The sequence below is a fragment of the Pseudomonas sp. CP-1 genome (genome assembly GCF_021213715.1).
GTDB lineage: Bacteria > Pseudomonadota > Gammaproteobacteria > Pseudomonadales > Pseudomonadaceae > Pseudomonas > Pseudomonas aeruginosa.
Genome location: NZ_JAJQKY010000019.1, coordinates 1 through 57671, shown reverse-complemented (window position 1 = coordinate 57671; position 57671 = coordinate 1). Strand labels below are relative to the sequence as shown.

The following is a 57671-nucleotide window of genomic DNA, read 5'->3' as shown; positions in this document are numbered from 1 at the left end:
TCAAAAACAAACCAGCAACCACCAACAAACTCATGCATAGCGTATTGACTGTCGGCTTTGCTTGTATATTGAACCCACTCGCCAGATTTAGTGCGAGCCCTCAAAAGATGATCGTCACTCAACTCCCATTCAACATATTCAACCCGCCTTGATGGATCGTAAATATAGTGTCTTGGAAATATCTCCCCCACATTCTCAGAATTATCTTTTTCACATTTAAAAAAGCGAACACCATTTTCTTCCTTTAAAAACATCCCATATGGGAACGCCAGTCCACCCTCAACAAAGACTCTAAGCGCACCAGACTTTTCTTCCGAAAACCCGTATGTGCAGTTAAATGTACCAAGCTCATCAAAATCAACGAAAATCATCATTTGATTTTCTCCAGAACGATAGTTTTCATGCTGTCGAGATTCGTAATTACACTTCCATCTGTACGGAGAAATGTTTGCCCTGAGAATCTGGAGTCAAGAGGGCCATTTTGTATAATTCGCAGCCCTAGAGACTCTAATTCAGATGCACTTGGGATCTTTCCGTAAGGGTTTGCAGCGTTCGCATTGATAAATATCTTTCCCCCAGGCTCTATCACACGAGTAGCTTCCGGCAGAAAATCCATCATTGATTTAGTACCGCCCGCACTCTTTGGAATGAACGGGTTACTAGCAACAACCTCTCCTAGCGAATTATCCCTTGCGGAAAAAAGGGGACGAAAAAAGGGGACAGATTTATTTTCCCTACTCTAATCTCGGCCGCCCTTGCCCACGCCGCTCTATTCTCACCCCGGCTACCCGCTCGGTCTCGTCCACGAACCGTTGATTGCCCGTCAGTTGTCCACGCTGAACCGCCTCGCGAATCAGCCTCAATTCCTCGGCCGGTATCGCCTCTTTCATGAACGTTACGTATCGCCGATATCTCTCTTCGGCCGTCTGACCTAGCTCAATGAAGCAGGGATCCATATCCAACCAGTTTGGCTCCTTCAACCAATCCGCCCGCAGCCCATAACTTGACCAGGGATAGGCCGCCACATCGTCCACCATCCGCGCCCGAACAGGGTTCAGTTCGATGTACCGGCAACACGCCAGCAGGTAGGCATCGCTCTGTACGACACTCGATTTATAGCGACTTTCCCACAACGTTCCGGAACGGCCCTCCAAGCGATTCCGATATCGTGTCGTGCGCGCCGCCAGCGTTTTCATCAGTTGCGCCAAGCCAGACAGCGAATCACCAGGCGCCAAGAGCAGATGGACATGGTTGGTCATCAGGCAAAATGCGTAGACCTTGATACCAAAGGCATCCTTGAGGTCCCGTAGATCGGAGAGGTAACGCTGGTAGTCCTCGTCCTCGGCGAATACCACTTGCCGATTGTGTCCCCGCTGGACCACGTGAAGCGGATAATTCGGTAAAACCACTCGCCCTTGCCTAGGCATCGCGGAGCCTCCTTACGGCGTCTGCGCTGGAGCCTCCCTGCTTAGAAAATTAGAGTAGGGAAAATAGATCTGTCCCCTTTATTCTTTGTCCCCTTTATTCCTTCTTTATTTTTTACTTCTACAACAGCAGGCCCAGCAGAGCAGCGGATTGTAGCAAATCAGTAAGATCATGAGGGCCGTATTTCATTTAAAAAACTCATAATAAGCTGTCGATCAGATTCGTTTTTTGCAAATTTGTTAAGGACAGGGGTCAAGTAATACAGCAGCAAGCTTGCATCAGAAGCGCTCATTGGCAAGCGTTCCCTAACACAATCCAGAAAAGTCTTTACAGACATAAATGAAGCAAACGCCTCATACCCTCCCGCACCAGAGAAAGGTAGTTTTCTAAAATAATGCTGAGCCAGTCGCTTCTGGTCGGATCGCCTCCAAGATCGATGCGGGATCAACAACAGAGCCTCACCATAATCTATGGAGTCTACCGGATATCTGTTTATTAACCATTCGGCAGCCTGCTCAGATCCCATTTTAACAAACTGTGCACATAATACTTTCTGCCTTTCATCCATAATCTGATCTACCTCGGACTAAATGTAGAAAAAGGGACAGGAAAAGGGACAGGACAGGAAAAGGGACAGATTTATTTTTACTACTCTAATTTCAGCGACTGCGCCCACGCTGAAACACTCTAATTCGCTAAACCATGCGCCCTTACCTAGGAATCGCGAAATTCCTTTACGGCATCTGCGCTGAAGCCTCCATGCTCAGGAAATTAGAGTAGGGAAAATGAATCTACCCCTTTACTTATTCTTTATTTAATAAAGTATTTTTATTTCTGGAAAAAAGTAATAGTAGGGCCATAATCTTGATCTGAGCAAGATAGCAAAACCGAAAAATCTCTATCTGGAAATTTCTCTTTTAAAATTAAGCGCCATGATAGAGAAAGCATATGAGCAAGCTGCTCAAAAATTTCATCTTCTACATCCTCACTACACCCGGAAAAAATGTCATAAATATGAGTATGATTAACAAATCTCTCTACAGACTGGATATCATCTTCGAATCTTGCCATCCAGCCATTAAACTTTTCTGCCTCATAGTTCATCTCCAGTATTACCGCCCCCCTATCCAAGATAAAATCAGGAAAAACCAATTTCCCCAAGATCAATAAATCTTCTGGCCTGATTTCATAGGAAATATATGAAAAAATATCAATCTCATTCTTATTCTCCCAACCGGACTTCCATAATTCATAATTACTCAAACACTTTAAATCTTTAAAAGATACTATTTTCTTCATGGTATCTCATCCGAATTGGGAAGGGGACAGATTTTATTTTTACTACTCTAATTTCGGCGACGGCGCCCACTCTGAAACGCTCAAAGCAAATAATTCGCTAAACCATGCGCCCTGACCTAGGCATCGCGAAGCCTCCTTACGGCGTCTGCGCTGGAGCCTCCTTGCTTAGAAAATTAGAGTAGGGAAAATAGATCTGTCCCCTTTATGCTTTTTCATTCCTAGAACATTTCATGCCTGAGCAGCTTAAAGCATGCACCCTTCTTGATTACCCCTTCTATAGCAGATGAACGTGTCGTGGCGTTTATATAGAGCAAAATAGGGTAGTCAGGAAAATTTAACTCTACTGGTTCATCATCAAGAGGGTCAAGATTGGCTTTCAGAATAAAATTCTCCGAATCATTACTACCAAGCATGTAGTAATCCCCTCCTTGATAAGAACTATTTCTTTCATCAAGAGACACTCCAAAAATTTTCTCTATATGCTCTCTTGCCAGAAAAAGGCTGAGATTTTTCGTTCCGTACAAGTCATATGCAATCATTTTGGAAGTACCAGGCTCGGAGCGCGGCTTGCAGCCGTTGCCGCAGAATCATAAATCATAAAGTTAACTTCACGCCCTGCTTGTGCACTTAGCTTTCTAGCTAGATCTTTTAATCCAAGTGCTTGCAAATCTCTTCCGCTCAGAGGACCAGTACGAGTACCGCCGCTTCTCAAACCTATTCCTAGCGACTGTGCACGCTGCAACAACTCAGAGCCTGCCAAGGCAATATCGAAGTCACTCACCCTACCAACATCAAACGCTTGTCCAGTCTTGAAACTCTGCCCCGTTATAGCACTCCCTTGAAGAATGGGCTCTACGTTCCCATAGCCGGCTTTCGCTAAACCCTCTCGCGCATCTGTACCAAAGCGTGCGAAATCATCGGCATTCGAGAAAACTTTGGGAATTACAGCCCCTTTTGCAGCACTAAATCACCCCAACTTCACGGATTTGTTTTTTATGTAGTCATCCAAATAACTCTCTAAAGGTTTTGCTGTTCCGAGAATATGAAGCTCACCAGATTGCCTATCAATCAAAAATGGCGCATTCCCTGCGAGTTGAGCTGACAAATTACCGGTTTCCATAAACTCCTTTGACTGGTAGCAGAAATACCACCCTTCGGAAAACTCACCCTCATATGTAATTTGCAAAGGGACTTCCGAATCCATTAAATGTTCCTTTGCCTTCTTCAATGCACACGCATAAGTGATCATCAATTAGTCCTCAATAATTGCAGTGATTTGAAGTCACCTAAATTTGCCGGTTTCCCAGTCTGTCCATCAAGGAATCTAACAACACCATTTTGATTAACCACATTAAAAACATGGCCTGGCTGACCCGGACCATAAGATCCAAATACAACTCCACGAGCACCATTTCCGGAGTTTGCCATTTGCTGCGCAATATTCTCAGGTGCCGTTACAGGGCCAAATTTAGAGTCGAATTGTTTTTCCAGCACACTCAACGGAACACCCTTCGTATGGTTGATTGGCAAGGCCGATGCAGGATTTCCTGCCAGTGTTGCATCAGTAGCAATAGAGCAATTGACACAGTTATGAGTTCGACCAGCTTCTGGATAACCCGGATTAACATTCTTGATTGAGCCCGCAGTTTGATCGGCTCCACCTGTCGCTTTTGCACCAACTAGTCTACCTTGAACGGGTCAAACAATATATTTTTCCCTAAAGCCCTCGCCTTAAGCATTATATCCACCATCGATTCAACTGTTTCGGAAATTAGCGGATTTATGCTTGCAACAGAACATAGCTCACCTACAAGAGAGTCAATCTGCGCCCCAGAGAACATATCGTAATCATCGAAGCTTAAGCTGGAAAGAATTGGATATTGCTCGACATCCAGACGAAAGAAAAAATTTGCCACATCCAAAGGAATCTCAACTTTATCAAGACAACCGTCTCGCCCGATGGAGGCTAAATATCTATCCCATATCATCAAATAATACATGATTAGAAAGTCTTCCCAGGAAATGTGTTTACCAAATTACCCTTTGAATCGGTAATCACCGTCATGAAATTAGTAGGCTGCCCCCCAGCTTTGGCATCAATTCCAATAGGCCGACCCATATCAACTGTTCGTATAAAATTACCAGAAGTTGGTGATTGTAAAAAAGGGGACAGATTTATTTTTACTACTCTAATTTCAGCGACGGCGCCCACTCTGAAACGCTCAAAGCAAATAATTCGCTAAACCATGCGCCCTTACCTAGGCATCGCGAAGTTCCTTTACGACATCTGCGCTGGAGCCTCCATGCTCAGAAAATTAGAGTAGAGAAAATAAATCTGTCCCTTTATGAAGGTTCTGAATAGCTTTCAGTCCTTCTTGCTCCGAAGCACTCAGGCTCTCGCAGCAAAGCTTACTCAACTATATAAGTGGTGAATCTATTTGGCTCTTCCTCCAAGTGCAACCTTCTACACTTCGGGCATCGGTACACCGTAATGGCCTTTTCATCAAGAGCTTCATATAACTGATCAGAAGACAGCTTATCCTCGCTATCTAGCCTATCCCCCAAGCTCTCTATTGCTGACTCAGGAATTAGAGTCAACTCATAGTCTGACCATCCTTGCGAAAGGTTCATAACGTAGCCACAGGTACACGTGTACTTCGGCATAATCAGCCTCCTCCAGCAGGTCGATCAAATCGGACCAATGATCCGTCTGGTTTCTGGAAAAATATAGTTTTTATACTCTGCGCGTTAGTCTTCCCCCACATACGAGCAGCAATGGACGACATGTCAGTGCTTGGCAAGTCCGCCTGCACCAAGACTCCGCCGGCTTGATTCGACTTCTTCTCTATCGCTCGAACTATCTTTGTCGGATCAAGATTCTTCGGCGTATACACATCAATGGAACCGAGTCCATCAACATGCAAGTCCGCAGTTCGCTGCCCTTGAATACCTTTAGCTGACGCAGTGGTTTGGTGCGTAACATCGTACCCAAGACCAGATAACCCTTGTCCTGCACGTACTTCATTTGCGTCAGGTATTGCGCCGGCTTCAATCTTAATCTTCCCTGCTGTCCCAGTCGCTTTTGCGGCGAGCTTAACTGGATGGGTATAAGGCATTCCCGCCTCAGCATCCGCCAACGCCCCAATGGTAGGCAGATTAGCCTTTCCTGGGGCCACCTCTCCTTTGGGCAACTCTCCCGCCTTCAGCGCATTCATGAGCGCCTTGGCCGTTACCTTGCCAGCGGCACCGCCCATTGCCGGAACGCCGATTCCGAACGGATTGAACCCCGTCTGGTCCAGGTATGCACCGACTTCCTTCTGCCACTGTGGATTGCCGTTCCACCAGAGGTTGGCGGTCTGCTCCAGGTGCAACTGACCAGCCGTCGTCCAGTCGACAACATTTCGGCCCATCAGGAAACCGTAGGCTATATCGCTGTCACTTCCTCCCGGATTAGCTGTTTCCTGCCGGGCCACCAGCTCGTTGAGAGCCGTAGACCCCGCATCGATCTCCGCACGAATCTCCGCGCAATTACCCACAGCCACGCAGCCATTCAACCTCCGCCGGTTCTCGTCGCTACGCGCCTTGAACTCTTCCTCTACCTGACGGCAATTTCCCTGGGACTTGCATTTCTGCAAGGCATTATCCAGATCGGCCACATCCTGATGGTTGAGGAAGTTGTATTGCGTCGAGTTCTTCGCTACCCAAGCAGCGCTTTCCAGAGCTTTGCCTGTCGCATCGGGATCGCGTACCGCCGCAGCCAGAACACCAACCAATTGCGACCCCATAGTGACCATGGCTTCACGGTTCTCAGGGCTCAAGCTCTTGAAGGCCTGGTCTAGCTTGGCCACCAGCGCTTCATTGGCGCCAGCCGCCGCGGCGCCCGTGGCGAAATCGCCACCGCTGACCTGCGCCGCCAGGCCACCCATCAGGGCGTGCATGGTCACCATCGAAGGATCGCCTGGCTTCAGGCTGTATTCCTGGCCGATATCGCCGACGAAGTTGAAACCTGCCGCCGCGAAACTGTTGTAGAGCGCGCTCTTCAGCGCCTCGTTCAGGCTCCCGCCCTGGCCCAAGGCCTGGCTCAGTACAGTGGATGTAGCGTTCTGCATCGCCTGATTGGCAGCGAAGCGACCAACACCAGATAGGCTGCTGAGGTCTACCGTGACCTTTCCAGTAAGCGGATCAGTCTTGGTCTGAAGAATCCCGTCGAAGTACTCAGCCGTCAGCCCCCCGGTCAGGCTCGCAATAGCAATCTGCTTCAGACTGTCGCTACTGAAGCTGTCTTTCAGCACCTTCCCGAGATCGCCCTTGTTGTTGATCAGGCTGACCGCTGCCGTGCCCGACAGGCTTCCTGCCGCACCAACTCCTGCGCCCATGGCGAAGCTACTGGCACCCACTCCTGCTCCACTGAGCGCTCCCGCTGCCGCCATGCCACCGATGGCTGCCGCCGCGATGGCGACAGCTATCTGCGTCGCCGGCCCCATGCCCGAGTTACTGTACTTCCAGCTATCGTGCACCTCCTGCACCATGCGCCAGTCCACATCCCCGCGCTGCTCGGCCTCCTTCAGCCACGCCAGTTGCGGATCCGCCTGCACCATCGCGTCGATGGTCTGGCTCACGGTCTTCTGGTCGATATGCTTGAGGTCGATCTTCAGCCCTTCCACGGCCTTGATCGCCAGATTCCCCTGGGCCACGATCTGGCTCTGGCGCACGGTTTCGTCGGTCTGGCCCTTGCCCTTCGACGACTGCCACGCCAGGTCGCCCTTGCTCTTCTCGTGGCTTTCCTGGTGCAGGTCCTTCACCGCCTCGAAGGTCACCGCGCCGCCGCTGACGATGGCCAGGTCGTTGCCCGATTCCAGCTTCGCGCCCTGGTAGGTCTGGTCGCCGCCGCTGAGCAGGGTGAGGTCGCCGCCGCTGCTGATCTGGCTGCCCACCGCCTTGACGTCGGTGACTTCGTCGCGCCGGGTTTCCTTGCGGCCGAAGTCGCCTTTCTTCTTCTTGTCGTACAGGTAGTAGTTGCTGTCGTTGGCGGCCAGCAGTTCCAGTTTGTCGCCGGCCACCAGGTAGGCTTCGTCGCCGGCGCTGGCCTGGCTCGCGATCAGGCGCAGGTCCTGTCCGGCATTGATCGCCAGGTCGCCGCCGGCATCCACGCGGGTGCCTTGCTGGGCGACCTTGTCTTCCTGGTAGGTGACCTTCCTGGTCTTGCTGTAGGCATGCTCCTCGTTCGCCGCCGCCGCCAGGGTCACGTCACGCCCGGCGGAGAGGGCGATGTCGCGGCGCGCTTCGAGGGCGCTGGCCACAGCGCTGAAGTCGCGCCCGGCGCTGACGTTCAGGTCCCGCCCGGCGCTGACTTCGGCGCCAAGCTGGGTCACGCTCTGTAGCCGCGACGTGTTCCAGCGGGTCTGGCCCTGGCGGTCCTCGACGGCGGCGACGGTGACGTCGCGTCCGGCGTCGAGGCTGAGGTCGCCGCGGCTCTGCAGCACCCCGCCGAGGTTGGCGATGTCGCGTCCGGCCTGGACGTTCAGGCTGTTCGCCGCCTCCACCCGCGCGGCGCTGTCGGCGAAGCTGCGCTCCCAGGTGCGGCCGTCGAGCGCGCTGTCGTAGCGGGTCACGCTGCGTTCGTTGATCACGTCGCCGGTCAGCGCGGTGAGGCTCACGTCGCGCCCGGCGATGACCCCGCCCTGGCGGTTGCGGATCGAGTCGCCGGCGAGCAGGTCGAGGCGCTTGCCGGCCTCGATCAGGCCGCTGTTGTCGAGGTTGTCGGCCGTCGCCGAGAGGTCGTTCCGCGCGCGCAGGGTGCCGACGTTATGCAGGTCGCCGCCGCTCACCAGCTTCACGTCGCGGCCCTGGATCAGCGCACCGCTGGGCGCCAGCCGACCCTCCGCCTGGGCCAGGTAGACCACCGGCGCGAGGACCTTCTCGCCGTTCACCTCGACCTCTTCCAGCCACACGATGTCGTGGGTCAGCGCCGCCATCTGCTCCGCGCTCAAACCTACGCCCAGTTGCAGCTGGAGCTTGTCCTTGTAAGCGATGGCGTTGTCCATCAGGTAGCGGAACAGAGCCTCGTCGCTGCTCAGCCCGTCGATGTAGCGCTGGCCGGTGCGCGCCACCACCGCGTCGCGGATCAGCCGCTGCTCGTAGAGACCGTCACCGAGGCGCTTCTTGCTATCGTCCGGGTTCATGCCCAGGCCGCTGAGCAGGTAGTCCGAGTTGAGGAACTGCTTCAGCTCGGTGAGCGCCGGGTTGGTCTCGATCAGGTACTTGTGGCTGGCGCTCGGCGTGGCGTTGCCGGGCACGCCCTGGACCCGGGCGACGCCCGGCAGGCTACCGCCGAGCGCGCTGCCGCCCTGACCCTGGACGTTGGCCGCGCCAGCCAGGCCGTCGACTCGCACGCCCTGGCCCTGCCAGGTACCGGCGGCGTTGCCGGCGCCCTGCTGGCCGACCGAGACGCCGCTGCCGCCCTGGGTGCGGTCGGCGCCGGCACCGAGCGCGGCGCTGCCGTTGCCGTCCTCGGCGAAGCGCGAGCTGAGGCGGAACAGGCCGTTGTCGCCCTGGGGCAGGCTGAAGCCGGGCAGGGTGACCGGGTTGACCTGGCGCCGCGCCAGGTCGGGCGGCAGTTGCGAGGTCAGCGGCACGACCACCGAAACCCCGCTGCCGCCCACCGCGCTGTCGCCCACCTGGCGGCCGCTGCCGACGAAGGTGTAGCCGGGGCGAGTGACGCCGTTGTCGATGCGCGTGCTGGCATTGACCGTGACGTCGCCGGCGGCCTGGATCACCGCTGCGTAGGACTGGTCGCCACTGCTGATCGGGGTCGGCCCCTTGCTCGGGAATTCGTACTCGAAGGACCAGTCGCTGAGGATCGCGTTGAGCGCGGCGGGAATCTCGCCCGCGCGCGCCGGGTCGAAATTGGCGCTCTGGTACCAGTAGAGGTTGGTGAAGTTGCGCGACTTCTGGTCGATGCCGCCGATATCGCCGCCGCGAGCGGTACGCAGCACGCGGATGGTTTCCAGCTCGCCGGTTTCCAGGCCCTGGTTGTCGAGGACTTCGAGGTTGGCGGTGAGGTTGCCGCCGCTGCCGATCAGGCTGGAAAGGTTGTTCAGGGTGCCGCCGTCGATGGCGAAGTCGCCTCCGGCCAGCAGTTGCCCCATGGCGCTGCTGGCGGTTACCTCGGTCTTGTCGCGCTGGGTGATGGTCCAGATGGCGTTGCGCTTGCCGCTGCAGTCGCCCGCGTTGACGCCTTCGATGCAGGCGGTCTGCTCCATCTTCGCGGTGTACAGGCCCGACTTGCTTTCCAGCACGGCGCGACGGTTCTCGATCAGGCTGGCACGCAGGCTGAAGTCCTTGCCGCTCTCGATCACCCCGGAAAGGTTGCGCAGGCTGGCGGCACGGTTGCCGGCATCGTCGCGGGCGATATCCAGCCTGCCGAGGCTGTACACATCCCCGTAGAGGTTGGTGATGTCGCCGGCGCGCAAGGTCATGTCGGCGCCACTGAACAGCAACCCGCGCTCGTTGAGCAGGGCGGGCGCGTTCAATCGCAGGTTGCCGCCGCCGCCCAGGGTGCCGTAGTTGTTCAGGCTCGCGGCGCTGGCCACGAGGTCGCCGGCGGCGGTGATCCGCCCACGGTTGACCAGCAGGTTGCCGGCGCCGAGCGTGACATTGGCGCCGCCGGCGAGGCTGGCGGCGTTGCCGAGGTCGAGACTGGCGGCGTTCAGGGCGAAGTCGCCGAGGCTGGTGGCGCGGCCGTTGCCACGGTAGCCGCCGCTCAGCTCGAGGCGCAAGCTGCCGTCGCTGGCCAGCAGGCCGTCGTTGCTCCAGTCGCCGCCGCGGCCAGTGAAGGACTGCACCGCCAGCAGCTTGCCCTCGGCCGTCTGGCGGAAGGTGCCGATGTCCAGGTTCAGGCGTCCGGCTTGCAGCACGCTGCTGTTGGTCCATTCGCTGGCGCGGATGTCCAGCAGGCCATTGGTGGTCAGTTCCCCGCCGGCGCGGATCACCTGCCCGGAATCCAGGCCGAAGGTGCCGTTGCCGGTGTGGAGGATGCGCCCACCGGCGTTGGCCAGGCTGCCCAGTTGCAGGTCGAGGTCCTGGTTGGCGCTTTCCAGCACGCCGTAGGCGTTGTTCAGGTCGCCAGCGACCAGCCGCGTGCTGCCGCTGCGGCCGAGGGCGCGCAGGCTGCCGCCGCTGTTGTCGATCGCGGCGGCACGCAGGTGCAGCTCGCTTTCGCTTTCCAACTGGCCGAAGCGGTTGGCCAGCGCACCGGCCAGGCTGAAGTCGATGCGCCCGGCGCCGACCTTGCCGCCCTGGCCCGCCGCCGCGCCCTGGTTGAGGAAGCGCTGGCCGTCGAGGCTGAGCAGGCCGCTGGCGTAGAGGCCGCCGCCCTGGTTGTCGAAGTCGGCGGTGACGATGCGGTTGTCGCCGCCCAGCGCCGAGAGATGGCCCTGCTGGTTGCGCACGCCTTGCCCGGCGCGAATCTCCAGCGACTGCGCCTGGGTGACGCCGGCGCTGTTGTCGAACAGCCCGGTGACCAGCTTCAGCCAACCCTTGGCGCTGTTGAGCACGCCGCCGGCGCCGTTGTCGAGGCTGCCGCTCTGCAGGTCGAGGTTGCCGGCCCGGCTGTCCAGGCGGCCGCCCTGGTTGTCCAGCGCGCCGCCGATACGCAGCCGGTTGTCGCCCTGGGCCTGGAGCGTGCCCTGGCGGTTGTCCAGGCTGCCGGCCTGCACCTCGAGGGCGCCGGCCTGGCTGAAGATCAGCCCGTCCTGCTGGTTGCGCAGGGCGCCGCCGCCCAGGCGCAGGCTCATGTCGGCCTGGCTGGCGAGGGTGCCGGAGGCGCTGTTGTCGAGGCTGCCGGCGCTGATCTCCAGCAGCCCCTGGCTGACCAGCTTGCCGCCGCGGTTGTCGACGCTGGCGCTGCGCAGCAGCAGGTCGCCGCCGCTGGCCAGGCGCGCCGCGCCGGTGTTGACCAGGGCGCCGCCGAGGATGGCGTCGAGCCGGCCCTGGCTGATCAACTGGCCGTCGCTGTTATCCAGGCTGGCGCCCTTGAGCAGCAGGCTGCCGCCGTTGATCCGGCCGCCGGCGTTGTTCAGCAGCGTATCGTCGCGCTCGAAGCTCAGCGCGCGCTGCGCCGAGACCAGGCCGCCCTGGCCGTTGTCCAGCTTTCCGGCGATGCTCAGGGTCACGTCGCTTTCGCCGGAGACAATGCCCTGGGCGTTATCCAGGCTGGCGGCGTCGATCCGTTGCGCGCCCTTGCTGACCAGGGCGCCCTGGCCATGGTTGTCCAGCGCGCCGCCGAGGCTGATGGCCAGCTCGCCGTCCTTGCTCGAAAGGGTGCCGCCGGCGCTGTTGTCCAGGCTCCCGCCTGTCACCGTCAGGCCCTGCCATCCGGAGAGCAGGCCGGCGCCGGCGTTGCCCAGCGCGTCGGCGTCCAGGCGCAGTTTCCCGGCGCTGATGATGCGCCCCTGCTGGCCGTTGTCGATGCGCCTGGCCAGCAGCTCGAAGCCCTGCTGGCTGGAAATCTCGCCGCCCTGGCGGTTGTTGAGGACGTTCAGCCTCTCGATGCTCAGCGGGCCGCGGGCACTGATCAGGCCGCCCTGGTTGTCCAGGTCGCCGCCCCGCAGGTCGAGACTGACGCCGCGCTCGCCGATCAGCCGACCCTGGCGTTGCACCAGGCGCTCGACCGTCAGGCGCAGGTCGCCCCGGGCGGAGATTTCGCCGCCGTCGGCGGAATCGACGCGCCCTGCCGTCAGTTCCAGTTCGCCGTCGCTGGTGAGCAGGCCGCCACGGTTGTCCAGGTTGGCGGCGCTCAGGCGCAGCGACTGCTTGCCACTGAGGGCGCCGCCACGGTTGTCGAGGTCGGCGCTGCTGACGTCCAGCACGCCCTGGCTGATCAGTTGGCCACCCTCGGCGTTGTCCAGCGCGCCAGTGACGACGCTCAGGCCGGCGTTGCCGGAGAGCAGGCCCTTGCCGCTGTTGTCCAGCGAGGCGCTGGCGAGCGTCAGGCGGGCGCCGGAGACGGTGCCTTCGGCGTGGTTGTCCAGCGCGCCGTCGACGCGCAGGTCGATGCCGGCGCGGCTGGCCAGGGTGCCCTTGGCGCTGTTGTCCAGGCGAGCGGCCGCGATGTCCAGGCCGGCGGCGCCGGAGATCACCCCGGCCAGGCTGTTGTCCAGGGCCTGGGCGATGCGCAGGGTCAGGCTGTCGGCGCCGATCAGGCGCCCGCCGCGGTTGTCCAGGCTGGCGGCGGCGAGGGTGAAGGCGCGGTCGCTGGAGATTTCCCCGCCGGCGCCGTTGTCCACCGCGCCGAGCTGGCGCAGCAGCAGCGCGCCGGGCGTGGCGATCAGGCCGCCGTCGCGGTTGACCAGCGTGCCGCCATTGAGGTCGAGGGTGACGCCGGTTTCGCTGACCAGAACGCCGCCTCCGCGCTGGTCGAGGCCTTTCAGGTTGGCGTCGAGCAGGCCCTTGGCGCTGATCCGGCCCTGCTGGCCGTTGTCCAGCCGGGCGGCCACCAGGGTGATGCCGGCGTTGCTGCCGATGCCGCCGTTGCGGCTGTTGTCCAGCGCGCCGGTGCGGATATCCACCGCGCCCTTGGCGCTGATCACGCCGGAACGGCTGTTGTCGAGGCTGGCGCCCTTCAGCGTCACGCCGGCATCGCTGAGCAGCCTGCCGCCCTGGTTGTCCAGCGCGGCCTGGCTGGTCAGCGCCAGCGCACCGGCGCTGGAGAAGGTTCCGCCACGGTTGTCCAGGCGCGCGGCGCGCGCCGTCAGGCTGCCTTCGCTGACCAGCGCGCCGCCCTGGTTGTCCAGCACGCCGCCGAGGCTCACGCTCAGGCTGTTCTGGCTGTCGAGCCGACCGCCGTCGCCGTTGAACAGTTCGCCGCCGTCCAGACTCAGGCCGTCGCGCCCGGCCAGCACCCCCTTGGCCTGGTTCAGCAGGCGCTGCACGGTGAGGCGCAGGCCGCTGTCGCCGATGACCTTGCCGCCGCGGTTGTCCAGTTGCTCGCGGGCGTTCACGGCGACCTTCGAGGTGCTGGAAATCTCGCCGGCGCGGTTGTCGACCTGCCGCGCCTCGATAGCGATGCCGCCATTCGCGGCGATCAGCCCGGACTGGCTGTTGTCGAGCGTGTCGGCCGCGACCTTCAGGGTCTTTTCGCTGACCAGTTCGCCACCTTGCTGGGCCAGGCTGCCAAGCGTCGCCTGCAGGTCGCCCTTGGCGGCGATACGCCCTCCGGCGTTGCCGACGGCGTTCGCTGCGAGGTCCAGGCGGCCATCGCTGAGCAGCTTGCCACCCTGGTCGTTGCGCAGGCTGGCGACCTCCACGCGCACGCCAGCCTTGCCGCTGGCGCTGCCGCCGTCGCGGTTGTCGAAGGCGCCTCCCGTGGCGCTCAGGCCGGCGTCGGCCACCAGCACGCCGCCACGGTTGTCCAGGCTGGCGCCGTGGACGTTCAACTCGCTGCGGCTCGACAGCAGGCCGCCGGCGCGGTTGTCCAGTTGCCCCACCGTCACGCGCTGCGCGCCCTGGCTGAGCAGGTTGCCTTCATCGCGGTTGTCCAGCAGGCCGCCGAGGCTGACCTCCAGGCCGCCCCGGCTGCTCAGCGTGCCCTTGCCGCTGTTGTCCAGGCTGCGCGCCCGCAGGTCGAGGCGGTTGGCTGCGGAGAACAAGCCGAGGCGGTTGTCGATGGCACCGCTGGCGACCACCAGCAGGTCGTCGCCGATCAGCTTGCCGCCGCGATTGTCGAGGCTGCCGACGCGAGCCTCGACGCGCTTGCCGGAGACTTCGCCGTCCCCCCGGTTGACCAGCGCCTGGGCGCTGACGCGGGTGGACTGCTGGCTGCCGAGCAGGCCTTGCTGGCCGTTGTCGAGCGTCGCCGCGCCGACCTCCAGGTCGTTCAGGCCGATCACCTGGCCGCCACGGTTGTCGAGATCGCCACGGGTCTTGACCACGGCGCGGTCCCGGCTCTGCAACAGGCCGTCCTGGCGGTTGTCCAGGCTGCTCGCCTCGACCCGCAGTTCGCCCTCGGCGAGCAGCTTGCCGCCACGGTTGTCCAGGTGCCCGGCGTCGACCCGGACGGTCGCCCCCTTCAGGCTGCCGCCCTGGTTGTCCAGCGCCTGGCTCGCCTTCGCTTCCAGCGCGCGGCTGGCCACCAGGCTGCCGGCGTTGCGCAGGGTGCCGCTGCGCAGCTCGAGGTCGCCGCGCGCGTTGCGCCGCTCGTCTGGCTCGACGCCGGCTTCGATCACCCCGGCGTTGTCGATATGCGCCGCCTCCAGCGCGATGCGTTCGCGCGCCGCCAGGCTCTGCCGGTTGACCAGTTCCTCCGCGCTGCGGATCTCGGCGCTGCCACCGGCGTAGGTCTTGCCGTTCAGCTCCACGGCCTGGGCCGCGATCTTCAGGTCGCCCTGGCTGGAGGCCTGGGCCAGGCTCAGCTTGCCGGTGGCGTCGATGCGGATGTCGCCGCCGCTGGCGGCCATGTCGCCGGCCAGCTTCACCCCCACGCCCTGCTCGGTGCCGACCAGGCGGATCGCCCCGGCGTACATCCCGCCCAGCGCCGAGCTGTCGATCGCCAGCTGTGGCTTCTCGCTGCCATCGGCGGCGCGCGGCGTGGCCTGCAGGCTGTCGGCCTGGACGTCGTTGCGGCCGGTGACGATGTTGAGGTTCTTCGCGTAGAGCTTGGCGTTGAGCTTGGCGCTGCGGGTGATCAGGTCGAACTGTTCGAGGTTGCCGACGTTCAGTTCGGCGCCTTCGACGACGATGTCGCCGCCGTCCACCTGGAAGCGCTCCAGGCGCTGGCCGTCCATGATCGGCTTGCCGGTGGTGAGGGTCGCGCGCGGCGTGTTGATGAAGCCGCAGCCCTGGCAGGTGATGCCGTGCGGGTTGGCGACGATCACCCGCGCCGACTGCCCGGCCACCTCGGTGTAGCCGGCCAGGGTGCTGCGGTTGCCGCCGGTGACCTGGTTGAGGATCACCTGCGCCGCCTGGCCCTTGAGGTTGGGGTTGCCGAGGATGATCCCGCCGAGCTGGGTACCCTGGGTCTTGCCGGTAGCGTTGTTGAGGATCAGCCCGTTGGCGCCGACGTTGTAGTCGCGGAAATGGTTGTTCGACAGCCCAGCGCCGTTGGGCGTGGCGATATTGACGATGGGCACGCCGTTGCCCGCCTGGCCCAGGCCGGTGTTGCCGCCGGCGGCCTTGTCCAGCGCCAGCCCCGCCGCCGCGGCGACGATCGGGTTGAGGAACAGGATGCCGGCCAGGGACAGGGCGATGCACTGGTTCAGCGGGCTGCGGATGTCCATATCGTTACTCCTTGGCGGGTAGGGGCCCGGCGAGGTTAAGCAAGGTTTTCCAAGGAAAGGGCCTCGATGCAGGTAGGCGCTTTCCTAAAGCGTTCAGGAGGTCGCCGCGTATTCAGAAGAACGCGTCGACCCGGAAATAGATCGGGTGCTCGCGCCGCTCGATGGCGCTGGGCCGCTCCAGCGAGCGGGCGAAGCCGACGCTGGCGGCGAAATAGCGGCCCCGGGCATCCAGTTCGATGGCGTTGCCGCTCATGCGCCCGCTGGCGCCGTCGTTGTAGCGGTCGTGGCGGATCACGCCGACGTCGTAGGCGAAGGCCACGCCGTATTCCTGCAGCCAGGGCCGCAGCGGCGCCCATTCCACCGCGCGCCGCCAGCGCAACTGGTTGCGCCAGTAGCCGCCGCTGTCGCCGGTCAGGGTCTGGTCCTTGAAGCCGCGCACCGAGCTGTTGCCGCCGAGGCTGATGCGCTGCGGGCTGAACAGCACGTCCTCGCTCCTCTGCCCGGTGGCCAGGCTGTCGAAGCTGAAGCGCTCGCCCCATAGCTGGAACGGCTGCAGGTAGCTGAGGGTCAGGCTGTACTTGTCGTAGCGCGCATTCGGATCGCCCGCCTGCGGGTGGCCGCGACCCTGCGCGCCAAGGGCGCCGATGCCCTGCTGCCAGCCGAGGTCGAGGTTGACGAAACCGCTGCCGATCCGCCGGCCATGGTTGAAGCCGAGCTGGGTCTCGGTGATCCGCGTGCTCTGGTCTTCCAGGCGGGTGTCTTCGACATAGTTGTTGGTGCGCTGGTGGCTGAGCCCCAGGCTCATGGCGGTCTTGCTCACACCGTCGCGGTGCAGCACGCGTTCGGCGCGGAACTGGTGGCTGCGGCTGTCGCCATCGAGCTTGAAGGGGAAGCCGCTGGCCTCGTTGCGCGTGCGGTAGTCGCTCTGGCTGTAGCCGTAGGTGAAAGTCCACCAGCCCCAGGGCAGGCTGTAGAACAGGCTCTGGCTGTCGGAATGGCGCCAGCGGTCGGTCACCGCGTCGCGGTTGGCGCGCAGGTTGAGCTGGTCGGCCAGGCCCAGCGGGCTGTCCCAGTCCAGGCCCAGGCCCATCTGCTGCTCGCCGGTGCTGACGTCGCCGTCGTTGTTGCGCGTGGCGGAGACCCGCCAGGGCTTGTCGCGCTCGCCCTTGAGACGCACCCGACTGCCGCCGACCTCGCTGCCGGGCACCAGCTCCAGTTGCGCCTGGCGCGACGGCAGGCGGCTCAACTGGTCGACCAGTTGCTCCAGTTCGCGCAGGTCGAGCAGCTCGCCGGTCCTGCCCGGAAAGCTCATCGCCAGTTCGCGCGGGCTGGCCAGCGCGGAGCTGTCCAGGCCCTCCAGGCGGCCTTCGACGACGATGATACGCAGGGTCCCGGAGGCCAGGTCCTGCTGTGGCAGGTAGGCGCGGGTGGTAACGTAGCCGCGATCCAGGTAATGGTCGGTGACGGCCTTGAGCAGCGCATTGAGCTGGCCGACGCCCAGGCAGCGCCCCTGGTAGGGCGCCAGCAACTGGCGACGCGCGCTTTCGTCGAGGTGCCCGGCGCCTTCCAGCTCGATGCGGCGGATCTCGAAGCAGCGCTCGTCGTCGCCGGAGGCATCCGCAGCGGCGGGCGCTCCCTTGCCGGGCAGTTGCTGGAGTTCCTCCAGGCGCTTGCGCTGTTCGTCCAGCAGGCGCTGCTGGCGGTCGCGGATCAGGTCGCGGTCGCCGGGGGAGGTGAAGGGGGCGGCGCTGGCCATGAGCGGCAGGCACAGGAAGATAAAGGCCAGGCGATGGAGAGCCACGATTTCATTCCTTGAAATACAGAAAGGCGCGATGTTGGCCCAGCGGCTACAGCGGGTAAGCAGGAATATTCCGAAATCCGTCTTCCATGAGTCGGACAATCCGGAATTAAGGCACAAGGCCATCTGGGCGTGCCGAAAAACCTAACACAGACTTTTGGATTAATCCGTTAGATGGCACGCTTTCTCGACGAACTGCAACAAGACCCATCGTTGGCAGGGTACTCATCGCGGCAAAAAAGAAAGGGCCGGCTCCCATGGGAAAGCCGGCCCCGGATACTGCTCGTCGCAGGCGCTGCATCAGCCGCGCTGGTAGACGATTTCCTTGGTGCCGCCGTCGCAGGTGCCGACTACCTTCTTGTCGGTGACGCTGCCCTTGTCGACGATTTCCAGGGTGTAGGCCGGAACGCCGTTGGCCTTGATCTTCGCATCGATCTCGGCTTTCAGTTCCTCACAGGGCTTGGCGGCGAATGCGCTGCCCGCCACGGCAAACAGGCCGACTGCCAACATCAACTTCTTCATGAACACATTCCCTCGTTGCATGGATGAAGACCCGAACGGGTCAGGCTTGCCAAATGCGGCAAGGTTGAGACGAGCGCGCCGCCCATGGAGGCACGCCGCCCTCATAGCCTGTGCATGATCCGGCGAAGCGGAAAGACACGGCGGCCTTTCCAGGGCGCAGGCGATCGTGGACAGGTTTCCAGGGCGCCATCAGCTATTGGCGATACGGAACCCTACTTTCAGGGTCACCTGGTAATGGCCGACGGCGCCGTTCTCGATGTGCCCGCGGGTATCCACCACCTCGAACCATTCCAGATGCTGGATGCTCTTCGCCGCTTCGGCGAGGGCGTTGTTGATGGCGTCCTCGATGCTGGTCTTGGACGAGCCGACCAGTTCGATCTTCTTGTAGGTGTGGTGATTGGACATGAACTCTCTCCCCGGACGATGCCTGGTTCTTCGCGCCCGACGGGCGCCTCTGTTCAATGGACACTAGCCGAGCCGGAAAAGTGCAGCAAATCGCCAGCGCTCAGCCTGCCAACTGCTCCCGCAACCATTGCGCCAGGCGCCCGGCACGCGGATCGTGCAGGCGCGCCGGTACCCACAGAGCCAGGCGCGCATCGGTCTCGATGAAGCCCCAGGGCGCCGCCAGGCGGCCCGCGGCGAGATCGTCGCGGACCAGCGCCTCCGGGGCGATGGCCACGCCGAGGCCCGCCACCGCCGCTTCCAGCAGGTAGTAGAGATGCTCGAACCCCTGGCCATAGTGCAGCGCCTCCGCCGCCAGCCCCTGGCTCGCGGCCCAGGCCGGCCAGGCCTGGGGTCGCGAGGCGGTATGCAGCAGCGGCTCCTGCAACAGCCGCGCGGCGGGCGCCTGGGCCAGGCCGGTTTCCTGCGCCAGGCGCGGGCTGACCACCGGGCCCATGCGCTCGGGCGCCAGTTCGAAGACCTGCATGTCCGCCGGCCAGGGCGGCTCGGCGAACCAGAGCATGGCGTCCAGGCCGGGACGACGCGGATCGAACTCGCCCTCGCTGGTGGACAGTTGCAGGCGCAGGTCGGGGAGGGCACGGTTGAGCCGGTCCAGCCGCGGGATGAACCAGCGCGCCAGCAGGCTGCCGGGTATGCCGAGGACGAACGGGGCCTCGGCGGTCTGCCGGCGCAGCTCGGCACAGACGCCACGCAGTCGCTCGAACGCATCGCCGCAGGCGTCACGCAGGCGAACGCCGGAATCGGTGAGTTTTACGCCGCGCCCATCCTTGCCGAACAGGGCCACCCCTAGATCGTCCTCGAGCAACCGCACCTGCCGGCTCACGGCGCCATGGGTAACGTGCAGTTCCTCGGCCGCCAGGCTGATGCTGTGCAACCGGGCAGCGGCTTCGAAAGCGCGCAGGGCATTCAGGGAGGGCAGGTCGCGGCTCATGGCTATTCGTGAGTTTTTCTGACAGGTTTGCGCAATCTTATCGGTTTCTTTTACCCGGCGGGGGGATTAGATTCTGCCCATACGTCATTTCCTGGAGCCCTCCATGACTTCCTATCGCAACGGCCCCGACGCCAAGGGCCTGTTCGGCCGCTTCGGCGGCCAGTACGTCGCCGAGACCCTGATGCCGCTGATCCTCGACCTCGCCCGCGAGTACGAGAAGGCCAAGGACGACCCGGCGTTCCAGGAGGAACTGGCCTACTTCCAGCGCGACTACGTCGGCCGGCCGAGCCCGCTGTACTTCGCCGAGCGCCTGACCGAGCACTGCGGCGGGGCGAAGATCTACCTCAAGCGCGAGGAGCTGAACCATACCGGCGCGCACAAGATCAACAACTGCATCGGCCAGATCCTCCTGGCCCGGCGCATGGGCAAGAAACGCATCATCGCCGAGACCGGCGCCGGCATGCACGGCGTGGCCACCGCCACCGTCGCCGCGCGCTTCGGCCTGCAGTGCGTGATCTACATGGGCACCACCGACATCGACCGGCAGCAGGCCAACGTCTTCCGCATGAAGCTGCTGGGCGCCGAGGTGATCCCGGTGACCGCCGGCACCGGTACCCTGAAGGACGCCATGAACGAGGCGCTGCGCGATTGGGTGACCAACGTCGACAGTACCTTCTACCTGATCGGCACGGTCGCCGGCCCGCATCCGTACCCGGCGATGGTCCGTGACTTCCAGGCGGTGATCGGCAAGGAAACCCGCGAGCAACTGGCCGAGAAGGAAGGGCGCCTGCCCGATTCGCTGGTCGCCTGCATCGGCGGCGGCTCCAACGCCATGGGCCTGTTCCACCCGTTCCTCGACGACGCCGGGGTGCAGATCGTCGGCGTGGAAGCCGCCGGCCACGGCATCGACACCGGCAAGCACGCGGCCAGCCTGAACGGCGGGGTTCCCGGCGTGCTGCACGGCAACCGCACCTTCCTGCTGCAGGACGCGGATGGCCAGATCATCGACGCACACTCCATCTCCGCCGGCCTCGACTATCCCGGCATCGGCCCGGAACACGCCTGGCTGCACGACACCGGCCGCGTCGAGTACACCTCGATCACCGACGACGAAGCCCTGGAGGCCTTCCACACCTGCTGCCGCCTCGAAGGCATCATCCCGGCACTGGAAAGCTCCCATGCCCTGGCCGAGGTCTTCAAGCGTGCGCCCAGCCTGCCCAAGGAGCACATCATGGTGGTGAACCTGTCCGGTCGCGGCGACAAGGACATGCAGACCGTCATGCACCACATGCAACAGGAGTCGAAAGCATGAGCCGCCTGCAGACCCGCTTCGCCCAGCTCAAGCAGGAAAACCGCGCCGCCCTGGTGACCTTCGTCACCGCCGGCGACCCGGACTACGCGTCTTCCCTGGAAATCCTCAAAGGCCTGCCGGCGGCCGGAGCCGACGTGATCGAACTGGGCATGCCGTTCACCGATCCGATGGCGGACGGCCCGGCCATCCAGTTGGCCAACATCCGCGCCTTGGACGGCGGCCAGACCCTGGCCAGGACGTTGCAGATGGTCCGCGAATTCCGCAGCGGCGACAGCGAGACGCCCCTGGTGCTGATGGGCTACTTCAACCCGATCCACCACTACGGCGTCGAACGCTTCATCGCCGAGGCGAAGGAGGTGGGAGTGGACGGCCTGATCGTGGTCGACCTGCCGCCGGAGCACAACGAAGACCTCTGCCACCCGGCCCAGGCCGCCGGCCTCGACTTCATCCGCCTGACCACCCCGACCACCGGCGACCAGCGCCTGCCGACGGTGCTAGAAGGCAGTTCCGGGTTCGTCTACTACGTGTCGGTGGCCGGCGTCACCGGCGCCAACGCGGCGACCCTGGAACACGTCGAGGAAGCGGTGGCGCGCCTGCGCCGGCATACCGACCTGCCGATCGGTATCGGCTTCGGCATCCGCAGCGCCGAACACGCCGCCGCGGTCGCGCGGTTGGCCGACGGCGTGGTGGTCGGCTCGGCGCTGATCGACCGGATCGCCAAGGCCCGCGACAATGCCCAGGCGGTCAAGGATGTCCTCGCCCTGTGCGGCGAGCTGGCCGAAGGCGTGCGCAACGCACGCTGACAGACCCTGACAGCGGCATTCGCCAGGCGCAGGCAACCCGCTGCGCCTGGCCTTGCGTTGCACGCTGCCAGAACCGTGAGGAAAAATTCACGGTCACTTTCAGAAACGTCTTATTGTCCGCCGACTCTGCCGAAGCCTTGAATAGCGCCTCACCCAAATAGCCAACGCATTCAAAGAAGGTTCGCATGAGTAAGGTGCTGATCGTCGATGATCATCCCGCTATCCGCCTGGCCGTGCGCTTGCTGTTCGAGCGCGACGGTTTCACCATCGTCGGCGAGGCCGACAACGGTGCCGAAGCCCTGCAGGTAGCCCGCAAGAAGTCTCCCGACCTGGCCATCCTGGACATCGGCATCCCCAAGATCGACGGTCTCGAAGTGATAGCCCGCCTGAAGTCCCTGAAGCTGGACACCAAGGTCCTGGTCCTGACCCGGCAGAATCCGGCGCAGTTCGCCCCGCGATGCCTGCAGGCCGGCGCCATGGGCTTCGTCAGCAAAAGGGAAAACCTCTCCGAGCTGCTGCTCGCCGCCAAGGCCGTGCTGGCCGGCTACATCCACTTCCCCACCGGGGCGTTGCGCAGCATCAACCAGCAGAGCCGCGACAACGAGGCCCGCATGCTGGAAAGCCTTTCCGACCGCGAGATGACCGTGCTGCAGTACCTGGCCAACGGCAATACCAACAAGGCCATCGCCCAGCAGCTGTTCCTCAGCGAGAAAACCGTGAGCACCTACAAGTCACGCATCATGCTGAAACTCAACGCCCATTCCCTGGCCGGCCTGATCGATTTCGCCCGCCGCCACGAGCTGATCTGAGGATCCCATGCGAACGTTCGACCTGACCGCCGCCCTGGGCGACCGCGCCAACCAACCGGAGATCAGCCGCCTGCTCGTCGCGCAGCTGATGACCAGCAACAACGAAGACACCCGCAAGCTGCGGCGCGCCCAGGAGCGCGAGCAGACCCAGGAACTCAACGAGCTGGCGCACCGCCTGGCGGGCATGGCCTCGCTGATCCACGCCCACGCCGTGGAACGCGCCTGCCACCAACTGGAGATCGCCTGCGGCGAAAGCTCCGTGCGCAAGCTCGCCGATGCCGTCGACGACCTGGTGACGGCACTGGGCGAGCTGCAATGCGAACTGCACGACTGGATGACGATGACCGCGCCTCAAGGCACGGCGAAGTCATAGCGTTGCGGGCCTTCGTCCAGGATCGACAGGTCCAGCGGGCGAATGGCTCCCATCCAGATGGCTCGGTCGCGATGGTCGAGCAGATCGTTGCCGGTGACCGGGTGGATGAACACCACCAGGTCCTGCCGATGGATAGCCAGCCAGGGCACCAGCTCGCCGAACACCTCGGGAGCGAACGCCAGCTGGCAGCTCCAGTCCGGATGCGGCCCTACCGGCCGCTCATGGACCCGCCCCATCTTCAGCGGAAAGCGCCGCGCCGCCTCTTCGCAAAGGGCGCGGGCTCGCTCGATGCTCTGCGCATCGAAATAGACGTGAGCATGGAAGCCCTGGATGCGGGGGGTGGAATACTCGTTCATCGTCACCTCTTCAAGCGCCGCCGGCCTGCAACTCGGCCTGTAGCCAGTCGACGAAACCGTCGACCAGCCGCTGGCGCCGCTTGCGCTCCGGCAATACCGCATAGTACCCGTATCGCGACAGGCAGCTCTCGCCAATGGGCCGGCAAAGCAGCCCCTGTTCGAGCAGGCCGTCGACCAGGTGGCGCCAGCCGATGGCCACGCCCTGGCCGGCGATGGCCGCCTGGATCAGCAAGGTGTAGTTGTCGAAGCTGAGCACCGCCGGAATCGGCTGCCGATCGATGGCCAACGCTTCGAACAACGCCGGCCAGTCGAACCAGCGGGCGTGCTGCGCCGGCTTCAGATGCAGCATCGGCAGGCGCGCCAGGTGCGCCTTGGCCAGCGGCAACTGCAATCCCTCGACCAGCCGCGGGCTACAGACCGGGAACACCTCCTCGCGAAACAGCCGGTGCGCTTCGCCGTGCTTGGAACGACCGTCGCCGAACAGGATCGCCACGTCGATATCGCCGCGCTGGCCGGCCAGGCCGCGCTCGCTGGTCACCAGGCTCACGTCCAGGTGCGGATGGGCCTGATGGAAGCGCGGAAGGCGCGGCATCAGCCAGTAGGCAGCGAAGGCGTAGTCGGTGGCCACCTGGAGCACCTCGTGGCGCTGGCGCGCGCCCAGCGCGGCGATGCCGGCATCGATCGTCTCGAGGCCGGCGGCCACGTGGCGGAGCAGGAGCTGGCCGGCGTCGGTGAGCACGATGCCTCGATGGACGCGCTGGAACAGAGGGGTCGCCAGCTCCTTCTCCAGGCGTTTGATCTGCTGGCTGACCGCAGGCTGGGTGGTCCCCAGCTCCTCGGCGGCAGCGGTGAAGCTGAGCTGGCGGGCGGCGGACTCGAATACCCGGAGCAGGTCGAGGGACAGCGGCATGAGGTGTTCTCCCATAAGCCAGGCTTATCCAACGCATCCAGCCCCATGCGGTTTACCAGGGATTTCGATGCACTGATGATCGACGCAGCACTATCGCATAACCCAATCGCATGGGATAAGCCGCCCGATGAAGACCTCGCCGAACATCCTGTTCATCATGGCCGACCAGATGGCCGCGCCGCTGCTGCCGCTTCACGATCCGCGCTCGGTGCTGCGCATGCCTCACCTCTCGCGCCTCGCCGAACGGGCCGTGGTGTTCGACTCGGCGTACTGCAACAGCCCGCTCTGCGCGCCGTCGCGCTTCACCCTGGTCAGCGGTCGCTTGCCTACCCGCATCGGCGCCTGGGACAACGCCGCTGACTTCGCCGCCGATACCCCCACCTACGCCCACTACCTGCGCAACCTCGGCTATCGCACGGCGCTGTCGGGCAAGATGCACTTCTGCGGTCCCGACCAGTTGCACGGCTACGAGGAACGCCTGACCAGCGACATCTATCCGGCGGACTATGGCTGGGCGGTGAACTGGGACGAGCCGGAGGTGCGCCCGAGCTGGTACCACAACATGTCCTCGGTTTTGCAGGCCGGTCCCTGCGTGCGCACCAACCAGCTGGACTTCGACGAGGAGGTGGTGTTCAAGGCCCGCCAGTACCTCTACGACCATGTTCGCCAGCACGCCGGCCAGCCATTCTGCCTGACCGTGTCGATGACCCATCCGCACGACCCCTACAGCATCCCGGCGAGCTACTGGAATCTCTACCGCGACGAGGACATCCCGCTGCCGCGCCAGCGCTTCGCCCAGGAGGAGCAGGACCCTCATTCGCAACGCCTGCTGAAGGTCATCGACCTGTGGGACAAGCCGTTGCCCGAGGAGCGCATCCGCGCCGCCCGGCGTGCCTACTTCGGCGCCTGCAGCTACGTCGACGCGCAGATCGGTGCGCTGCTGGCGACCCTGGAGGAATGCGGGCTGGCCGACGACACCATCGTGGTGTTCTCCGGCGACCATGGCGACATGCTCGGCGAGCGCGGCCTCTGGTACAAGATGCACTGGTTCGAGATGGCCGCGCGCGTGCCGCTGCTGGTCCATGCGCCGGCGCGCTTCGCGCCGCGCCGCATCGGCGCTTCGGTATCCACCGTGGACCTGCTGCCGACCCTGGTGGAGCTGGCCGGCGGCCAGGTCGATCCACGCCTGCCGCTGGAAGGCCGCTCGCTGCTGCCGCACCTGCGCGACGGCAGCGGGCATGACGAGGTGATCGGCGAATACACCGCCGAGGGCACCCTCAGCCCGCTGATGATGATCCGCCGCGGCGACTACAAGTTCATCTACTCCGAGCAGGACCCCTGCCTGCTCTACGACCTGCGCAACGACCCGCAGGAGCGCGAGAACCTCGCCGCCAGTCCGGCCCATCGCGGAACGTTCGAGGCGTTCCTCGACGAGGCCCGGCGACGCTGGGACATCCCCGCGATCACCCGCGCCGTACTCGACAGCCAGCGCCGCCGACGCCTGGTGGCCGCCGCGCTGGCGCGAGGGCGGCTGGCCAGTTGGGACCACCAGCCGTGGGTCGACGCCAGCCAGCAGTACATGCGCAACCATATCGACCTGGACGATCTCGAGCGCCGCGCGCGCTTCCCGCAACCCTGAGCACGAGGGCACTTCCATGAACCGGCTTCCCACCTGCCTGCTGGCCGCCACCCTGTTCCTGGGCAGCGCCTCGCTATACGCCGAAGACCCCGCCTGTGCCCGCGTCAGGCTGGCCGATCCAGGCTGGAGCGATATCGCGGTGACCAACGCCACCGCCGCGTTTCTCCTGGAAAGCCTCGGCTACCAGGTGAAGATCGATACCCTGTCGGTGCCGATCATCTATGGCGGCCTGCGCGACGGCCAGGTGGACGCCTTCCTCGGCGGCTGGATGCCCGCGCACCAGGACTATCACGACAAGTTCGTCGCCAGCGGCCAGGTCGAACGCCTCGCTCGCAACCTCGATGGCACCCGCTTCACCCTGGCGGTGCCGCGCTACGTCTGGGACGCCGGCGTACACCGCTTCGAAGACCTCGCCGCGCAAGGGCAACGCTTCAACCGCAAGCTGTACGGGATCGGCTCCGGCGCGCCGGCCAACCAGTCGATCCAGAAGATGATCGACGCCAACCAGTTCGGCCTCGGCGACTGGAAGCTGGTGGAGTCCAGCGAGCAGGCGATGCTCGCCGAACTCGGCCGGGCCGAGAAGCGCCAGCGCTGGCTGGTGTTCCTCGGCTGGACGCCGCACCCGATGAACATCCGCCATGACCTGCGCTACCTGGAAGGCGGTGAGCAGTACTTCGGCGACCGCGGCCAGGTCTACACCCTGGCACGCAAGGGCTACGCCGCGCAGTGCCCGAACCCGGCGCGGCTGCTGGCCAACCTGCGCTTCGACCTGGATATGGAGAACCGCCTGATGAGTGACGCGCTGGAAGGCACGGCGACTCCGGCCTCGGCGACCCGCGCCTGGCTCAAGGCCAACCCGCGGGTGCTCGAGGCCTGGCTGCAAGGGGTGACCAGCCGCGACGGCGGCGACGCCCTGGCCGCGGTTCGCGGCCAGCCATAGCGCCATGTGGACGCGCCTGCTGCCGTTCCTCGCCTGGCTACCGGGGCTACGCCGGGGCACGCTCAGGCGCGAGGCCTGGGTCGGCCTGAATGGCGCGATCCTGGCACTGCCGCAATCGATGGCCTATGCGCTGATCGCCGGCCTGCCAGCGGAGTACGGCCTGTACGCGGCGATGCTGCCAGTGGCGATCGCCTGCCTGTGGGGCTCGTCGCGCTACCTGGTGAGCGGTCCCACCGCGGCGATCTCGGTGCTGCTGTTCAGTTCGGTGGCCCCCCTGGCGCCGCTGGGCAGCCCGCAATACGTCCAGGCCGTGCTGCTGCTGACCTTTCTCGCCGGCGCCTTCCAGTGGCTGCTCGGCGTCCTGCGCGTCGGGTCGCTGGTCAATTTCGTCTCGCATTCGGTGATGCTCGGCTTCACCCTTGGCGCGGCGCTGCTGATCGTCCTCGGCCAACTGCCCTATCTTCTCGGCCTGGCCGCGAGCGGGGAGGGCGCAGCGCCGGGAAACGGCTGGCGGCTGCTGGCGCGGTTCGCCGAGTTCGATGGCCCATCGCTGCTGGTGGGCGGCTTCAGCTTCGCGCTCAGCCTGCTGGTCAGGCGCCTGCGACCGCGCTGGCCGGCCCTGCTGCTTGGCTTGCTGGGCGGTGCCACGCTGGTCTGGGCGCTACCCGGGACCTTCGCCTCGGTAGCCCATGTGCAGGCCTTATCGAGTGCACTGCCGGGTTGGAATCCGCTGGTCTTCGATTCCCGATCGATCCTCGACCTGTTACCTGCGGCGGTGGCCTGCGGCATGCTCGGGCTGGTCACCAGCCTGTCGATCGCCCGCGCCCTGGCCGCGCGCCAGGGAGACGCGTTCGATGCCAACCAGGAGGTCCGCGCCCAGGGTCTGTCGAACCTGCTCGGGCCTTGGCTGTCGGCGAGCCTGTCGGCGGGTTCCTTCACCCGCTCCGGGCTCAATCTGGAAGCTGGTGCGCGCTCCCCGCTGGCGGGTGCGTTTTCGGCGCTCTGGGTGGCCCTGCTGGCCGTGCTCGGTGCGCGCCTGATCGAACATGTACCGTTGCCGGCGATGGCCGCAGGCATCCTGCTGATCGCCTGGGGCCTGATCGACCGCCCGGCGCTCCGTGCGCTCTACCGCAGCGGCCGCGCCGAATGCCTGGTGGCCGGCCTAACCGCCCTGGCCACGCTGCTGTTGCCGCTGCAGAACGCCATCTACGCGGGAGTGCTGGCGTCGCTGTTCTTCTACCTGCGGCGCACCTCGACACCACGCGTACTGCGCCAGCGCAACGACGAGGAAGAAGTGCTACGCATCGAAGGCTCGATCTTCTTCGGCGCCTGCGACTACCTGCAACGCCTCATGCGCCAATGTGACAGGCCACGGCTGGTGCTGGACGCCCGCCAGGTGAACTTCATCGACTTCGCCGGCGCAGTGCTGTTGCAGCAGGAAGCCCGCCGCCTGCACGCCGAGGGACGCCGCCTGGTATTGCGCCACGCTCGCCCGCAGGTCCGCGAAGCGCTGGGCCGGCAGGCCGACGAAGGCTGCCGCCTGCACTACGAAGGCTGACGCTCAGGGCGCCGCCGGCGATGTCGGTGCGCTGTCGCCGGGCAGCAGTTGCGGCGATTCCCGCTGCAGCTTGTCGCGCATCATCTCCAACTGTCCAAGGGCGGCGCGAGCCTCGTCGATTTCCTCGGCGCTGCGCTCGCCACCCTGTTCGGCCGCCTCGATCCGCGCGCGGATTTCCGGGATCTGCTGTACGCCGCTGGTGTAGGCCTGTACCAGTTCGCGGGTCTGTCGTTCCTCGAAGGCCTGGTACTGCTTCGGATCGGCCAGCTCCTGCGCCGTCGCGCCCTGGCGTGGTTGCAGGCCGCCGAGCGGCGGGCTGCGCGGGTCGCCCTCGTCGCGCAGCATCTGCATGAACTGGATCGCCTGCTCGCGATCCAGTTCCGCCGCCGGCGGCTTCGCCTCGTACGCCGGTGCCACCGCTTGCGATCGTACCGGCGCCAGCGGCGGCGGACGGTCGTCGACCGCGGGCAGCGCCGCAAGCGTCCTGGCTGGCGGCGGAGAAGACGAGGAAGCGGCCATATCGGCGGGCGCCAGCAACACGCCGGCGCAGGCCAGGGCGATCGCCAGCCCGCTGCAGCCGAGGGCAACGCCGAGCCAGCGCTTCACAGGCCTTCCACCCTGGCGCCGGCCAGCAGGTTGCGCAGGCGCGTCTCGAACTGTGCTGCCAGTTGCTCGCGCGCCACCGCCTGGTTCACCTCGAAGCGCACGCTGCGGTCGTCGAGGGGCAACTGGCGATCCTCGCGGCTACGCACCCGGACGATCTCGAACGCGCCGTCGATGCGCATCGGCTGGGAAACCGTATCGGCCTTCTGGATCAGCGCAGTCTTGCGCAGCAGGTCGAGCCGGCCGTCCTGGGGCCGTATCAGGCCTAGGTCGCCGGGCGGGTCGCGGTCCCTGTCGTCGGCCAGGGAATAGCGGCGTACCGCCTCGTCGAAGGCCAGGCCGTTGCGCAACTCGGCGTAGACCTTGTCCGCGCTCGCCTGGTCGGCCAGGCGGATATGCGCCGCCTGCACCTGCGCGACGTTGCGGTAACGCTCCAGGTTGCGCCGATAGTAGGCCTCGGCGTCCTTGTCGCTGACCTTGCCGGCGAGTTCCCGCAGCGCCTCGGACTCATGGTGGAAATCACTGTAGAGGCCGATCTGGTGCAGATAGCGATGGCGCACCAGCTTGTCCCGCACCAGGGTCCTCACGCCCTGCCGCTCTGCCGGGCCGAAGCCGTCCCGGGCCAGGCGGTACCAGAGGTAGTCGCGGCGGATGCGGGTCTGGACCTGGCGCGCCAGGTAGGCGAGGTTGCCCTGTTGCAATTCCACCTGGCCCTGGACGTTGTCGCCTTCGTACAGCGATAGCAGGTCGAGGACCTGTGCCGGCTGGCCGGGAAACTGCCAGCCGATCAGCTCGACCCCGGCCGCCTCGCGGCGCTGCGTCTCATCCAGCAGCAGGCTGTTTTCCACCAGGCCGCGGCTCCTCGGCGCCAGCACCTCGCGCAAACGCTCCGCGCTCAGGGCCCGGGGCTGGCGCAGGTATGGCCCGAGGTCCTCGCGGTAGCGCCTGCCGTATACCTGTTCGAGCAGGTTGCCGGCCTCGATCTCCACGCTGGCGTCGAGATCGGCGCGGCTCTGCGCGGTGAGCTGGTCTTCCACCGCGCGCGCCAGCAGGCGGTTTTCCACCAGGCCGCGGCGCAACTGCTGCGGGTCGGTGTTGAACTTGACCCGCGACAGGGCCTGCTCGAGCAGGTCGACGCTTTTCCCCGGCAGCACCTCGCCGTCGATCCGCAGATCCTGCGGCGCGTTGGCGGGGACGCCATGGGCGCTCCACGCCAGCAGCCCGAGGGCGACCCCGCACAGTGCGCGACGCCAGCCCCGAGCGCGGTCAGAGAGCAGTCTGTGCATCGAAGCTGTTGGCGCCCTTGGTCAGTACGGTGACGGTCAGGGCGATGGACTCGGGAATCAGCTCCTTCGCCACCCGCAGGCGCGTCTCGTAGCTGGTGTCGTAGAGCGGCTCGGGACGCGCGTAGGCGACCTGGCCGGTCTGGGTGAGCAGGTCGCGGATGCTCTTGCTCGGATCGTAGCGCCCCACCAGGTTGGCCACCGCCGCCGGGTCGTTGAGCTTCTCGCTGGCGTAGTGGTCGTCGACCCAGCCTTCCCAGCTGGAATGGCCGTTGGCCGAGGTGATCCACACATGGTGCGGCTGGGCCACGTCGCCGGTGGCGTGCAGGGCATAGCCGATGGTTTGCAGCGAAGGCGCGGCGCGGAACTGCTCGAACCAGTAGGTGGCGAGGTTGTCGATCGGCTGGAAGGCGGCGGTCTGGAAGTCGCCGTAGTGCTCCTGCCAGTCCGAGCGGGTGCCCTGGCGGTAGTGCGCCTCGGTGGTGTCGAAGTCCTCGCGCTTCAGCTCGCGGTTGTAGAGATAGACCATGGCGTACCAGTCGACGTCGGCGATGCCGCCGTCGACCTTGTGGTAGCGGTAGTCGTAGCCGCCGTGGGGGTTGCCATGGGAGTCGCCGTCGCGGGCCAGGTTGAGGAAGTGCCAGTACGAGGTGTAGTTGACGATGCCCGAAGCCGCGCCCCACAGCGGCGCGTGTTCGTAGCCGACCCACCAGCCACCGAGACGGGTGTCCTTGAAGTCGTCCACGTCGAAGGCCGCCTGGCCGAGGATCTCCCCGGCCTGCGCCTCGCTGCCGGCGGCGCTCACGTAGAACCGGTAGGCCTGACGCATCTCCTCGGTGGCGTAGGAGGAGTTCATGAAGGCCAGGGCGTCCTTGACGATGTTCTTGTGGGTCGGTTGCGACCAGGCGTTGGCCTGGCTGGCGATGGTGCAGATGCAGAGACCGGCGGCCAGGCGGGCGAAGGTTTTCATCGGCAGCGCTCGAGAGTGAGTGAAGCCTGAAGTCTTAACCCGGTTTTGTGATTCCTACATGTCAGATGGAAACCGATTTGAGACGTACGTCTCAAATGCGGCCTGACAACTCAGACAGTTGCCAATTGCCGGCGCAGCGTCTCCAACACCGGCGCCGAGGCAGGACGCACGCCACGCCAGAGGAAGAATGCCTCGGCGGCCTGCTCCACCAGCATGCCCAGGCCATCCAGGGTACGCGCCGCACCGCGTTCGGCGGCCCAGCGGTTGAAGGCGGTCGGTTCCTTGGCATACATCATGTCGTAGCAGACGGTACGGCCGGGCTCGATCACGCTCTGCGCCAGCGGCGGCACGTCGCCGGCAAGACTGGCCGAGGTGCCGTTGACGACCAGGTCGAAAGGCCCTTCGACCTCGGCGAAACCGCAGCCGCGCACCGCGCCGAGATCGGCGAATCGCTCGGCCAGGTCCACGGCCTTCCGCGCCGTGCGGTTGGCGATCAGCAACTCCGCCGGGCACTCGCCGAGGAAGGGTTCGAGCACCCCGCGCACCGCACCGCCGGCGCCGAGCAGGAGAACCCGCTTGCCGCGCAGCTCGACCCCGGCGTTCGCCGTCAGGTCCCGCAGCAAGCCCGCGCCGTCGGTGTTGTCGCCGCGCAGGCGACCGTCGGCCAGGCGGATCAGGGTGTTCACCGCCCCGGCCCGGGTGGCCCGCTCGCTCAATTCGTCCACCAGACGATAGGCCTCTTCCTTGAACGGCACGGTGACATTGGCGCCCTTGCCCTGCTCGAAGAAGCGCCGGGCGAACCCGGGGAAATCGTCCAGCGGCGCCAGCTGCGCGTCATAGACCAGCGCCTCGCCGGTCTGCTCGGCGAACAGGCGGTGGATCAGCGGCGACTTGCTGTGGCCGATGGGGTTGCCGAATACGCAGTAGCGGTCCATGGGTCGTTCCTTTGCCGGGGTGGGACGGGACGAGCGGACTCGTCCCCTGCGGGCGGGTCAGGGCTGGCCGGCGAGCCAATCGCGGTCGGCGAGGAAATACTCGGTCAGGCGCGCTTCCTCGCTGCCCGGCTCGGGTTTCCAGTCATAGCCCCAGCGCACCTGCGGCGGCAACGACATCAGGATCGATTCGGTACGGCCGCCGGACTGCAGGCCGAACAGGGTGCCACGATCGAAGACCAGGTTGAACTCCACGTAGCGACCGCGACGATAGGCCTGGAACTCTCGCTGCCGTTCATCGAACGGCGTGTGCTTGCGGCGCTGGACGATCGGCAGGTAGGCGTCGATATAGGCGTCGCCGATAGCGCGGATGAAGGCGAAGCAGGTGTCGAAGTCCCACTGGTTGAGGTCGTCGAAGAACAGGCCGCCGATGCCGCGCGGCTCGTTGCGGTGCTTGAGATGGAAGTAGCGGTCGCACCATTCCTTGTAGCGCGGATAGACGTCCGCGCCGAACGGCGCGCAGGCGTCGCGAGCGACCCGGTGCCAATGCACGCAGTCTTCCTCGTGGGCGTAGTAGGGGGTCAGGTCGAAGCCGCCGCCGAACCACCAGACCGGCTCCTCGCCTTCCTTCTCGGCGCAGAAGAAACGCACGTTGGCATGGGAAGTCGGCACGTGGGGGTTTTCCGGATGGATCACCAGCGACACGCCGAGCGCCTGGAAACCGCGCCCGGCCAGTTCCGGCCGATGGGCGCTGGCCGAGGGCGGCAGGCTATCGCCGAAGACGTGGGAAAAATTCACCCCGCCCTTCTCGATCAATGCGCCGTCGCCGATTACCCGCGTCCGTCCGCCGCCACCGGCCGGACGCTCCCAGGCGTCCTCGGCGAAGCGGGCCTTGCCGTCCTCCGCCTCGAGGGCGGCGCAGATGCGGTCTTGCAGGTCGAGCAGGTAGGTTTTGACAGCGGCGATACGGTCGGTCACGGAGTTCACCTTGGAGCGGGGAGGCCGCGCGGGGCGCGGGCTGGCGACGAAACGAGGGCGCAAGCATACCACCCTGGATGGGTAGCCGGCGCTTGACGGCCGTCAAGGGGAAGGCTTGGATGAAGGCCTTTACCCAGGGTCGCCCACCCGGCGCGACCGTCCGAAACCCTGACGAAGCAGGAGTTCCAGCATGGCCAAGCGCATCCAGTTCGCTGCCTACGGCGGCCCCGAAGTCCTCGAATACCGCGACTACCAACCCGCCGAGCCGGGCCCCCGGGAAGTCCGCGTGCGTAATCGCGCCATCGGCCTGAACTTCATCGACACCTACTACCGTAGCGGCCTCTATCCAGCCCCCGGCTTCCCTTCGGGGCTGGGTAGCGAAGGGGCCGGCGAGGTCGAGGCGGTGGGCAGCGAAGTGACCCGTTTCAAGGTCGGCGACCGCGTCGCCTACGCCACCGGCCCGCTGGGCGCCTACAGCGAACTGCATGTGCTGGCGGAGGAGAAGCTGGTCCACCTGCCCGACGGCATCGACTTCGAACAGGCCGCCGCGGTGATGCTCAAGGGGCTCACCACCCAATACCTGCTGCGCCAGACCTACGAACTGCGGGGCGGCGAAACCATTCTCTTCCATGCCGCCGCGGGCGGCGTGGGCCTGTTCGCCTGCCAATGGGCCAAGGCCCTTGGAGTGCAACTGATCGGCACCGTCAGCTCGCCGGAAAAGGCGCGCCTGGCCAGGCAGCACGGTGCCTGGGAGACCATCGACTACAGCCACGAGAACGTGGCGCGGCGGGTGCTCGAACTGACCGACGGGAAGAAGTGCCCGGTGGTCTACGACTCGGTGGGCAAGGATACCTGGGAAACCTCGCTGGACTGCGTGGCGCCGCGCGGCTTGCTGGTCAGCTTCGGCAACGCCTCGGGGCCGGTGACCGGGGTCAACCTCGGCATCCTCTCGCAGAAGGGTTCGCTGTACGTGACCCGGCCGACCCTGGGCAGCTACGCCGATACCCCGGAAAAACTCCAGGCGATGGCCGACGAGCTGTTCGGCCTGATCGAGCGCGGCGACATCCGCATCGAGATCAACCAGCGCTTCGCCCTGGCCGAAGCAGCCAGGGCGCATACCGAACTGGCCGCACGGCGAACCACGGGCTCGACCGTACTGTTGCCCTGAAGCGCGTACTCAGGCCGGGCGGATGACCTGTCCGGTCACCAGGTCGCGGATCAGGCTGGGGTTGCGGCGCCCGCCAAGGGCGCCGCCGAGGATAGCGTCCAGCTCGTCGTGGAAGTATTGCTCCACCCGCAGCCGCGTGCGCGCCGCCGGGCGCCCGGCCGGATTGGCCGAGGTGGAGATCAGCGGACCGGTGAGATGGCACAGTTCCTGTACCAGGGGATGGTCGGTGACCCGCACGGCGACGCTGTCGTGGACGCCGGTGACCCACTCCGGCAGGCGCTCCTGGTGCGGCACCAGCCAGGTGTTCGGCCCCGGCCAGGTACCGGCCAGGCGGTCCAGCCAGACGTCCGGCAGGTCTTCGAGAAGGAAGTCGAGCTGGTGGATGTTCGCCGCCACCACGATCAGGCCCTTTTCCACCGGCCGCGCCTTCAGCGCCAGCAGGCGATACACCGCATCCTCGTTCCACGGGTCGCAGCCGAGCCCCCATACCGCCTCGGTGGGATAGGCGATCACGCCGCCCTCGCGGACGACCCGGGCGGCGCATTGCGCACGAAAGCTGCTGATCATCGACTCACTCCAGCGGACAGGGTGCGCGAAGTGTACGGTTTCAGCCGGAGCGATGCACCCAGGTGCCGGCCTCGCAGGCGACCCGGCCGTCGAGTTCCAGTTCGCTGAGCGTCGCCAGCACGTCGGGCAGCGTCATGCCGCTGGCGGCGGCCAGGCCTTCGCTGGTGTAGGGCGCGGCGCGCAGCAGCGCCAGCAAAGGGTGGGGCAGGGGTTGCGCCGGCGCTTCCGCTGGCTCCGCCTGCGCCCAGCCGCGCAGTGCTTCGAGCACGTGCCCGACGCTTTCCACCAGCAGCGCGCCATCGCGAATCAGCTGGTGGCAGCCACGTGCGCCGGGGTGGTGGATGGAACCCGGAATGGCGTACACCTCGCGACCCTGTTCCGCCGCCAGCCGCGCGGTGATCAGCGAGCCGCTGGCGGGACTTGCCTCGACCACCAGCACACCCAGCGAGAGTCCGCTGATGATGCGGTTGCGCCGGGGAAAGTTTGCCGGCAGCGGCGGGCTGTCCAGCGGCAGCTCCGAAACCAGCGCGCCGCCACCCTCGACGATGCGCCGCGCCAGCGCCTCGTGGCGGCGCGGATAGAGCCTGCGCAGGCCGGTGCCGAGGACTGCCACGGTCGCGCCGCCAACCTCCAGCGCGCCCTCGTGGGCGGCGCCATCGATGCCCAGGGCCAGCCCGCTGGTGATGGCGAAGCCGCCCTGCGCCAGGCTGCGCGCAAAGCTCCGGGCGGTGCCCAGCCCGGCGGGGCTGGCGCGGCGGCTGCCGACCATCGCCAGTTGCGGCCGTTCCAGAGTCTCCGGGGTGCCTTCGACGTACAGCAGCGGCGGGGCATCGGCGACTTCGGCGAGCAGTGCCGGGTATCCCGGGTCGTCCCACATCAGCAGGTGCCTGCGCGGACCTTCCAGCCAGCGCAGGGCTTCACCCGCCGCTTCCCGCACCGCCGGGCTGCGCCGCGCGGCAGCGGCCTCGGCAGGCACTCCCAGGGTGCGCCAGGCGCCGGCTGGCGCGGCAAGCGCGGAAGAGGCCGAACCGAAGGCCTCGATCAAGCGCAGGAAGCGCATGGGTCCCAGTTCGGGCAGGCCATGCAGGCGCAGCCGTGCTTCCAGTTCGGCTGGAGAATGGTTCTTCATCGCGACTCATCCATAGCAGGCAGGTCCATCGCTGACAGGAAGAGGGGAAGGGTCCGGCTTCCATCCTGGAAACCGTCGTATGAAATTTCCTTCCCCCAGAAACGCGAAACCCCCGCCGAGGCGGGGGTTTCGAGTCAGGGATTCTGCACCCTGTCGGTTACCGAGAGCGGCCTGCTGGCCATCAGAACCAGGGCGTAGCTCAGCTTCTTGTAGGTACGGAACACCATCAGCAGGCCGGCGCGTTCGTCGGGAATCTTCACCGACTCACCGGTAACGCGGTCGCGCACCGTCTCGCCGACCTTGTAGATCGCCAGCACGTTGCCCTCGGCCAGCCCGTCGCGCTGGCCACGGTTCAGGGTGACCACGTCGAACTGGCCGATCTGGGTCACGCCGCGCGGTACGTCGATGATTTCGCCCTTCACCTCGCGGCTCGGCTCGCCGGGCATGAAGGTGGAATTCACCGCACGCTCCTCGGTGGGGAACAGGCGGTCGCCCAGGCGCACTTCCTGGGTGGTGCGGGTCAGCGCCAGGGTCGCGACGTCGCCTTCGGTGGCTACCACCTCGCCGCCGCCGATGTCGTCGGCGTTGATGCCGAGGACTTCCTTGGTCTTCGGATCGATGTAGACCTTGCCCTGGCGGAAGATGCCATAGGCCGGCTGGCCGTCGGCGAACTTGCCGCGGGCGTAGATGCGGTCGCCGGTGCCGCTGACGATCCGCTCGGCGTTGCCGGCGACGATGTACGGCGCACTGGTGAAGGTCTTCTCGTCATCGACGATGCGGTTGGCCAGCAGGAAGCTGTTGATCTTGTCCAGCGGGATGGTCGGGATAGCCTCGGCGATCGGCGTGCTGCGGATCTTCGGCGACAGCTTGATGGTCCCGCGCGATTCGCCACGGTTCAGCACCAGGCGCGGCTGGCCATCGACGTAGACCAGGCTGAGGGTGTCGCCGGGGTAGATCAGGTGGGGATTCTGGATCTGCGGGTTGGCGTGCCAGAGTTCCGGCCACTTCCATGGCTGGCGGAGGAATTTCCCCGAGATGTCCCACAGGGTATCGCCCCTGACCACCGTGTAGCGGTCCGGATGCCCTTCCCTGAGGTCGACCTGGGCCTGCGCCAGACCGCTCGCGGCAAGGAGCAGAAGGGCGACTAGTGATTTCCTCATGCAGTGAATCCCTTTATCATGTCGACATACGCGAAACGCCCGAAGCCCGCGAGAAACGCGGTCTGAAGCCGTTTTCAAGCTGCGCGCCATCTTAGCAGCGGATTTTCAATCGATTCCACAAGTGCATCACAAACGCATATGGCCATCCTGAACATTCTCGAATTCCCCGATCCGCGCCTGCGGACCATCGCCAAACCGGTGGAGGTGGTCGACGACGCGGTGCGCCAGCTGATCGACGACATGTTCGAAACCATGTACGAAGCCCCGGGCATCGGCCTCGCCGCGACCCAGGTGAACGTGCACAAGCGCATCGTGGTCATGGACCTCAGCGAAGACAAGTCCGAGCCGAGGGTATTCATCAACCCCGAGTTCGAACCGCTGACCGAGGAAATGGACCAGTACCAGGAAGGCTGCCTGTCGGTACCCGGCTTCTACGAGAACGTGGACCGACCGCAGAAGGTCCGGATCAAGGCCCTCGACCGCGACGGCAACCCCTTCGAGGAAGTCGCCGAAGGCCTGCTGGCGGTATGCATCCAGCACGAATGCGACCACCTCAACGGCAAGCTGTTCGTCGACTACCTGTCCACCCTCAAGCGCGACCGCATCCGCAAGAAGCTGGAAAAGCAGCATCGACAGCAGGCGTGACCCCATCCCCCAAAGGCTTGCCCCGGCAAGCCTTTTTCTTTTAGCGAGCCCCGCATGAGCCAAGCATTGCGCATCGTCTTCGCCGGAACCCCGGAATTCGCCGCCGAGCATCTCAAGGCCCTGCTCGACACCCCACATCGGATCGTCGCCGTCTACACCCAGCCCGACCGGCCGGCCGGCCGCGGGCAGAAACTGATGCCCAGCGCGGTGAAGAGCCTGGCCCTGGAGCATGGCCTACCGGTCATGCAGCCGCAGAGCCTGCGCAATGCCGAGGCCCAGGCGGAGCTGGCGGCGCTGCGCGCGGACCTGATGGTGGTGGTCGCCTATGGCCTGATCCTGCCCCAGGCGGTACTCGATATCCCGCGCCTGGGCTGCATCAACAGCCACGCCTCGCTGCTGCCGCGCTGGCGCGGCGCCGCGCCGATCCAGCGCGCGGTGGAAGCCGGCGACGCGGAGAGCGGCGTCACCGTGATGCAGATGGAAGCCGGGCTCGACACTGGCCCGATGCTGCTCAAGGTGAGCACGCCGATTTCCGCCGCGGACACCGGCGGCAGCCTGCACGACCGGCTCGCCGCGCTCGGCCCGAAAGCGGTGGTCGAAGCCATCGCCGGCCTGGCCGCCGGCACCCTGCATGGCGAGGTCCAGGACGACGCCCTGGCCACCTACGCGCACAAGCTGAACAAGGACGAGGCACGCCTCGACTGGAGCCGTCCGGCCGTCGAACTGGAGCGCCAGGTCCGCGCCTTCACCCCGTGGCCGGTCTGCCACACCAGCCTCGCCGATGCTCCGCTGAAAGTCCTCGGCGCCAGCCTGGGGCAGGGTAGCGGGGCGCCCGGAACCATCCTCGAGGCCAGCCGCGACGGCCTGCTGGTCGCCTGCGGCGAAGGCGCCCTGCGCCTGACCCGCCTGCAATTGCCGGGCGGCAAGCCACTGGCCTTCGCCGACCTCTACAACAGCCGTCGCGAGCAATTCGCCGCCGGCCAGGTGCTCGGCCAATGAACCCGCGTCTCGCCGCCTGCCAGGCGCTGGCCGCGGTGCTCGCCGGACGCGCCTCGCTGTCTGGCGCGCTGCCGCCGCAACTGGACAAGGTCGCCCCGCGTGATCGCGGCCTGACCCAGGAGCTGGCCTTCGGCGCGGCGCGCTGGCAACCGCGCCTGCAGGCCCTGGCCGCGCGCCTGTTGCAGAAGCCGTTCAAGGCCGCCGACACCGATATCCACGCCCTGCTGCTGATCGGCCTCTACCAGTTGCTCTACACGCGGATTCCGCCGCACGCCGCGATCGGCGAGACCGTCGGCTGCGCCGACAAGCTGAAGAAGGGCTGGGCCAAGGGCGTGCTCAACGCCGTGCTGCGCCGCGCGCAGCGCGAAGGCGAGACGCTGCTGGCCGAGGTCGACCGCGATCCCTCGGCGCGCCTGGGCCATCCGCGCTGGCTGCTGAAAGCGCTCAAGCAGGCCTGGCCGGAGCAACTCGACGCGCTCTGCGCGGCGAACAACGCACACCCGCCGATGACCTTGCGGGTCAATCGGCGCCATGGCGAGCGCGATGCCTACCTGGCCGAACTCGCCGAAGCCGGGATCGAGGCCCGCGCCTGCGACTACAGCCGCGACGGCATCCAGCTCGCCGCGCCGCGCGACGTACGCGAACTACCGGGCTTCGCGGAGGGCCGCGTCAGCGTCCAGGACGAAGCCGCGCAACTGGCCGCCGAGCTGCTCGAAAGCGCGCCCGGCCAGCGTGTCCTCGACGCCTGCTGTGCGCCTGGCGGCAAGACCTGCCACCTGCTGGAAACCCAGCCGGGACTGGCCGAAGTGGTCGCCGTCGACCTCGAGGAGAGCCGCCTGGTAAGGGTTCGGGAAAACCTCCAGCGGCTCGGCCTGCAAGCCAGCCTGGTCGCCGCCGACGCCAGGGCCACCGGGGAGTGGTGGGACGGCAAGCCGTTCCAGCGCATCCTCCTCGACGCGCCGTGCTCGGCCACCGGGGTGATCCGCCGCCACCCGGACATCAAGCTGGCGCGCAAGCCGGAAGACATCGCCGCCCTGGCGCACCTGCAAGGTGAATTGCTCGACGCACTGTGGCCTACCCTGGAAGTCGGCGGCGTGCTGCTCTATGCCACCTGTTCGGTGATGCCGGCGGAAAACAGCGACAGCATCGCCGCCTTCCTTGCCCGTACGCCCGGCGCCCGCGAACTGGACCTTCCCGGCCCCTGGGGCATGAAACAGCCCCACGGCCGCCAGTTGTTGCCGCAGGTGGAAGGCCACGATGGCTTCTACTATGCCAAGCTGATCAAGATATCCGCCCGTTGATCGAAACCTGACGAGCCGTTCCTGCCATGAAAATCATCATCCTAGGTGCCGGCCAGGTCGGCGGCACACTGGCCGAGCACCTGGCCAGCGAAGCCAACGACATCACCGTGGTCGACACCGACGGCGACCGCCTACGCGACCTCGGCGACCGCCTCGACATCCGCACCGTGCAAGGCAAGGCCTCGTTCCCCACGGTGCTGCGCCAGGCCGGCGCCGACGACGCCGACATGCTGGTGGCGGTGACCAATAGCGACGAAACCAACATGGTCGCCTGCCAGGTCGCCTACACCCTGTTCAACACCCCGACCAAGATCGCCCGCGTCCGCGAGCCGGCCTACCTGACCCGTACCGGCCTGTTCGACAACGAGGCGATCCCGGTGGACGTGCTGATCAGTCCGGAGCAGGTGGTCACCAACTACATCAAGCGCCTGATCGAACATCCCGGCGCGTTGCAGGTGATCGACTTCGCCGAAGGCAAGGCGCAACTGGTCGGCATCAAGGCCTACTACGGCGGCCCTCTGGTAGGGCAGGAGCTGCGCCAGTTGCGCGAGCACATGCCGAACGTGGATACCCGCGTCGCCGCGATCTACCGCCGCAACCGGCCGATCATTCCCCAGGGCGACACGGTGATCGAGGCCGACGACGAAGTCTTCTTCATCGCCGCCAAGGCCCATATCCGCGCGGTAATGGGCGAGATGCGCAGGCTCGACGACAGCTACAAGCGGATCATCATCGCCGGCGGCGGCAATGTCGGCGAGCGCCTGGCCGAGGCCATCGAGAGCCGCTACCAGGTGAAGATCATCGAGCGCAGCCCGCTGCGCTGCCGGCACCTCTCGGATACCCTGGACAGCACCATCGTGCTCAACGGCAGCGCTTCCGACCGCGACCTGCTGCTGGAGGAGAACATCGGCGAGACCGACGTGTTCCTCGCCCTGACCAACGACGACGAGGCCAACATCATGTCCTCGCTGCTGGCCAAGCGGCTCGGCGCGAGCAAGGTGATGACCCTGATCAACAACCCGGCCTATGTCGACCTGGTGCAAGGCGGCGAGATCGACATCGCCATCAGCCCGCAACTGGCGACCATCGGCACCCTGTTGGCCCACGTTCGCCGCGGCGACATCGAGAGCGTACACTCGCTGCGCCGCGGCGCAGCCGAAGCGATCGAGGTGGTGGCCCATGGCGACGCCAAGTCGAGCAAGGTGATCGGTCGCTCGATCAACGAGATCAAGCTGCCGCCGGGCACCACCATCGGCGCGCTGGTGCGCGACGAGGAAGTGCTGATCGCCCACGGCGACACCCACATCGAGAGCGGCGACCACGTGCTGCTGTTCCTGGTCGACAAGAAATACATCCGCGACGTCGAGCGACTGTTCCAGGCCGGCCTGACGTTCTTCTGAGGCACGCCCTATCGCGAACGGCGATAGGGCTTCGGCCTACGAACACGAAGGGGCCGCGTGCCTCCTTCGCAACGGCCGAAGCCCCCTGTTCCGTGCAAAGCCTGGCCGGAGCCGGGCACAATGGCCGACATCGTTGGAAGAGGGCAGGATGATGATCGAAGGTCTGGAAAAGATGCTGGCCAAAGGCGTGGACAATGCGCTGCTGCGCTTCGGCCTGGGCAAGGGCTACCTGGACGCGGGCGACGCCGAACGCGCGACGGAACACCTCCAGCGTTGCGTAGAGCAGGACCCGAAGTATTCCGCTGGCTGGAAACTGCTGGGCAAGGCGCGCCAGGCTGCCGGCGATCTCGCGGGCGCCCGGCAGGCCTGGGAGCAAGGCCTGGCAGCTGCCGCGACGCATGGCGACAAGCAGGCCGAAAAGGAAATGACGGTGTTCCTGCGCAAGCTCGACAGGGCGAGAACCTGAGCGTCCGGCCGAGGCTCGCGCTTCCCCGGCCAGGACGGAGTACAGCGCGTTCTCTCCACCCGTAGGCCGGAGTTCCGGCAGACGGGTCGGGCGTCCTCATCCAGCGCTGGCGGAACGGTTCGAGCACGCCCCGACGACACTTTTACAAAGACCTGTTCCACACATTCGTAGGCAACTTCTGTCAACGATGTAGCCTGCATCCCGAACGCCCAACACCCCATTGAGCGACCGCTGCCGGCCCTCTAGCTTCGACTCATCGCTTCGGTCCAAGCCCGAACGCGACACCCGACTTCAACTACTTTTCCGGAGCCAACATGTCGAAGCACGAGCGTTCAGTCCCGTCCTATGTAGAATACCCATACGAGCAAGCGATTCTCTACGTTCACCGGAACGCCTCCGCCAATGAGATGCTCGAATCCGTACAGGAGCGCCTCAGGGCTCTCCTCGGCCTCCTCCATGCCTTGGAAAGGATCGAAGTGCGGACAGGGCAGGGCGTTCCCATTCAGCGCGTGGCGCACATCCTGGTCACGCTCGGCGGCGATGCCCTGACGCTGCTCACGGCCGCGCACCGGGCTACCACCTCCTAACGAAGAAGGGCGCAACGGTCACGGCCGTTGCGCCCTTCCTCCAGACTGCCTCGATGAGCCTCAAGCGTTGCTCTGCGGCCGCCCCGGCAGCATCTTCAGGATGCCGTTGAGTAGCATGCCGTAGAGCGGCACGAACAGCAGAAGACTGATACTCAGCTTCACTCCGTAGTCCACCGTGGCGATTTCCACCCAGTGCTGCGCCATGAACGGATTGTCGCTGCGCCAGAACGCCACGAAGAAGAAGGTGAAGGTGTCCAGCAGGTTGCCGAGGATGGTCGAGGCGACTGGCGCGGTCCACCAGTGCCGGGAACGACGGAGGCGGTCGAATACCTGGATGTCGAGGATCTGCCCGAGCACATAGGCGAGGAAGCTTGCCAGGGATATCCGTGCGACGAAGGTGTTGAACTCCAGCAGCGCGGAGAAACCACGGAACGCCGCTTCCTGGAACAACACCGAGACCACGTAGGAGGCGATCAACGCCGGGATCATGACCCGGGCGATGACCAGCCGGGCAGGGCCCTTGCCCAGCAAGCGCACGGTGAGGTCGGTAGCCAGGAAGATGAACGGAAAGCTGAAGGCGCCCCAGGTGGTGTGCCAGCCAAACAGGGTGATCGGCAACTGCACCAGGTAGTTGCTGGCGATGATGATGAAGATGTGGAAGGCGATCAGGCCGGCCAGGGTGCCGCGCCAGGCCGCCGGAGAAGAAGCTGACATGTACTGTCCTTTTTGCGCGATGGGGTGAGGGAACCCATGCCCGGCACCATGCCGAGCGGCGCGCATTCTAGCCGATAACCGGCAGCGGTTTCGCCCACTCTGTGATCAGTGGCTCATGCCTGGGGTTCCACGTGGAACATCACCGTTCAGGCTTCGCTGAGAAAGCGCAGGCCGACGCCTTCCGCATCGACTCGCACGACTTCCATCTGCAGGATCGGCGCGTCGATCGGCAGATCCTGTACCTGGCCAGTAACGACACTGCCTGTTGGGAGCTGGGTCAGATCCGGGTGTTTGACATAGACCCCGGTGTCGGAGAGGTCGCGTGTCTGCGCCATCAGCTCGCCAAATAACGGGTGACTGATACGGATTCGGCACTTGAGCGGGGTTCGTGGGTATTGTCGTTGATTATCCATCGAGTCCCTCGGAACCTGCGGAGGAGGCGGCAGAGCTGAGCATAGTACCCGGATATGAAAAAGGCGTCTTCCGACGCCCTTTCCTCAGTACCATTTTTTCTCGCCATCCGGGCGGTTCTTGAAGCGCTTCATGCTCCACATGTACTGGCTGGGATAGGCTCGTACATACTTCGCCAACTCGCGGCTCATGGCTGCTACAGACACTTCCAGGTCCTTGTCGTACATGTCCGCCGGAGCCGCTTCGAGGATCACCTTGTAACCGCTACCATCGGGCAGGCGCACCGCATGGAAGAACACTCCACGCGCCTTGCCGCGTGAAAGCAACTGCGGGACGAATTTGCTGATCAATGCAGTGGTGCCCAGGTAGGGCACGAAGAGCCCAGCGGTACGCGCGGGCTCGGGGTCGGCGGGAATCCCTACGCAACCGCCTTTCTTCACTTCCTTGATGACACTGAGGATACCCTCCGGAGTGGAAGGTGCGACGCGATTGCCCAATTGCACGCGTTGCTTCTTCAGCAACTCGTCCACTGCCTTCAGCTTGGGCGGACGATAGAAGATGATCGGCTTGGCGTAAGAGCAATAGAAGTGGTTGAGTACTTCCCAGTTTCCCAGGTGACTGGTAATGCCGACCAGGCCATCGCCGGAAGCCAGCGCTTCCTCCAGCACTTCCATGCCTTCGACCTCGCGGATGTACCTCAGCGACTTTTCAGGCGGCCAGATCCAGGCACAGGCACTTTCGGTGAGGGTACGGCCAATATCCATCAGGCTTTGTCCGACCAGCTTTTCCAGTTCGGTTTCGGACAACTCGGGGAAGCACTTGGACAGGTTGATCCGCACTACCTCGCGGGATCGATTCGGCAATTTCCACATCAGCCAGCCTATGCCGGCCCCGACGCCTTGTACGGCACGCCAGGGCAATAGCGCGAACAGGCGTAGGGCCCCCACCACCAGGGCACCTTTGAATTTCTCCACGAAACACTCCTCGCTCGACTCGAACGCGCATTGTACGCCAGGAAGAAGGGCGAGGGCGGCAGCCAAGGAAGCGGGGCGACCAGCTATGCTGCGCGCCGATGTTCCACGTGGAACATCCGAACGCATCCATCAGGGAGCGCCCGGCTAGCCGACGAGTTGGGCGTAACGGTCGCAGTCCTGGGTATGGTCCATGACCATGCCGCTGGCCTGCATGAAGGCGTAGCAGATGGTCGGCCCGACGAAGTTGAAGCCGGCCTTGCGCAGCGCCTTGCTCATGGCCTCGGCTTCCGGGGTAATCGCCGGCACCTCGGCACGACCAGCGAAATGGTTGATCTTCGGCTGGCCGCCGACGAAGGACCAGAGGAACCCAGCCGGGTCATCCAGCTCCAGCCAGGCCTGGGCGTTCTGCCGCGCAGCGTTGAGCTTGGCCCGATTGCGAATGATGCCGGGGTCGAGCATCAGTTCGTCGATCTCAGCGTCGCTCATTTGTGCCACCCGCTGCACGTCGAAGCCGAACAGCACCTCGCGGTAGCGCTCGCGCTTCTTCAGCACGGTGATCCAGGACAACCCGGCCTGGAAGCCCTCCAGCAGCAGAAGTTCGAACAGCGCGTCGGGATCGCGCTGCGGCACACCCCACTCCTCGTCGTGGTAGGCCATGTAGAGAGGATCGTCGTTGCACCAGAAGCAGCGTGGCATAAGGCTTTCCGTGGTTTTCCAGGGATCGGGGGACGGGCGAGGCGGCGCGGGAATCGGGTATACTTCCGCGTTTTGTATCGAAGCCTCAGCACAGGTGAATTTCGTGAGCCAGACTACGCCCGCCGTGCGCACCTTCCAAGACCTGATTCTCGCCCTGCAGAACTACTGGGCCGAGCAGGGCTGCGTGGTGCTGCAGCCCTACGACATGGAAGTGGGCGCCGGCACCTTCCACACCGCCACCTTCCTCCGCGCCATTGGCCCGGAGACCTGGAACGCCGCCTACGTCCAGCCGAGCCGCCGCCCCACCGACGGCCGCTACGGCGAGAACCCCAACCGCCTGCAGCACTACTACCAGTTTCAGGTGGTCCTGAAGCCGAACCCGGAGAACTTCCAGGAGCTGTATCTCGGCTCGCTGAAAGCCATCGGCATCGACCCGCTGGTCCACGACATCCGCTTCGTCGAGGACAACTGGGAATCGCCGACCCTCGGCGCCTGGGGCCTGGGTTGGGAAATCTGGCTGAACGGCATGGAAGTCACCCAGTTCACCTACTTCCAGCAGGTCGGCGGCATCGAGTGCTATCCGGTCACCGGCGAGATCACCTACGGCCTGGAGCGCCTGGCCATGTACCTGCAAGGCGTGGATTCGGTCTACGACCTGGTCTGGACCGACGGCCCGTTCGGCAAGGTCACCTATGGCGACGTGTTCCACCAGAACGAGGTGGAGCAATCCACTTTCAACTTCGAGCACGCCAACGTGCCGAAGCTGTTCGAACTGTTCGACTTCTACGAAAGCGAAGCCAACCGCCTGATCGCGCTGGAGCTGCCGTTGCCGACCTACGAGATGGTCCTCAAGGCTTCGCATACCTTCAACCTGCTGGATGCGCGGCGCGCCATCTCGGTCACCGAGCGCCAGCGCTACATCCTTCGCGTGCGTACCCTGGCCCGCGCCGTGGCGCAGAGCTACCTGCAGGCCCGCGCGCGCCTCGGCTTCCCCATGGCCACCCCCGAATTGCGTGACGAAGTACTGGCCAAGCTGAAGGAGGCCGAATGATGAGCGCCAAGGATTTCCTGGTCGAACTGGGCACCGAAGAGCTGCCGCCAAAAGCCCTCAACAGCCTCGGCGAAGCCTTCCTCAGCGGTATCGAGAAGGGCCTCAAGGCTGCCGGTCTGAGCTATGCCGCTGCGCGTTTCTATGCGGCGCCGCGCCGTCTCGCCGTGCTGGTCGAGCAACTCGCCGTGCAGCAGCCCGACCGTACCGTCAACCTAGACGGTCCGCCGCTGCAGGCCGCCTTCGACGCCAGCGGTAACCCGACCCAGGCCGCCCTGGGCTTCGCCAAGAAGTGCGGCGTGGATCTGCAGCAGATCGACAAGAGCGGTCCGAAGCTGCGCTTCAGCCAGACCATCGCCGGCCAACCGGCCGCCGGCCTGCTGCCGGGCATCGTCGAGGCCTCGTTGAACGAACTGCCGATTCCCAAGCGGATGCGCTGGGCAGCTCGCCGCGAGGAGTTCGTGCGTCCGACCCAATGGCTGGTGATGCTGTTCGGCGACGACGTGGTCGAGTGCGAGATCCTCGCCCAGAAAGCCGGGCGCGAATCCCGTGGCCACCGCTTCCACAATCCGGACAATGTGCGTATTTCCAGCCCGGCAGCGTATCTGGAAGACCTGCGCGGCGCTCATGTGCTGGCCGATTTCGCCGAGCGCCGCGAGCTGATCGCCAAGCGCGTGGCCGAACTGGCCGCCGAGCAACAGGGCAGCGCCATCGTGCCGCCGAGCCTGCTCGACGAAGTGACTGCACTGGTCGAGTGGCCGGTGCCGCTGGTCTGCTCCTTCGAGGAGCGCTTCCTCGAGGTCCCGCAGGAAGCCCTGATCACCACCATGCAGGACAACCAGAAATACTTCTGCCTGCTGGACGCCAACGGCAAGCTGCTGCCTCGCTTCATCACCGTCGCCAACGTCGAGAGCAAGGCGCCGGAGAACATCGTCAGCGGTAACGAGAAGGTGGTTCGCCCGCGCCTCACCGACGCCGAGTTCTTCTTCAAGCAGGACAAGAAGCAGCCGCTCGAAAGCTTCAATGAGCGCCTGCGCAACGTAGTGTTCCAGGCCCAGCTCGGCACCGTGTTCGAGAAGGCCCAGCGCGTCTCCGGCCTGGCCGCCTACATCGCCGAACGTATAGGCGGCAATGCGCAGAACGCCGCGCGCGCCGGCATCCTGTCCAAGTGTGACCTGGCGACCGAGATGGTCGGCGAGTTCCCCGAGATGCAGGGCATCGCCGGCTACTACTACGCCACCCACGGCGGCGAAGCGGAAGACGTCGCCCTGGCCCTCAACGAGCAGTACATGCCGCGCGGCGCCGGCGCCGAGCTACCCTCGACCCTGACCGGCGCCGCCGTGGCGGTGGCCGACAAGCTCGATACCCTGGTCGGTATCTTCGGCATCGGCATGCTTCCCACCGGCAGCAAGGACCCCTACGCGCTGCGCCGTGCCGCGCTGGGCGTGCTGCGCATCCTCATCGAGAAGCAGCTCGACCTGGACCTGGTAGCCGCGGTCAACGCCGCCGTCGAGCAATACGGCGACAAGGTCAAGGCCGCCGGCCTGGCCGAGCAGGTGCTGGACTTCGTGTTCGACCGTCTGCGCGCGCGCTACGAGGACGAAGGCGTGGACGTGGCCGTGTACCAGTCGGTGCGCGCGCTCAAGCCAAGCTCGCCGCTGGACTTCGACCAGCGCGTACAGGCCGTCCAGGCCTTCCGCCAGTTGCCTGAAGCCGAGGCCCTGGCCGCGGCGAACAAACGGGTGTCGAATATTCTCGCCAAGTCCGAGGACGAGGTTCCGCCGAACGTGGATGCCAGCCTGCTGGTGGAAGCCGCCGAGAAGGCCCTGGGCAGCGCCGTGGCGTACGCCGAGAGCGAAGTCGCGCCGCTGGCAGCGGCACGCGACTATCGCGCCGCGCTGGCCCGCCTGGCGGCCTTGCGCGAGCCGGTGGATACGTTCTTCGCCGATGTGATGGTCAATGTCGACGACGCGGCGGTGCGCGCCAACCGCTATGCGCTGCTGGCCAAGCTGCGCGGGTCGTTCCTCGGGGTGGCGGACATCTCGCTGCTCGGCTGAGCCAGTCCCGCCTCGAAGAAAAGGCCCGGCGTCCTCGCGACACCGGGCCTTTTTCACTACAGGACCTTCAGATACTCCAGCAGCGCGCGCTTCTCCTCGGCCGACAGGCTGGTGCCGTACTCATGGCCGCAGCGGCTGTTGCCGGAATCACGCTGCTCGCAGCCGGTGGTCTTCAGCACATAGCTGCCGAATTGGGTCTGCTGGGCGGCGAGGCCGACCTTGTCCACGTCGTAGGCCGAGCCCACCGGGAAGGATTCCACCCGCTCCGCGGCCGGCTTCAGCAACTCTTCCAGGGTCGGCACCGAGCCGTTGTGCAGGTACGGCGCCGCCGCCCAGATCCCCTGCAGGACCCGCGACTCGTAGGGGTAGGGGTCGGCCTGGGTACGCACCGGCTTCTGGAAGGCGGTCAGCAGTTGCCGGGTTTCGTCGGTCATCACGCTTTCCGGCTTGACCGCCGCCGCCTTGGCATCGTGCTTCTCACCGAGGATCGGCACGAAGTGCTGCAGGATCGAACCGGCCACCGCTACGGCGAGTACGTCGAAGGCTCCGTCGGTCGCCTTCAGCGGCTGGCCGAACGGCATCCGCGCGCCCTCCATCACGCCGGTCTGCACCTGGCCATCGAGGATGGCGTGCTGGCGGCTGTCGCTGCCGACGTCCCTCAGCGGAGTGTCCCAAAGCACCAGGTCCTTGATCCGGATGCCGTGGCACTCCACGCAGCCACCTTCGTCGGTCTTGCGGGCGAAGATCAGCGCGCCTTTCCTGGCCAGGTGCTTGTCCACCGCCCAGGGCCACTTCGGCGGGCCGATCTTCTTGATCAGGTCTTCCAGCTTGCCCAGCCCGTGGAAGTTGGCCGAGTTGACCTTCAGGTAGTCCATGCCCAGCAGGTGGAACTTGCTCTTCTGCGGGTGGAAGGTGGCGAACACCCCGTAGACCTCGCCGACATTGCGCGCCAGGCCGAGCAGGTCGTTGCCGTTGGCGGCGAAGCCGGGCCACTGGGTCTTGTTCTGCCGCGCCGCGTTCCACAGGAACGGGTAGCGCACCGGCGCATCCGCCGCCTTGATGTTGTCGGGAATCAGGTAGGGCGGCGCGGTGCCGATATCCAGCCCGGTAAGGCGGTTGAAGATCATCGATACCGCGTCCAGCCGCGCCGGTCCCCAGGTGTCCTTGGGCAGCGCGCGCTCGATCAGCGTGTGATAGGGCTCGTACCATTCCTTCACCGCCGCGAGCAGGGCGTCGCGCGCACCGGGAGGCGGATTGGCCCCGAGGATCTGCTTGGCGAAGGCGTCGAAGGCGGCGTCATCGCTGGTCAGCGGTCCCACGGCCCGATCGAGGTCGGCGAGGAATGCCTGGAAGTCGACGATCGCCGGACCGCCGTCGATCCGATAGGCCGTGCCCTTCACCTCGATCTGCCGGGTATGGCAGGCCGAACAGGTCATGCCGACCATCTGCCGGGCGCCCGTGCCGGCTACGGTGAAGCCCACCGGCAGGCCTTCCGCGGGCGCCTTGGGATTGGGCAAATAGCCGTAGCGGGCCAGGCTGTCGGCGAGGAAAGGCGTTCCATCCGGCTGTCGCAACGCCTTGAGCCAGGGCAGGGGCATCACCTGCGAGCCCTGGTCGCGGCTGTAGAAGTCCTGGCGGTGGCTTTCGGTCCATTCCTTGCCCTGGTCGAGCATGACCGGAGCGGCCGCCAGGGCGGCGGAAGAAAGAGCCAGGGAAGCGAGGGACAAGCTTGAAAGGTGCAGTGTCTTTTTCAGGCGTTTCACGGTTACCGTCCTTGGGAACGGGCAGACGCCCCGGAACTCCCCGTCGTCATGCCCGCTCCACCTGTGGTGGAAACACGGCCGGTCGGCCGTGCTGGCATGCGATAGGCGCTTACTGCGTTACTCCGGTGATCCACCCGCCAAGGGGTTCGCACGTACTCCGAGACACCCACTGCTGCGTGCCAAATGACTCCCTGGCCTGGGATTGCCATTCCATTGCCATTATTGAATCTAGTACAGATTGTCCAGCGTAGGGGGCTCGTCGATCCATCCGCGATGCTCCGGCTGGCTGAGGTAGAATCGATCCTTTCCGTTCATGGCCAACTGCGCATCGATGTCCCGTTCCCTGCTGATTCTCGACCGCGATGGAGTCATCAACCTCGACTCCGACGATTACATCAAGACCCTCGACGAGTGGATCCCCATCCCCAGCTCGATCGAGGCCATCGCCCGCCTGAGCAAGGCCGGCTGGACCGTCGCGGTGGCTACCAACCAGTCCGGCATCGCCCGTGGCTATTACGACCTGGCGGTGCTCGAGGCCATGCACGCGCGCTTGCGCGAACTGGTCGCGGAGCAGGGCGGCGAGGTCGGCCTCATCGTCTATTGTCCGCATGGACCGGACGACGGCTGCGACTGCCGCAAGCCGAAGCCGGGTATGCTGCGGCAGATCGGCGAGCACTACGGGGTCGATCTGTCGGGTATCTGGTTCGTCGGCGACAGCATCGGTGACCTGGAGGCGGCGCGGGCCGTCGATTGTCAGCCGGTGTTGGTAAAGACCGGAAAAGGTGTACGTACGCTGGGCAAGCCCTTGCCAGAGGGCACCCTGATATTCGACGATCTGGCGGCAGTCGCCAGCGCATTACTTCAGTAAGGTCAGAATACATGTCGACAGTGCAGGCCATCAGAACCGTCCTCTTTTACCTGCTGCTGTCCGCCAGCGCGTTCGTCTGGGGCACCCTCAGCTTCTTCATCGCGCCGATCCTGCCGTTCCGCGCCCGCTACCGCTTCGTGGTACAGAACTGGTGCCGCTTCGCGATCTGGCTGACCCGCGTGGTCGCCGGCATCAGCTACGAGGTGCGCGGACTGGAGAACATCCCGGAAAAGCCCTGCGTGATCCTCTCCAAGCACCAGAGCACCTGGGAAACCTTCTTCCTCTCCGGCTTCTTCGAGCCACTCAGCCAGGTACTCAAGCGCGAGCTGCTCTACGTGCCGTTCTTCGGCTGGGCCCTGGCCCTGCTCAAGCCCATCGCCATCGACCGCAGCCAGCCCAAGCTGGCCCTCAAGCAACTGGCCAAGCAGGGCGACGAGTGCCTGAAGAAAGGCGCCTGGGTGCTGATCTTCCCGGAAGGCACGCGTATTCCGGTGGGGCAGATGGGCAAGTTCTCCCGCGGCGGCACCGCCCTGGCGGTCAACGCCGGGCTACCGGTACTGCCGATCGCCCACAACGCCGGGCAGTATTGGCCCAAGGCCGGCTGGGCCAAGTACCCGGGCACCATCCAGGTAGTGATCGGCCCGGCCATGCACGCCGAAGGCGAAGGCCCGCGTGCCATCGCCGAGCTAAACCAGCGCGCCGAAGCCTGGGTCAGCGAGACCATGGCCGAGATCAGCCCCATCCAGCAGCGGGTCAGCCATCCGGAGCCGTCGGTGGTCTCGTGAAGGGCCGCAAAGCCCCCTGCAAGGCGCACTGTGCGCCGATTCGATAAAAGAAGCCCCGCCATAGCGGGGCTTCTTGTTTTCACGCGAGGCACAAAGCAAGGCCGGTTGGCAACGATCGACCGAATCGACCGGCGTCCGCTGCCCACACATGGAGCCGTGGGTTTATGGAGAGCTAGTGGTTCTCGCCCTCGCAGTCTCGGGATAGATTGGCCTGGTCATGCACCAGAACATTCTGGCCATCCAAACCCTGCTCAGCGGCCAGACCCAGATAAGCGAGCTACGCCTCCGCACGATCATTGGGCTGGAACATGAAAACGCAGAGCTTAAAGCCATGCTTCGAGCCCATGAAGCGCAGTTGATACAGCTTTCAAGACGCATTGAAGTGAGTGAATCCGGCAACGAGCGAGCACTGGCCGTGCAGACAAGAATTTAATGTTGTAGTGGCTGTTTGCCTTTACCTACAAGGTCGGTCTGGATAATGTGATAGACGACACAGGCCCACTCCTATGAGGTAGTGCGCGCCCTACACGCCACGATTTGTGCAGGTCTGGGCTGTGTCCTCACGGAATTGGTATGGAAATGGATTGGGAAGCGCTGTTAGACGAACTGTGGAGCTATGCCGCATCGGATCCAAATGAGCTGGAGACGAAGATTCGCGCGTGCTTGAAAGGTCATTCCTCAGAAGGTCTGCTTCAAGCAGTTGCGCTTCTAATTTCCCAAGGGCAGCACGCCACCGCCCGAACGCTTCTCAGTGAGTTCCTTAAAAGCCACCAGGCAGCAGCAGGTATCGGCCGCCGTCTTGAGCTCATTCTGCATTTCAAGAAAAGTCGCGCCCCCCAACCCCTTTCGCTTAAGAGCAAGCAACACAACAAAGAGACTCTGCTACAAGACGTCAATCACCTCGTCGCCGCTGGCAAATTGCAAGCGGCTGAGTCACTCCTGCTTGAGGCTATCGATACAAGCGAAGAGCCTGACTTTCTGAACCTACTCAGCCGCGTGTACATGCTGCAACGCCGCCCTATTGACGGGGCCAAGGCAATGCAACGTGCACTACTGCTAAAACGCCAACAAGAGGCTTTTGTAGAGCCAGATCTAGATTCAGAAGACGACTTACCGACAGCTAGCGACCTGGCATTTCTAAATGACTCAGCCACGTCATTGGCGACACTGGAACTCCCATCGGTGCCCAGTGCCCAGACCTCGACTGTGGCAGTCGACAACGAGCTCAGTTTCATTCAACAGGCTTCTGCCCAGCTCCCTCCCTTAAACCAGGACGGTTGGTGGGAAAACCATGTTGAACCCGCCTCTATTGAAACGACTGAACTCACCGATGCTGGTGAGGAGACCGACGCTCTTGATGCAGCCCCGGCCATTACAGAAGATGTGGTGGAACAGGTAGATGAAGACGAGACCTCTTCACCAACTCCTAAAAAGCCCCTTCTCAAACTTGGCTTGCCAAGAAAACCCACTGAGCCCGGCGAATCGAAGGCCAGCGTCAAAGTATTCAATAAATCGGGACGACCTCTAAGAATCATCCCTACATCACCGTTGAGCCCACCGGGGCCAGACACTGATGAGCTACCCGAGCCGCCGGATACTGCTCCAGTATCCGAAGAACCTGTCATCCCCTCCGAGGTTCATGACGAGATCCTCGACGAGTACGATGATGATCTTCCTCAAGATGAACTTGAGCTGGACGTACCTAGTCCGGTGCAAATGGGCCTGGGGCTTGAAGACCCTGAAGATGACATCGACTTCGATCATGACCTGCATGATCTGACCATCATCGAGCTGGGCAAAGAACACGACGGGGACACCAACGCCGCTCTGGATGACTTCCGTGATCTAGACGATGACTACGCTGCCTATGCCTTTGACCCGGATGAAGTCTTCGACAATGAGGAGCCGTCAGCAGCCGAATCCACTGATTGGCTGGCAGACAAGCTTTCCCGTGAAGATCGCGCACTTCAGAAAGCTGCGGAACTGATTGGAAAAGCCAACTGGCCACTCAGCACACTGCCCTTGGTTCAGCAGATTTTTGTCATGAGCGGCTGGGGGGCAACTCGTCTTGCATTGGAGAGAGAGATCGAAAAGGGGCTCACTCCTGAGGAGCTGATCCTTGCTGCGCACATCAAAGTGATCTGGGCCGAAAACGATATCTACTGGATCGCCTTCGATAAAACCGGCAGTAGTCGCCTGTCCTACTACGTTCTGTCCTGGCCGACAGCGCTGCTGATCGTGCGCTCCTTTGAGTCGCTTCCCCAGGTAGAAGAGATCGAGGTCTTCCTCGAAAACCTATTTGCGTCCTGGTACGAAAACAGCACATTGCGCCGCGCGTTTAAAGCCTTTGCACGCTACCTATGGTTCAGGTTTGCCAACCTGGAAGGTTGCTTGCCCGCCAGCCAGCACTTTGATTTCCATGATCCTCGCGAGCTACCAGCTGAGGAATACGGTGATCTGGGACTTTGCGACACGCTAGAAATCGAGAAGGCCGAGCGCCTGCGGGAATTTGGTGTTTTCCAGACAAAGCATCCCCAGGAGCCCAGTTGCTACTTCAGTGACAAGCCCTATGTCAGAGAAGAAGAGCCAAGCCTTAATGCCTCAGGGAAAAGAAAGCAGGTGAAGGCTGATCCCGCAGACACAGAACCTCTTTCAGATATCGAGGATGACACCGCAGGTATCGACGGTGTTGAAGAGGATTCGGCTGTGCCTCAATGGTCAGCTGCACCGCTCGCATCTGCCTTGCACACACAGAATATCGACCAACCTTCGCCAAGCATTGAGCCGTAAGGATAAAGGACTAGCCCATGAAGCCCCTCAAACTCTCCCACGTTCCTGGTTGCTGGGTCAGCCAGACTCTACCCAGCGGCCAGGGCGAACGCCGGGGTATCGTCAAAATGGCCATTGCTAAAGAAGCCGAAGATCAGCTTCAGGTTCACTGGTTCAGTCCGGAGAAGAAACTGGCCTATGTCGATGCATCTGCCGTGCGCTCAGGCTTTCAAAATGGCATGGACGTAGTCGACGAAACACCTGGTAGCGGTGTTCGCTCACTAGGGCAGGGCGTGATCATGCAGCAACGTACCTTGGCGGGAAGCGAGCAAGTCCTTGTCGACTTTCCTGAGCGAGGCGAACGCCATTGGCTGCCCTATCAGTACCTGCGTCAGGTGAAGGGCGTTAAGCATCGGTTTGTCACTGCCAGTAAAGGCGAAGCGGTCGATGCGGAACGCATGCGACTGCGCATGCTCGCCCATGCCATCAAGGTATGGAATGAAAACACGGGGGCCCTTTCTCACCTAGAGATTGAACCGCTACCTCATCAGATTCACTTGGTACACCACATTATCGCCTCCGGCAACTACAACTGGTTGATCGCTGACGATGTGGGCCTTGGGAAAACCATTGAGACCGGAATGCTCCTGCATGCGCTACGGCAACGAGACCTGATCAAACGCATCTTGCTGGTTACCCCCGCCGGCCTGACCAAGCAGTGGCAGGAAGAGCTGTACCACAAGTTCAAGATCGAAGACTTTGAAATCTATGGTGAGGACTTTTTCATCAACGAACCTCGCCAATGGAAGATGCACGACTGTGTCATTGGCTCCATGGATCGACTCAAGCAGGAGGGTCACTTGGAGAGCCTGCTCCAGGCTGAGCTCTGGGATCTGGTGATATTTGACGAAGGCCATCGACTCAGCCGTCGCCAGTACGGCCAGAAGCTGGACAGCTCTGAGCGCTATGACCTGGCGAAAAGCCTACGTAGTCAAACCGAGCACATGCTTTTGCTAAGTGCGACCCCTCACCAGGGCATGCAAGACAAGTTTGTCGCGCTGCTGGAACTGCTTCGCCCCGAGCGACGCACCGACCTCATGGCTCTCAACATCAAGCCAGAAATCCTACATGACATGGTGTTCCGCAATCACAAGGCGGATGTAACGGATGCAGAAGGGAACTTCATCTTCCAAGGCAAAATTACCAGTGCCTTGCAGGTGCCCAGCAGTAAGGAATCCATCGAATTCGATAAAACCCTTCAGGACTATCTGCGCAAAGGCTATGACGCGGGTGAAGCACTGGGGCGAACCGGTAACGCCATTGGTTTCGTGATGACCGTCTACCGCAAGCTGGCAGCCTCCAGCGCGGCGGCTATTCACCGGGCGTTGTGCAACCGCCTTCAGCGCCTGCTCGACGATGAGGCCAACGGACTCTCGGATGAAGAGCCCAGAGACCAACGTTATCTGGGTGAATGGGAAGAACAGTTCACCAGTGATGCCCGCGAGTTCTTCGCTGGTGAAGTGCAGCTGCTTAAAGACTTGATTGCCGAAGCAGCAGCACTGAAAGCAAACGACCTCAAACTAAAGCTGTTTATCGAGGACATCATCGGCAAGATCCACGCTGCCAATGCCGATGAGAAGGTGCTGATCTTTACCGAATACCGCACCACTCAAAACTATCTGCGCGAAGCACTTGCTGACCACTATGGCAGCGACCAGGTCGAGCTCATCAATGGCTCCATGCAACATGCTGAGCGACGCGAGGCCATCAAGCGCTTCGAGGAGCAAGGCCGCTTTCTGATTTCGACCGAAGCAGGTGGGGAAGGCATCAACCTCCAGAGCAAATGCCACGTCATGGTCAACTATGACCTGCCCTGGAACCCAATGCGCCTCGTACAACGCATTGGCCGCCTGTATCGCTATGGCCAGAAAAAGAAGGTTGTTGTGTTCAACATCCAGCAAACCGACAGCCTGGATCAGAACATCGTCGACCTAATGTATGAGCGCATCGACAGCGTGGTTACCGACCTCGCCGAGATTCAGCGGCATGAGTTCAACGAAGGCTTGAAGGATGAAATCCTAGGCCAGCTGGCCGAGCTAATTGACGTAGAAGACATCCTGCAAGAGGCAACAAAACTCGGCATAGACCGCACCCGTGAGCGCATCGACGAAGCGCTGAAGCAGGCGCGTACTGCTGCTGCTAAACAACGAGAGCTGTTTGCCCATGCCGCCACCAGCGACCCCAATGAACTGCGCGATGAGCTCGAAATTACTGTCGATCATCTCTACAGCTTCGTCCTTGGGATGTTCGATCAATTGGGCATTGAGGTCGCTGAGCGCAGCCACAAAGAGCGGCTTTTGCGTATCAGATTGTCCGAGCAGGTGATGCGCGACATGGGGCTATCCCCGAAGGCCTCGCGGCGTATGGATGTGACCTTGGATCGCATGCTGGCAGCCAATCGCCCAGACACCCACATGCTCGACCTCAACTCCAAGCTGATGCAGTACCTGCTGGGCAAAGCCTGCGAGTACGACTTTGGCGGTCTGGCTGCAATGCTCAAAGCACCAGAACTAGAAGAGGGTGCTCTGCTTGGAGCCATGCTGCGCTGGCAAGGCCCTCAGGGAAAACGGATGCGGCAAGAGTTTGTAGCCATTCAGGTGAACGATGGCAAAGCCAAGCTGAACCCTGCAAAGGCCAGCCAATGGCTGCTGACACCTGCCGAGCACAGCCCCCAGAGCCCCGATACTGATACCTCCAAATTGCTGTTCAAAGTCGCTGAAGAAATGGCTAACCAGCGACTGGCTAATGCCAGTAACCGCTATCTAATACCCGAGAATTTGGACTGGGCCTCCGCAGGATGGACACACATCCACTAGCCCGAAAAGATCTCTTGCCCCTGTAAATCAACAGGTTACTGATGACCTGCCCCCCGATTTCAGTATCACGTCAAACTTAGTAGAGTCCGTTTTCCGAGCAGGAGACGGCAG

Annotated in this window: 49 protein-coding genes (1 of these 49 running past the window's edge); 21 read left to right on the top strand and 28 right to left on the bottom strand. The window is 63.8% G+C overall.

Translation table 11 applies throughout. The annotated features are described in order from the left end of the window. The 13 genes from LT948_RS26790 to trpI form a co-directional block, all read right to left on the bottom strand. Positions 1–374, bottom strand: partial view of a hypothetical protein gene (locus LT948_RS26790; protein WP_103119302.1) — the 5' portion only. It extends 220 nt beyond the left edge of the window; the window shows 374 of its 594 coding nt (coding positions 1–374); the start codon lies at positions 372–374; its stop codon lies off the left edge, out of view. A gap of 360 nt (positions 375–734) precedes the next feature. Beyond that, complete coding sequence (locus tag LT948_RS26785) at positions 735–1427, bottom strand: transposase (RefSeq protein ID WP_023098295.1); 693 nt, start codon at positions 1425–1427, stop codon at positions 735–737. Positions 1428–1594: 167 nt separating this feature from the next. Further along, on the bottom strand, positions 1595–1993 hold the full coding sequence (locus LT948_RS26780) for a hypothetical protein (protein WP_071534682.1): 399 nt from the start codon (positions 1991–1993) through the stop codon (positions 1595–1597). A gap of 260 nt (positions 1994–2253) precedes the next feature. Further along, positions 2254–2724, bottom strand: coding sequence for a hypothetical protein (locus tag LT948_RS26775; protein ID WP_153549580.1), 471 nt, complete (start codon positions 2722–2724; stop codon positions 2254–2256). Between the two features lie 218 nt (positions 2725–2942). Further along, the gene (locus tag LT948_RS26770) at positions 2943–3263 is read right to left on the bottom strand and encodes a hypothetical protein (protein ID WP_063891128.1); all 321 of its coding nucleotides are present in this window, start codon (positions 3261–3263) and stop codon (positions 2943–2945) included. Between the two features lie 428 nt (positions 3264–3691). Further along, positions 3692–3973: a YrhB domain-containing protein gene (locus LT948_RS26765; RefSeq protein WP_010792422.1), complete on the bottom strand. Its 282-nt coding sequence runs from the start codon at positions 3971–3973 to the stop codon at positions 3692–3694. Next, positions 3973–4359, bottom strand: a complete 387-nt coding sequence (locus LT948_RS26760; protein WP_079381385.1) for a toxin glutamine deamidase domain-containing protein — start codon at positions 4357–4359, stop codon at positions 3973–3975. Before LT948_RS26760 ends, LT948_RS26765 begins: the two co-directional genes overlap by 1 nt. Positions 4360–4403: 44 nt before the next feature. Beyond that, entirely contained in the window at positions 4404–4724 is a 321-nt protein-coding gene (locus LT948_RS26755; protein ID WP_034059389.1) for a hypothetical protein, read from the bottom strand. Between the two features lie 666 nt (positions 4725–5390). Further along, positions 5391–15998: a two-partner secretion domain-containing protein gene (tpsA2, locus tag LT948_RS26750; protein ID WP_209364649.1), complete on the bottom strand. Its 10608-nt coding sequence runs from the start codon at positions 15996–15998 to the stop codon at positions 5391–5393. Positions 15999–16110: 112 nt separating this feature from the next. After that, positions 16111–17799 (bottom strand): two-partner secretion system transporter TpsB2, encoded by a 1689-nt coding sequence (gene tpsB2 / locus LT948_RS26745; protein WP_014603455.1) that lies wholly within the window; start codon positions 17797–17799, stop codon positions 16111–16113. Between the two features lie 297 nt (positions 17800–18096). Next, positions 18097–18324 (bottom strand): DUF1161 domain-containing protein, encoded by a 228-nt coding sequence (locus LT948_RS26740; protein WP_003097347.1) that lies wholly within the window; start codon positions 18322–18324, stop codon positions 18097–18099. Between the two features lie 183 nt (positions 18325–18507). After that, positions 18508–18723, bottom strand: coding sequence for a dodecin (locus LT948_RS26735; protein WP_003097345.1), 216 nt, complete (start codon positions 18721–18723; stop codon positions 18508–18510). A 100-nt stretch (positions 18724–18823) separates the two neighbouring features. Continuing rightward, the gene (trpI, locus tag LT948_RS26730; protein ID WP_073656889.1) at positions 18824–19711 is read right to left on the bottom strand and encodes a trpBA operon transcriptional activator TrpI; all 888 of its coding nucleotides are present in this window, start codon (positions 19709–19711) and stop codon (positions 18824–18826) included. A gap of 103 nt (positions 19712–19814) precedes the next feature. Here trpI and trpB point away from each other — a divergent pair, with 103 nt between their 5' ends. From trpB to LT948_RS26710, 4 genes are all read left to right on the top strand, one after another. Next, the gene (gene trpB, locus LT948_RS26725; RefSeq protein ID WP_003097340.1) at positions 19815–21023 is read left to right on the top strand and encodes a tryptophan synthase subunit beta; all 1209 of its coding nucleotides are present in this window, start codon (positions 19815–19817) and stop codon (positions 21021–21023) included. Next, positions 21020–21826 (top strand): tryptophan synthase subunit alpha, encoded by an 807-nt coding sequence (gene trpA / locus LT948_RS26720; protein ID WP_003097337.1) that lies wholly within the window; start codon positions 21020–21022, stop codon positions 21824–21826. The genes trpB and trpA overlap by 4 nt, the downstream gene beginning before the upstream one ends. 185 nt (positions 21827–22011) lie before the next feature. Continuing rightward, positions 22012–22635 carry a response regulator transcription factor gene (locus tag LT948_RS26715; protein WP_003111192.1) on the top strand — a complete coding sequence of 208 codons (624 nt, stop codon included), beginning with the start codon at positions 22012–22014 and terminating at the stop codon, positions 22633–22635. Between the two features lie 7 nt (positions 22636–22642). Next, positions 22643–23008 carry an Hpt domain-containing protein gene (locus LT948_RS26710; protein WP_003097330.1) on the top strand — a complete coding sequence of 122 codons (366 nt, stop codon included), beginning with the start codon at positions 22643–22645 and terminating at the stop codon, positions 23006–23008. Here LT948_RS26710 and LT948_RS26705 read toward each other — a convergent pair. Beyond that, positions 22987–23364, bottom strand: coding sequence for a DOPA 4,5-dioxygenase family protein (locus LT948_RS26705; RefSeq protein WP_003114635.1), 378 nt, complete (start codon positions 23362–23364; stop codon positions 22987–22989). The genes LT948_RS26710 and LT948_RS26705 overlap by 22 nt on opposite strands. Before the next feature lie 10 nt (positions 23365–23374). Further along, positions 23375–24289: a choline sulfate utilization transcriptional regulator gene (locus LT948_RS26700; RefSeq protein WP_031628098.1), complete on the bottom strand. Its 915-nt coding sequence runs from the start codon at positions 24287–24289 to the stop codon at positions 23375–23377. A gap of 112 nt (positions 24290–24401) precedes the next feature. On the opposite strand from LT948_RS26700, the gene betC reads away from it, so the two are divergent. From betC to LT948_RS26685, 3 genes are read left to right on the top strand one after another with little or no spacing between them, the layout of a single operon-like run. Further along, entirely contained in the window at positions 24402–25913 is a 1512-nt protein-coding gene (betC, locus tag LT948_RS26695; protein ID WP_003097323.1) for a choline-sulfatase, read from the top strand. Between the two features lie 16 nt (positions 25914–25929). Then, on the top strand, positions 25930–26853 hold the full coding sequence (locus tag LT948_RS26690) for a choline ABC transporter substrate-binding protein (RefSeq protein ID WP_003097322.1): 924 nt from the start codon (positions 25930–25932) through the stop codon (positions 26851–26853). Positions 26854–26857: 4 nt separating this feature from the next. Continuing rightward, entirely contained in the window at positions 26858–28411 is a 1554-nt protein-coding gene (locus tag LT948_RS26685) for a SulP family inorganic anion transporter (RefSeq protein WP_003097320.1), read from the top strand. A gap of 3 nt (positions 28412–28414) precedes the next feature. Here the strand turns inward: LT948_RS26685 and LT948_RS26680 are convergent, their stop codons facing one another. The 5 genes from LT948_RS26680 to hemF form a co-directional block, all read right to left on the bottom strand. Next, positions 28415–29017 carry a hypothetical protein gene (locus LT948_RS26680; RefSeq protein ID WP_003097318.1) on the bottom strand — a complete coding sequence of 201 codons (603 nt, stop codon included), beginning with the start codon at positions 29015–29017 and terminating at the stop codon, positions 28415–28417. Continuing rightward, complete coding sequence (locus LT948_RS26675; RefSeq protein ID WP_031636998.1) at positions 29014–30300, bottom strand: peptidylprolyl isomerase; 1287 nt, start codon at positions 30298–30300, stop codon at positions 29014–29016. Before LT948_RS26675 ends, LT948_RS26680 begins: the two co-directional genes overlap by 4 nt. Then, complete coding sequence (locus LT948_RS26670; protein WP_033995672.1) at positions 30281–31267, bottom strand: phospholipase; 987 nt, start codon at positions 31265–31267, stop codon at positions 30281–30283. The genes LT948_RS26675 and LT948_RS26670 overlap by 20 nt, the downstream gene beginning before the upstream one ends. Before the next feature lie 110 nt (positions 31268–31377). Then, the gene (aroE, locus tag LT948_RS26665) at positions 31378–32202 is read right to left on the bottom strand and encodes a shikimate dehydrogenase (RefSeq protein ID WP_003097314.1); all 825 of its coding nucleotides are present in this window, start codon (positions 32200–32202) and stop codon (positions 31378–31380) included. Between the two features lie 57 nt (positions 32203–32259). Continuing rightward, the gene (gene hemF, locus LT948_RS26660; RefSeq protein ID WP_003097311.1) at positions 32260–33177 is read right to left on the bottom strand and encodes an oxygen-dependent coproporphyrinogen oxidase; all 918 of its coding nucleotides are present in this window, start codon (positions 33175–33177) and stop codon (positions 32260–32262) included. A 190-nt stretch (positions 33178–33367) separates the two neighbouring features. Between hemF and LT948_RS26655 the strand changes: the two genes are divergently transcribed. Next, the gene (locus tag LT948_RS26655) at positions 33368–34345 is read left to right on the top strand and encodes an NADPH:quinone reductase (protein ID WP_003097303.1); all 978 of its coding nucleotides are present in this window, start codon (positions 33368–33370) and stop codon (positions 34343–34345) included. A gap of 9 nt (positions 34346–34354) precedes the next feature. Here the strand turns inward: LT948_RS26655 and LT948_RS26650 are convergent, their stop codons facing one another. The 3 genes from LT948_RS26650 to LT948_RS26640 all read right to left on the bottom strand — a co-directional run bounded on the left by LT948_RS26650 (position 34355) and on the right by LT948_RS26640 (position 37201). Then, positions 34355–34912 carry an L-threonylcarbamoyladenylate synthase gene (locus LT948_RS26650; protein ID WP_003097300.1) on the bottom strand — a complete coding sequence of 186 codons (558 nt, stop codon included), beginning with the start codon at positions 34910–34912 and terminating at the stop codon, positions 34355–34357. 40 nt (positions 34913–34952) lie between these two features. Continuing rightward, positions 34953–36041, bottom strand: a complete 1089-nt coding sequence (gene dprA, locus LT948_RS26645; RefSeq protein WP_023092225.1) for a DNA-processing protein DprA — start codon at positions 36039–36041, stop codon at positions 34953–34955. A gap of 134 nt (positions 36042–36175) precedes the next feature. Next, a complete protein-coding gene (locus LT948_RS26640; protein WP_003097294.1) occupies positions 36176–37201 on the bottom strand; it encodes a LysM peptidoglycan-binding domain-containing protein in 1026 nt (341 codons plus the stop codon). A 138-nt stretch (positions 37202–37339) separates the two neighbouring features. On the opposite strand from LT948_RS26640, the gene def reads away from it, so the two are divergent. From def to LT948_RS26610, 6 genes are all read left to right on the top strand, one after another. Continuing rightward, positions 37340–37846 (top strand): peptide deformylase, encoded by a 507-nt coding sequence (gene def / locus LT948_RS26635; protein WP_003097293.1) that lies wholly within the window; start codon positions 37340–37342, stop codon positions 37844–37846. Positions 37847–37900: 54 nt separating this feature from the next. Further along, a complete protein-coding gene (fmt, locus tag LT948_RS26630; RefSeq protein ID WP_009316076.1) occupies positions 37901–38845 on the top strand; it encodes a methionyl-tRNA formyltransferase in 945 nt (314 codons plus the stop codon). Next, positions 38842–40146 (top strand): 16S rRNA (cytosine(967)-C(5))-methyltransferase RsmB, encoded by a 1305-nt coding sequence (rsmB, locus tag LT948_RS26625; RefSeq protein ID WP_023092224.1) that lies wholly within the window; start codon positions 38842–38844, stop codon positions 40144–40146. The genes fmt and rsmB overlap by 4 nt, the downstream gene beginning before the upstream one ends. A 26-nt stretch (positions 40147–40172) precedes the next feature. Continuing rightward, entirely contained in the window at positions 40173–41546 is a 1374-nt protein-coding gene (trkA, locus tag LT948_RS26620) for a Trk system potassium transporter TrkA (RefSeq protein ID WP_003111375.1), read from the top strand. 148 nt (positions 41547–41694) lie between these two features. Further along, positions 41695–42012 carry a tetratricopeptide repeat protein gene (locus LT948_RS26615; RefSeq protein WP_003097288.1) on the top strand — a complete coding sequence of 106 codons (318 nt, stop codon included), beginning with the start codon at positions 41695–41697 and terminating at the stop codon, positions 42010–42012. A gap of 314 nt (positions 42013–42326) precedes the next feature. Then, positions 42327–42599, top strand: a complete 273-nt coding sequence (locus LT948_RS26610; RefSeq protein WP_003142201.1) for a hypothetical protein — start codon at positions 42327–42329, stop codon at positions 42597–42599. 60 nt (positions 42600–42659) lie between these two features. Here LT948_RS26610 and LT948_RS26605 read toward each other — a convergent pair whose 3' ends face one another. The 4 genes from LT948_RS26605 to LT948_RS26590 form a co-directional block, all read right to left on the bottom strand. Next, positions 42660–43313, bottom strand: a complete 654-nt coding sequence (locus LT948_RS26605; RefSeq protein ID WP_003097286.1) for a 7-cyano-7-deazaguanine/7-aminomethyl-7-deazaguanine transporter — start codon at positions 43311–43313, stop codon at positions 42660–42662. A 146-nt stretch (positions 43314–43459) separates the two neighbouring features. After that, positions 43460–43726 (bottom strand): PilZ domain-containing protein, encoded by a 267-nt coding sequence (locus tag LT948_RS26600; protein WP_003114645.1) that lies wholly within the window; start codon positions 43724–43726, stop codon positions 43460–43462. 84 nt (positions 43727–43810) lie between these two features. Beyond that, positions 43811–44698, bottom strand: coding sequence for a lysophospholipid acyltransferase (locus LT948_RS26595; RefSeq protein WP_003097282.1), 888 nt, complete (start codon positions 44696–44698; stop codon positions 43811–43813). Between the two features lie 144 nt (positions 44699–44842). After that, a complete protein-coding gene (locus tag LT948_RS26590) occupies positions 44843–45394 on the bottom strand; it encodes a DNA-3-methyladenine glycosylase I (RefSeq protein ID WP_003097280.1) in 552 nt (183 codons plus the stop codon). A gap of 103 nt (positions 45395–45497) precedes the next feature. Between LT948_RS26590 and glyQ the strand changes: the two genes are divergently transcribed. Both glyQ and glyS read left to right on the top strand, forming a co-directional pair. Next, positions 45498–46445: a glycine--tRNA ligase subunit alpha gene (gene glyQ / locus LT948_RS26585; RefSeq protein WP_003097276.1), complete on the top strand. Its 948-nt coding sequence runs from the start codon at positions 45498–45500 to the stop codon at positions 46443–46445. Then, entirely contained in the window at positions 46445–48499 is a 2055-nt protein-coding gene (gene glyS / locus LT948_RS26580; RefSeq protein ID WP_023980069.1) for a glycine--tRNA ligase subunit beta, read from the top strand. The genes glyQ and glyS overlap by 1 nt, the downstream gene beginning before the upstream one ends. A 56-nt stretch (positions 48500–48555) precedes the next feature. On the opposite strand, the gene LT948_RS26575 is transcribed toward glyS, so the two are convergent. After that, complete coding sequence (locus LT948_RS26575; protein WP_019485166.1) at positions 48556–50262, bottom strand: di-heme-cytochrome C peroxidase; 1707 nt, start codon at positions 50260–50262, stop codon at positions 48556–48558. A gap of 331 nt (positions 50263–50593) precedes the next feature. On the opposite strand from LT948_RS26575, the gene gmhB reads away from it, so the two are divergent. The 5 genes from gmhB to LT948_RS26550 all read left to right on the top strand — a co-directional run bounded on the left by gmhB (position 50594) and on the right by LT948_RS26550 (position 57560). Beyond that, complete coding sequence (gene gmhB / locus LT948_RS26570) at positions 50594–51130, top strand: D-glycero-beta-D-manno-heptose 1,7-bisphosphate 7-phosphatase (protein WP_023092222.1); 537 nt, start codon at positions 50594–50596, stop codon at positions 51128–51130. A gap of 11 nt (positions 51131–51141) precedes the next feature. Then, on the top strand, positions 51142–51915 hold the full coding sequence (locus LT948_RS26565) for a lysophospholipid acyltransferase family protein (protein ID WP_019485165.1): 774 nt from the start codon (positions 51142–51144) through the stop codon (positions 51913–51915). Positions 51916–52132: 217 nt separating this feature from the next. Then, positions 52133–52348, top strand: a complete 216-nt coding sequence (locus tag LT948_RS26560) for a hypothetical protein (RefSeq protein ID WP_016852303.1) — start codon at positions 52133–52135, stop codon at positions 52346–52348. A 140-nt stretch (positions 52349–52488) separates the two neighbouring features. Further along, entirely contained in the window at positions 52489–54705 is a 2217-nt protein-coding gene (locus tag LT948_RS26555; protein ID WP_023092221.1) for a hypothetical protein, read from the top strand. Between the two features lie 437 nt (positions 54706–55142). Beyond that, entirely contained in the window at positions 55143–57560 is a 2418-nt protein-coding gene (locus LT948_RS26550) for a DEAD/DEAH box helicase (protein WP_049311444.1), read from the top strand. Positions 57561–57671: the final 111 nt, after the last annotated feature.

What these genes read in the sequence shown, in the direction of transcription:
- LT948_RS26785 (WP_023098295.1), bottom strand. Translation starts at nt 1,427, where the DNA reads ATGCCTAGGCAAGGGCGAGTGGTTTTACCGAATTATCCGCTTCACGTG.
- LT948_RS26780 (WP_071534682.1), bottom strand. Translation starts at nt 1,993, where the DNA reads ATGGATGAAAGGCAGAAAGTATTATGTGCACAGTTTGTTAAAATGGGA.
- LT948_RS26775 (WP_153549580.1), bottom strand. Translation starts at nt 2,724, where the DNA reads ATGAAGAAAATAGTATCTTTTAAAGATTTAAAGTGTTTGAGTAATTAT.
- LT948_RS26770 (WP_063891128.1), bottom strand. Translation starts at nt 3,263, where the DNA reads ATGATTGCATATGACTTGTACGGAACGAAAAATCTCAGCCTTTTTCTG.
- LT948_RS26765 (WP_010792422.1), bottom strand. Translation starts at nt 3,973, where the DNA reads ATGATCACTTATGCGTGTGCATTGAAGAAGGCAAAGGAACATTTAATG.
- LT948_RS26755 (WP_034059389.1), bottom strand. Translation starts at nt 4,724, where the DNA reads ATGTATTATTTGATGATATGGGATAGATATTTAGCCTCCATCGGGCGA.
- tpsA2 (WP_209364649.1), bottom strand. Translation starts at nt 15,998, where the DNA reads ATGGACATCCGCAGCCCGCTGAACCAGTGCATCGCCCTGTCCCTGGCC.
- LT948_RS26735 (WP_003097345.1), bottom strand. Translation starts at nt 18,723, where the DNA reads ATGTCCAATCACCACACCTACAAGAAGATCGAACTGGTCGGCTCGTCC.
- trpI (WP_073656889.1), bottom strand. Translation starts at nt 19,711, where the DNA reads ATGAGCCGCGACCTGCCCTCCCTGAATGCCCTGCGCGCTTTCGAAGCC.
- trpB (WP_003097340.1), top strand. Translation starts at nt 19,815, where the DNA reads ATGACTTCCTATCGCAACGGCCCCGACGCCAAGGGCCTGTTCGGCCGC.
- trpA (WP_003097337.1), top strand. Translation starts at nt 21,020, where the DNA reads ATGAGCCGCCTGCAGACCCGCTTCGCCCAGCTCAAGCAGGAAAACCGC.
- LT948_RS26715 (WP_003111192.1), top strand. Translation starts at nt 22,012, where the DNA reads ATGAGTAAGGTGCTGATCGTCGATGATCATCCCGCTATCCGCCTGGCC.
- LT948_RS26710 (WP_003097330.1), top strand. Translation starts at nt 22,643, where the DNA reads ATGCGAACGTTCGACCTGACCGCCGCCCTGGGCGACCGCGCCAACCAA.
- LT948_RS26705 (WP_003114635.1), bottom strand. Translation starts at nt 23,364, where the DNA reads ATGAACGAGTATTCCACCCCCCGCATCCAGGGCTTCCATGCTCACGTC.
- LT948_RS26700 (WP_031628098.1), bottom strand. Translation starts at nt 24,289, where the DNA reads ATGGGAGAACACCTCATGCCGCTGTCCCTCGACCTGCTCCGGGTATTC.
- betC (WP_003097323.1), top strand. Translation starts at nt 24,402, where the DNA reads ATGAAGACCTCGCCGAACATCCTGTTCATCATGGCCGACCAGATGGCC.
- LT948_RS26690 (WP_003097322.1), top strand. Translation starts at nt 25,930, where the DNA reads ATGAACCGGCTTCCCACCTGCCTGCTGGCCGCCACCCTGTTCCTGGGC.
- LT948_RS26685 (WP_003097320.1), top strand. Translation starts at nt 26,858, where the DNA reads ATGTGGACGCGCCTGCTGCCGTTCCTCGCCTGGCTACCGGGGCTACGC.
- LT948_RS26675 (WP_031636998.1), bottom strand. Translation starts at nt 30,300, where the DNA reads ATGCACAGACTGCTCTCTGACCGCGCTCGGGGCTGGCGTCGCGCACTG.
- LT948_RS26670 (WP_033995672.1), bottom strand. Translation starts at nt 31,267, where the DNA reads ATGAAAACCTTCGCCCGCCTGGCCGCCGGTCTCTGCATCTGCACCATC.
- aroE (WP_003097314.1), bottom strand. Translation starts at nt 32,202, where the DNA reads ATGGACCGCTACTGCGTATTCGGCAACCCCATCGGCCACAGCAAGTCG.
- LT948_RS26655 (WP_003097303.1), top strand. Translation starts at nt 33,368, where the DNA reads ATGGCCAAGCGCATCCAGTTCGCTGCCTACGGCGGCCCCGAAGTCCTC.
- LT948_RS26650 (WP_003097300.1), bottom strand. Translation starts at nt 34,912, where the DNA reads ATGATCAGCAGCTTTCGTGCGCAATGCGCCGCCCGGGTCGTCCGCGAG.
- dprA (WP_023092225.1), bottom strand. Translation starts at nt 36,041, where the DNA reads ATGAAGAACCATTCTCCAGCCGAACTGGAAGCACGGCTGCGCCTGCAT.
- LT948_RS26640 (WP_003097294.1), bottom strand. Translation starts at nt 37,201, where the DNA reads ATGAGGAAATCACTAGTCGCCCTTCTGCTCCTTGCCGCGAGCGGTCTG.
- def (WP_003097293.1), top strand. Translation starts at nt 37,340, where the DNA reads ATGGCCATCCTGAACATTCTCGAATTCCCCGATCCGCGCCTGCGGACC.
- fmt (WP_009316076.1), top strand. Translation starts at nt 37,901, where the DNA reads ATGAGCCAAGCATTGCGCATCGTCTTCGCCGGAACCCCGGAATTCGCC.
- rsmB (WP_023092224.1), top strand. Translation starts at nt 38,842, where the DNA reads ATGAACCCGCGTCTCGCCGCCTGCCAGGCGCTGGCCGCGGTGCTCGCC.
- trkA (WP_003111375.1), top strand. Translation starts at nt 40,173, where the DNA reads ATGAAAATCATCATCCTAGGTGCCGGCCAGGTCGGCGGCACACTGGCC.
- LT948_RS26615 (WP_003097288.1), top strand. Translation starts at nt 41,695, where the DNA reads ATGATGATCGAAGGTCTGGAAAAGATGCTGGCCAAAGGCGTGGACAAT.
- LT948_RS26610 (WP_003142201.1), top strand. Translation starts at nt 42,327, where the DNA reads ATGTCGAAGCACGAGCGTTCAGTCCCGTCCTATGTAGAATACCCATAC.
- LT948_RS26605 (WP_003097286.1), bottom strand. Translation starts at nt 43,313, where the DNA reads ATGTCAGCTTCTTCTCCGGCGGCCTGGCGCGGCACCCTGGCCGGCCTG.
- LT948_RS26600 (WP_003114645.1), bottom strand. Translation starts at nt 43,726, where the DNA reads ATGGATAATCAACGACAATACCCACGAACCCCGCTCAAGTGCCGAATC.
- LT948_RS26590 (WP_003097280.1), bottom strand. Translation starts at nt 45,394, where the DNA reads ATGCCACGCTGCTTCTGGTGCAACGACGATCCTCTCTACATGGCCTAC.
- glyS (WP_023980069.1), top strand. Translation starts at nt 46,445, where the DNA reads ATGAGCGCCAAGGATTTCCTGGTCGAACTGGGCACCGAAGAGCTGCCG.
- gmhB (WP_023092222.1), top strand. Translation starts at nt 50,594, where the DNA reads ATGTCCCGTTCCCTGCTGATTCTCGACCGCGATGGAGTCATCAACCTC.
- LT948_RS26565 (WP_019485165.1), top strand. Translation starts at nt 51,142, where the DNA reads ATGTCGACAGTGCAGGCCATCAGAACCGTCCTCTTTTACCTGCTGCTG.
- LT948_RS26560 (WP_016852303.1), top strand. Translation starts at nt 52,133, where the DNA reads ATGCACCAGAACATTCTGGCCATCCAAACCCTGCTCAGCGGCCAGACC.
- LT948_RS26555 (WP_023092221.1), top strand. Translation starts at nt 52,489, where the DNA reads ATGGAAATGGATTGGGAAGCGCTGTTAGACGAACTGTGGAGCTATGCC.
- LT948_RS26550 (WP_049311444.1), top strand. Translation starts at nt 55,143, where the DNA reads ATGCGACTGCGCATGCTCGCCCATGCCATCAAGGTATGGAATGAAAAC.